Genomic DNA, 56,601 nt, shown 5'->3' with positions numbered 1-56,601 from the left:
TCCCGCAACGGCGGTAGGTGGATCTCGATGACGTTCAGGCGGTAGTAGAGGTCCTCGCGGAACCGCTTCGCCTTGACCTCTTCGGCCAAGTGCAGATTCGTGGCGGCGATGATGCGGACGTCCACGGGCATGGACTTCGTGGCGCCGACCCGCCGGATCTCCCGCTCCTGGATGGCGCGCAGGATCTTGGCCTGGAGCATGAGCGGCAATTCGCTGATCTCGTCCAGGAACAGGGTGCCCTTTTGCGCTTCTTCGAACAGGCCCCGCTTGTCCCCCTTGGCGTCGGTGAAGGCGCCCTTCATGTGGCCGAACAACTCGCTTTCCAACAGGGCTTCCGGGATGGCCGCGCAGTTCACCGGCACGAAGGGGGCGTCGCGCCGTTCGCTGTTGTAGTGGATGGCCTTGGCAACCAGTTCCTTGCCGGTCCCGCTCTCGCCGGTGATCAGGACGTTGGTGGGGCTGTCGGCGACCCGGCGGATCAGGTCGAAGACCTGCTGCATCGGTTTGCTCTTCCCCAGGATCTGGTGGAAGCTGTACTCCTTGTGCACCTCGCGCCGCAACCGGCCGACTTCGCGCCGCAGGGAGGCCTCGCGCAGGGCTTTTTCCATGACCAGGATGAGTTCTTCTGTCTTCACCGGCTTCGTGAGATAGTCGTAGGCTCCTTGTTTCATGGCCTCGATCGCGCTCTCCACCGAGCCGAAGGCGGTCATCACAATGACGTTGATGTCGGGGTACGTCCGCTTGACCTCTGCCAGCAGTTCGATTCCTTGCATTTCTTTCATGCGGATGTCCGTCAGCACCACCGAGTATTCTTCCTCGGCCAGCTTCTTGAGCGCCTCGCGGCCATTGGACGCCACCTGAACTCGATGGCCCCGTTCCTCCAGCACGTCTTTGAGCAGGGCCCGCATGTCCGGCTCGTCGTCCACAATCAGGATCGCGCTCGAATTGTCCATTTAGGATGCTTGCTCCGGGATGCTGTGATCGCCGCGTTGCGCCCGTAAGGGTAATCTCTTTCCAGAGGCGGGTCAAGGATGCCGGGGCTCTTTCATCGGAACCGCCTCGCGGCCCGCTCCTGATTGTCCGGGTCCCGGGGCTGTGCTATGCTGATTTCCCGATTCGCCTTGTTCTGCACGAGCTTGTTCAACGGGAGCGGTCGTCGTGTCCACACCCGCTGCGCTCTTCAATGTTGGCCGTTTGGACTATGCCCAAGCCTGGGACCTGCAACATCGGCTGGTCGAGGAACGGGCCGCCGACCGCCGTCCCGACACCCTGCTGTTGCTCGAACATGAGCCGGTGTTTACGGTCGGGCGGACCGGAAAGGACGACCATTGGAAGGACCTTGCTGCCGAGGGGATTCCGGTCCATCGTGTGGAACGGGGCGGCTCGGTGACCTATCACGGGCCGGGCCAGCTCGTCGGCTATCCGATTCTGAAGCTGACCGACCATTGTCCCGGCCCCAAAGCCTACGTGGGGCTTCTCGAGGAAGTGGTGATCCGGACCCTGGCTGACTGGGGGATCACCGGGCGGCGGGTGGAGAAGCTGCCGGGCGTGTGGATTGGCGGTGAGCCGGCTGAAAAAATCGCCGCGGTCGGCGTGCGCATCAACAAGGGGATCACCATGCACGGGTTCGCCTTGAACGTGAATGTCGATGTGACCCCGTTCAGCCGGATCACGCCTTGCGGTATCGCCGGTTGCCTGGTGACGTCCATGGCCGCGCGGCTCGGCGGGTCGGCGGACATGCCCTTGGTCCGGCGGCAGGTGGCGGAACACTTCGGGCGATTGTTCGATCTTGGCTGGACCGAGCCGGACCAGGCTGAGGCTGTTCTGTCGGCTGGTGTGGGAGGCGGAAGAGGATTGCTGTGAACGAACTCGACAATCATACGTTCCGTTTGGCGGTCGCGCAGTTCGATCAGGCGGCCGAACGGATGCATCTGGACCAAAATCTTCGCGAGCGGCTGAAACTTCCGGAACGGTCGCTGTTGGTGAATGTGCCCGTGCGGATGGATGACGGCACGGTCAAGATGTTTGCCGGCTACCGCGTGCAACACGATTCGTCCCGCGGTCCGTCCAAGGGAGGCGTTCGGTACCATCCTGACGTCAACCTGGGGGAAGTGGCGGCATTGGCCATGTGGATGACCTGGAAATGTGCATTGACTGGTTTGCCGTATGGCGGGGCGAAAGGCGGCGTTCGGGTCAACCCCAAGCAGCTCTCCCGCGCGGAACTGCAGCGACTCACCCGGCGCTACGCCGCCGCGATTTTCCCGCTCATCGGGCCGGACAAAGACGTGCCGGCGCCGGACGTGGGGACGGACGCGCAAGTGATGGCCTGGATGATGGACACCTACAGCATGCAGGTCGGCTATGCGGTGCCGGGGGTGGTCACGGGCAAGCCCCTGTCCATCGGCGGGAGCTTGGGACGCGAAGAGGCGACGGGCCGGGGCGTGGTGGATGTGACCTTGGAGGCCATGCGACACCTGAAACTGGATATCCAACAGGCGACGGTGGCGATTCAAGGATTCGGGAACGTGGGGGCCCACACGGCCCGCATCATGGCGGAGGTCGGCGCCAAGGTGGTGGCGGTCAGCGATGTGAGCGGCGGGCTCTACAACGCCAAGGGGTTGCACATTCCCGAATTGCTGACCTGGTATCGCGCGAACGGGCAGACGCTCAGTGCCTGCACAATGGGCGACCGCATCACCAACCGGGAACTCTTGGCACTGGACTGTACGGTGCTGGTGCCGGCGGCCCTCTCCGAGCAGATCACCAAGGCCAACGCGGCAAAGATCTCCTGCCGGATTCTGGCGGAGGGGGCCAACGGTCCGACCACGCTGGAAGCGGATCAGATTCTGACCGACAAGGGCGTCTTCGTTATCCCCGACATTCTGGCCAATTCGGGCGGTGTCATCGTGTCCTATTTCGAATGGGTCCAGGACATGCAGCGGTTCTTCTGGAACTCCCTGGACATCCGGGACCGGCTGCATGAGATCATCACGGCGGCCTTCCACCGCACATTGCAATTCTCCCAGCAGCACGGGGTGACGATGCGCATGGCCGCACTGATGAGCGGCATTGATAAGGTGGCGCAGGCGCATCTGGCGCGCGGGCTCTATCCGTAGAACAAGTGAACAGGTAATCGTGAATTGTGAACGGACAGAAGGGGTCAATGCGCTCAGGACCGCTCCCTTTCCCGGTACCATTCACTACTCACCATTCACGGGGCCTTGATGAAGTACGTCCTTGCCGCGATCGCCGGGATTTGGATGGCCGACGGGCTGGCCCTGTTGGTAGCGCCCCGCCTCGTGATTGCGCGGGTGCGGGAGGCGCTGGCCTTGTCCCCCACCCTCTTGCGCTGGGAAGGGGTAGCCGTCTGTCTGGGCCTCCTGCTGCTCTGGGGCGCCGCCGGCCTCCATTATGAGCCGCTCTGGATTGTGACGGGCCTGGCAATGGTCGTCAAAGGGACTTTCCTGGCTCTCGGGCCCGAAGGGCTCAAAAAGAACATATTGGAATGGTGCCTGCAACGGGAGGATGTGGATTACCGGTTTTGGGGCCTGGCCTTGTGCACGCTGGCGTTGCTCCTGCTGCGGGCCTTGGGTTGGCTGGAGAACGAGTGAGATGATCCAGACGTTGTTCGTGGGCGGACTCATCAGTGTGGTGTGGGTCGGGATCGGCGTGGCGATGATCGCTCTGCCCGCCTGGTGGCAGGAACGGATGCGGCTGGCATTGGCCGATCCTTTGGGCGGTCTGCTCATGGCGCAAGGGATGATCCTGGGCGGGTTGTTGCTGTTCCTGGGGGCGGCTCCTCTGCGAGGGCATTGGCTGTGGGCCGCCCTCGGCGTGCTCACGGTCGTCAAGGGATTGCTGCTTCTGGGCATCTCGGCACCCTTGCGCGACCGATTGATGGAGTATTGGGGGCGAACCCCAGCCTGGCTGCACCGGCTGGCCGGGGTTCTCCTGCTGGCCTTGGGCACGTTGCTGGCGATGGATGTCTTGCAAGGAACGTTGTGAACGATCTCCTCGAACTCTGGCAGAGGCACAAGGGTGCGGGCTGGCCAACCTTCTCCGATCCGAACCAGGGTGAGCTGATGACGCTGGACACCGTGATCAGCGGCTGCGTCACCTACTACTTGGACTCGGCCGAGGGGCTGGACCCTCAGCGCGTCGTCATGGTGGAGGATTGTCTGGCCGACCTGAACGGGCTCTTGCCCGATCTCACCGATGAGGCCGCCGCCTACTTTGAACGAGTGCGCGCCTTGGCCTGTCTGCTGCTGGCCGCGTCCTCCCGCCGCTGAGCGGCGTGTCTCCTGCTACACCGCCCTGCTGCTGCCCGGCCTCGCTCCGATCTCAGACTGTAAGAACTGCGCGGTCTGCTCGCGTCCGTGGAACCCGATGAGCGTCACACCGTCTGGGCGCAGGAGCGCCGGGACGGCAAGGCAACCGTTTTGCTCCCACTCGTGCTGCCAGCCTGAGGTCGTGGCGACGATCTCGTGCCGGTCCAGCTGCGCGAACGACAGGCCGGTGAAGCCCGCCTCCGCGGCGAGGCGATCGAGCGTCTCGGGATCGGACAGGTCCGTTCCCCGGCACCAGAAGGCGCGATAGAGCAGATCCTTGAAGGCATGGCCCCGTTGCCGATCCATTGCCAAGGCCAAGGCTGCGGCGCGGATGGCTCTCGCGGTGTTCGGCTTCCCGCCCGGCGCCTCGATCGGCAGCTCCGGCGCCCGCAGACGCACCGCCTCCACTTCCCGCTCCAGGGCCTCCGTCAACTCCCCGTTCCATGAAACCAGGGGCACGGGCAGCCCTGGAGCATGTTGGACGCCCCGCCAGGAGAGGCGCTCGGTGATGTCCAGCCTGCCGAGCTCTTCATTGAGGGCATAGCAGAAGGGACAGTTGAAATCGCTGTAGACGATGACGGGGGCTTGCATGGCCGACTCCTCGCATAGTTGAACCACAGGCATGGCTGACCCACAGGGGGCGGGGCGTAACCGCCCCGCCCCACCGTGCCCAGCGGCTCACGGCCCTTCGACGATGTCTTGCTTCATCGGACCCAGAAGGCCCAGGAGTTCGTTCTTTTCCGTCGCGGGCACGTTGAATGCGTTCAAGGCGTTGACCAGGTCTTCCACGAGGGCGTTGAAGTCCGCATTCGAGATCTTCATCCCGGCATGGGTGGTCTTCATGTCGCGGCCCTGGTAAGTGCAGGGCCCGCCGGAGGCCATGCAGACTTGGTCCACAAGGTGCCGCTTCAGCTTGGGAATATCCGTCGTGGCGAAGCGGCCGTTGATGCGCCGGTCCTGCGCCACGTTGGCCACGAATTGATCCACCACGGCGGTGATCGCCGTCTTGCCTCCCAGCCGGTTGTAGAGGGATGCGGCCGGCGCAGCCTCCATCGTGCCGCAGCCCAGGCTGCTCAACAGCAGCCCAGCCAGAGCCAGGGCGACGATCGTGCGAGGGAAACGGACGCATACGGACTTGGTGCTCACCTCATGTCTCCTTTCGTGATAGCCGCACTTGTTGCATCGCGGCACGTTTGGTGGTTGACGGGGGGACTGTAGCGGGGCTAAGATGCATAGGTCCAATACATTGTTTTGATAATTGCCATAGCTTATGCCTATTGAACTTGTCGGAGGGTCGTCATGGAAATGCGACAGTTACGCTATTTTTTGGCTGTGGCCGAGGCGCAGAACTTCACGCGGGCGGCTGAGGCCGTGCATGTCTCCCAGCCGTCTCTCTCGGTCCAGATCGCGTCCTTGGAAGAAGAACTCGGCGCGCCGCTCTTCGATCGCCTCGGCCGGCGCGTCGCCCTGACCCAGGCTGGCCAGGTCCTGCGCGAGCATGCGCAACAGGCCTTGCGGGAACTCGAGCAGGGGACGCAAGCCATCCATGCCCTCACGGGCGCGGAGCGTGGCCGCCTGTTGGTCGGCACCCTGTCCACCGTGAACGCTTATCTGATCCCGCCGCTGGTCTCCCGGTTCAGGCAGCGTTTCCCCCAGGTCCAGCTGCAGATCCAAGCCCGGCCTTCCGCCGACGTCGTGGCGGATCTTCTGGCGAACCGTCTGGACTTGGGCCTCTGTCTCCTCCCGGTCGGGAGCGAACGTCTGGTCACGAGCCGCCTCTTCGAGGAAACCCTTTGCCTGGTGGCGCCGGCCGGCTTTCCACGCAAGGGCAGCCGCATGAAAATGCGGGAGCTGGCCGGCCTTCCGTTGATTCTGATGCCGGCCGACTATTGTTTGCGCAAGATGGTCGAGGCGGAATGTGCGGAGGCGGGCGTGCGCCCGCAAGTGTCCATCGAGATGACGTCGCCGGAGGGCATCCTGGAGGCGGTGAAACAGGGGGCGGGATTGACGATCCTGCCGGAGCTGTTCGTCCGGCATCAGCTGGCGGGCGGCGCCTTGCGGATCATCGAGCTGCGCGATCCGGCGCCCAAACATCCGGTCGGCTTGGCGTATCTTGCCAACCGGCATTTAGGCCTGGCCGCGCAGGAGTTCATCCGCCTTTGCCGAAGCACCTTGGCCGACCTGCATGTCGATGGCTCGGGGAAAGCGGCCAACGGGCGAGCCAGGGTTGCCGCGGCCGGCTGATGGCCGGCGTCCAGCTCTCCTCGACCGACATACACTTGCACAGGGTTTCCGGATATGGCATCATGCCGACCTTCGGAGTTGCCGGATGGCACACCTCATGGAATATGTCGGCTGCGTCCATATCTTCCTCGGCCCCTACCGCGGGAACCCCATCGCCCTGTATCTGAATCGGGGTGAGAGCGGGTGCCAGATCGGACCCAAATCCTATCCCTGGAACGATGTGGTGGGTAAGGGCGAGACGCCGAACAAGGCCGCGGCCGACTTCGAAGACAAGTGGAAAACCAAGGGCCTTGCGGCGGATATGTACTCCGGCCCTTCCTGGGAAGGGGGAATCAAGCCGGAACGCCCGGCCCCGCCGAAGCCGGCGGCTCCTCCCAAGCCTGCTGCCGTCGCTGCGGTTCCTGGAACGGAAACAGCCGCTGCTGTTCCCGCCGTTCCTCCGAAACCGGCCCCCGCTCCTGCCGCTGCCAAACCAAGCGCCCAGACCGAAACAGCCGCCCCGGCCGGATCATCGACTCCGGCCGCCGACCCAAGCTAACCTCTGCAGAATTGATTGATTTGTTGATCGGCTGATTTGCTGACCGGAAGCAGTCGCCGTCGCTTCAATCAGCCAATCACTCAATCGTCAATTTTCGCAGCCAGTCGGCTGTGGTGCTTCCCATAGAGGAAGTAGACCACTGTGCCGATCACGCTCCACACGCCGAACCGGATCCAGGTCACCGTCGGCAGGAATGCCATCAGGCCTAGACAAGCCGCCATGCCCAGCAGCGGAATCCAGGGCATGAACAGGATGCGGAAGGGCCGAGGCTGGTCCGGTTTAGTCCGCCGCAACACGAGCACCGCCGCGCAGACCAGGACAAACGCAAAGAGGGTGCCGATGTTGGTCATGTCCGCTGCCTCGCCGATTTGGACGAACGCGGCCATGCCGGCCACGCCGAGGCCGGTCAGCAGCGTCGCATGATGGGGGGTGCCGAACCGGGGGTGGACGGCGGAGAGCCAGGGGCCCAGCAGTTGGTCGCGCGACATGGCGAAGAAAACGCGGATCTGCCCGATCATCATCACAAACAGGACGCTCGTAATCCCCGCCAGGGCCCCGGTGGCGACCAGGGCTGCGCCCCAGCGAAAGCCCGCTACACGTAGGGCTTCTGCAACCGGCGCATGGATGTCGATTTGTTGATAGGGGATCATGCCGGTCAGGACGGCCGACACCAGCACATACAGGACGGTGCAGAGGCCGAGCGACGTAATGATGCCGATGGGCAAGTCTTTCTGCGGGTTGTTGGCCTCTTCGGCGGTCGTTGAGACCGCGTCGAAGCCGATAAAGGCGAAGAAGACGATGGCCGCCGCCGCTCCGACCCCTTGAAATCCGTTCGGCATGAACGGGACCCAATTGGACGGGTCCACGGAGGACGAGCCTACGGCAAGAAAGAACACGATCACGGCGAGCTTGATCATGACGATGAGCCCGGTCGCCCTGGCGCTTTCTTTCATCCCGCGTATCAGCACGGCGGTGACGCAGAGCACGATGATCGCCGCCGGCAGGTTGATCATCCCTCCGTCCACGCCAGGCGGATGAGTCGCCCAGGCCGGCAGGTGGAGGCCGAGCGTTTTCAGGACATTGTTGAAATAGCCGGACCAGCCGATGGCGACTACGACGCAGGCGACGCCATATTCCAGAATCAGATTCCATCCGGTGATCCAGGCCAGAAATTCGCCCAGCGTCGCATAGGAATAGGTGTAGGCGCTGCCGGCCACAGGCATCATCGCGGCGAATTCGGCATAGCAGAGGGCAGCCAACGCACAAGCCACACCGGAAAGGATGAACGACAGGATGATGCCGGGACCTGCGCCGGGACGGTTGGCGTCTCCGACCACGGCTGTGCCGACCAGGACGAAAATGCCCGTGCCGATGATGCCCCCGATGCCGAGCGCCGTCAGGTCCCAGACCGAGAGGGACTTTTTCAGCCGGTGCTTCGGATGGTTGCTGTCGGCGAGAATCTGTTCGATGGATTTGGTCCGGAAGAGAGAATTAGCCACGGCGGGCGGCCTGGAGAAAAGCTTCGAACAGGCGGCATTGCACCGCATAGCGGTCGAAGAGATATTCCGGATGCCACTGGACCCCGAGGAAGAAAGGGTAGCGTCGGCGGTCGGCCGCCTCAATCGCTTCGATCACGCCGTCGGGCGCCACGGCGGTCGCGATCAGCGAGGGGGCGACGGTCTTGACCGACTGATGGTGTGAACTGTTTACGCGGAGGCTGGCTTGACGCGTGATCCGCCGCAGCAGACTGTCGGGCGCGACGCGCACCGCATGGGCGTACTCGGTGGCCGGACCCGGGGCCCGGTGTTGCAGGGCCTTCGTGAGCTGCGAGCCGATGTCCTGGATGAGGCTGCCTCCCAATGCGACGTTGATCGCCTGCATGCCTCCGCAGATCCCGAATACAGGGAGCGGGGACTTCATGGCTCGACCGACCATAGCTTGTTCGAACGCATAACGCTGTCGGCTCATGACGCGGAACTTGTATCGCTGGCGCTCGCCATACAGGGACGGAGGCAAGTCCGGGCCGCTGCCTGTCAGGAGCAAGCCGTCCATCCCCTCGAACAGCCGGCGCTGCAAAGCCGGGTCGTCCGTCAAGGGGAGAATCACCGGCACCCCGCCGAGTGCCTCGATGGCGCGGGCATAGCGGGCGCGCAGAAAGTAGGTCGGCTCTCGGCCGCCCATGTCTTTTCGATCGCCGGCATTGAAGTCCGGCGTGACGCCGATCAATGGTTTCATGGCGAGGGCGTGGGCGCCGCTATTTCCCCGGCTCGGTCGTCAGGGAGGCGCCGTCATTCTCCGAGGCCACGCCAAGAAACCGCACCGGCTTGTCTCCCTGCAGGTGCTCAGGGGTGAGAACATAGGTTCCGTACACGCTGGTGTGCCAGACCGACTTGGCCGCATCCAGATTCCCGCCGGAGAAGACGTAGGTCAGGCCGCCTGTTACTCCGCCGAGGATCGCAAAACAGACTTTGGTGGCACCATAGGGAAGCGTGAGCAGCCAACTGGCTGCCTGCAGCCCTGCGCCTTTGGCCGACCCCTGGGATGCGTCTTCCGTCCCCTGGGCCGCGATCACCGGAACGACGGCCAGGTGCACGAGCGCCACCACCAGCAGCACCGCCAGCCCTTTCATCATTGTTCGCACGGGAATTCCTCCTTTCCTGACGTCCGGCCGGATACCATCCTATGGGGGATTTTGACCCAGCTTCCCACAGGCTGTTGTATATAGCAAATTCCAGAGCTTATGCAAACCCTTCTGTCATAGTCGCAAGTCAGAAAGTCAGAAAGTCGAAACGTCCGGACCGACAACTTTCGGGACGTGCGGACGTGCGAGACGTTCGACTTTGGCTACGTCATGGCGCGGCCAGGTCCAGCTCGGCGAGAATCTGTGATTTCAGTCGGTCTGCCTGCTGCTCTACCGCTTGATTCAGCTCGTTTACGAAGGCGTCAGCCGCGATGCGGCTGTTTGCCTGTTGAATCCCCGCCTTGATGGCCAGATCCAACTTGAGCGAGCAGAGACCTTGGATAAGCAGTTCCCTGGCCCGGCTCTCGTAGGTTGGTCGTTCCGCAACGGCGATGGAAGCCAGGGCCTTGCGCAGCCAGGCCTCGAAGTCGAGCGCCTGGCTGGCGCGGGCAGTTTGCGCCTCGTTCACTTCGACCGCCACCTGCACACCGCCTTTCCAACTCCGTTTCTTGACGTTGAAGACGCAGGCCACATGCGACGGAAGGGCCTCAACAGGCTCCGGCCCGTAGAAGAGCGTGATGCGGTAGGGGGGCAGTTCGGGGCTGGGCTGCGACAGCATGCTGTGGGTTCCTCGGTCTCTTATGCCACAGGCGTTCACGTGACACAAGGCCGGACTCTCTCTATCGACCGGGTCATGAATTTGACTCACTGTTGCGCCGGCCCCACAGGCTCGACAAAGGTCTGGAGAAATTCGTCCACAGCGAGACGCTAGCAGGAATGCGGAGATGCGAAAAATCCGGCATCGGCATCTGACGCAAGGCTATGGGCACGGTATTTGCGTCACTTGACGCACCCGAAGAAAACGGTCTTATTTTGCACGGCTCGTTCCGGTCCCGATGAAAAAGGTATTGCCTGCAGCGTGGCAATACCTTTTAATGGCTGGCAAGGCGTTTGACGGCTTCGAGATGCGACAACGTAACATATGGAGGAGGTGCCCATGGATCTGTCATCGAACTATGCAATGATTCGCTCGGGAAAATCGCTCGGCCTCGTCCTCGCGCTCGGCCTCTGGGCGGCCGCCGGCTGCGCGACCTCCGGCGACCTGGAGCAGATCAAGCAGGAGGCGCAACAGGGGGAGAGCAAGCTGCGGGCGGACCTGATGAAGGAGCAGACGCAGTTCTCCACCTTGGCGAAAGAGAACGAAACGCTGCGCGCCGCGCATGCCAAGATATCCCAGTCCGTCAAAGAATATCTGAAAGCCGAAGAGGCGCGCCATGTGGACGCCCTCAATCAAGTCCGGGCCACGATGAAAAACCTTGAATAGGGAGAGGCTCATGGCGCGCGTACACTCGCACGAATCGAACGCCAGCCGCCGCTCCGGCTCCGGTATTCTTCTCGCGACCGCCCTGCTGTTGGCCGGCTGCGCCTCCTCCGGCGACGTGGAGCAGGCGCGGCACGAGTCCGAGCAGGCCAAGGCCAAGATGCGCGCCGAACTTCAGCAGGAGCAGGCGCTGGCTGCCTCGATGGAAAGAGAAAGCGAGGCCAAGAAGGCCTCCGCCGAGAAGCTGGCCCAGGCTTTGAGGGGGAAGGGGAACGGCAAGCCCTCATCTCTCGGCGCTTCGGGCTCTTGCCCGGCAAATACCAATACCAATCAGCTAGCGGTCCAATTGGTCAATGACAGCAACCTGCACGACAGCCAGGTCTATGTGCTCCTGACCGGGAAAGGCATCGGATGGACCTCCAGCGGCGTGCCTAGCGGTCTTGCGTATCTTGATATCGGCGTGAACCCAAGCGGAACGCAGACGGCCGGCCCATTGAGCAGTCTCACGCCATGCGGCACGACCATATCCCCCTACACCGGCGCCACTCAGAATGTGTATCAATTCTCGGTCGCCGCGATCAGCAGCGGGCGCCTCATGGTCTCCTATACCGCGCCGGTCGCCGTCACAAACGGCGCGTTTCCGACCGGCACCGAGTCGTTCCGCTGGGACAAGATGGAGCTTGCCTATCCGGCTCCGGGCGGCGCGGACCTGACGTCCATGGACTTCTTCGGCATTCCGATGCAATACGACTATCTCGATGCCGGCAACAACGTCATCGCCACCATGACCTATTACACGTCGACGAGCACGATTCTGAACCAACTCTATGGGCTCAGCCCACAGATGGGAGGCGCGTTTCGGCCGTCAGGGTGGACTCCGAGTCAGGGCGTATCGCCGTTCATCCGCGTCATGGGCCCTTCGCTCCTGGCGTCCAATTCGACGACCGGCTCTCCGGCGCCCTATCCAAGTTACGGGTCGTATCTGGCCTCCCTGGTCGGACAGTCATTCGCCGACAACGGGTTCTCGAATGCCGGTTGCCCGGCCATCCCTTACTCCTACAATGGAAAGTTCGCTTCCAACGGGAAGGGCGGATATACCGTGACGTTAACGGGCACCACGACCGGAGCGCCATGTGGAATCCCCCCTGGCGCAACGACGGCCCAAGGTACGGCGACCATCGCTAGCCAAGCGGTGACGGCGGTGACCATCACCAACCCCGGCAGCGACTATTTTAGCGGTGCGCCGGCGGTCACCTTCACCGGTGGCGGAGGGTCCGGCGCCCAGGGAACCGCCACCCTCTCGCCGAGCGGGATGGTGTCGGGAGTGACGATCTCCCACGGCGGCACCGGCTATACCTCGGCGCCGACCGTCACGATCGCCGCTCCGCCAACTCCGCCGGCCAACGTGGTGCTCCCGGCGAATCTCACCGTGACCGTGAACCTGCCGGCTCCTTCCTCCAAGGCTGGATACGACGTGAACCTCTATGGTGCGCCTGCCACGGCCTTCACGGTGCCGACGACGGGAATGACCCCGCAACAAATCGCCTCCGTCCCCAACAGCCTCTATGCGGTGATTGCGGGGGATTTCATGGCGGGCATGAACTTCGGATATGCGGGCAAGGGGAGCAACGTCCCGCAGAATACTGCGAATTGGTACAGCAATCCGCCGACCCTCTACCCCTTCGGCGGCGCCCGTAAGACGAACGATGGCTACTACAATCCCTATGCCGCGGTCTTTTACAACCTGTCCGATGCCTATGGCTTTGCCTACAGCGACCGCGGTGGACGGCCCAGTCCCTTCGTGCCGGTGCCGAGCAACGCAACCACGCTGCGCGTCACCATCCTGAATGACACTCGTCTCGACGCTCCGATCGTGACCGTCTCGAATCCGACGAACACCTCGCTGACGATTGCGTGGCCGGCCAGCAGCGGCGCGACGGCCTATACGGTCAATGTGACCTACGGCGGGGGCATTCCGGTTCCCGGGGTCACCCTGACGCCCGCCACGCCCAGCCCGTCCGGCACGACCATCTCGGGACTGAGCCCCGGCACCACCTACCAAATCAGTGTCACGGCCACAGGCCCCAATTCGATTCAATCCTATACCGTTCCCGTCTATGGCACGACCACCGGGCGGATCACGCCTCCAAGCGGGTCCATACCATTCGGCACCAGTCTCAGCTGGTCGGCGAATACTTCGGGGAAAATCCCCGCAGGCTATCAGGTTTCCATCAATAACGCGCCCTATACGCTCGGCGCCAGCGCTCCCATCCAGGGCGCCCCAGGGCTCAACGTGTATGGACTCACCATCACCGATGGGAGCAGCAGCACCGTTTACCAGGGGAATTATGTTGTCAACCTCTCTTCCCTGACTCCCTCGTCGATCCCCCCTGGCGTCACCTTTGGCGCGCCGAATGTGGGATCGTCTTTTGCCAGGGGAACCACCACCGTTTCCGGCGGCGCGGTGAATGGGGTGACCGTCACCAACGGCGGCAACGGCTATACCTCGGTGCCGGGCGTCGGGTTTGACCCGTCGCCGGGCGGCACGGCGGCCCAGGGCACCGCCGCCCTCTCTGGTGAGTCGGTGTCCTCGGTGACCGTCACCAACGGCGGCAGCTATACCATGTTTAATATCAACAATGCCTTCCTCACCCCTCCCATCTCCAATCTGTTGACTCCGGGGTGGAATGGGGGGAGTGCGAACAGTTTCCCGACCGTGTCCATTTTGAATAACAATACCCTCGGGATTGGCACACCCTTTGCGCCGGTGCCTGGCAAGCAGGCCTCAACCGTCTGTTTTCCGGGTCATTGCTAGCAGCGTTGATCTCGTCCTCCCGGTTGAGCCAGGGCGGGCCGGGCCATCGCAAGATCGCTGCGCAGAGATGCGAGTTAGGAGAAGGAGGATCGGTATGACGACAGACGATACGGCCACGATCATCCAACGTCGCGCGCAGACCGGGACCGTGGCCCTGCTCATGTGTGTGGGCCTCTTGACCGGCTGCGCCTCCTCCGGCGACGTGGAGCAAGTCCGGCAGGAGCGGGAGCGGGCCAAGGCCAAGATGAGCGCCGAACTGCAGCAGGAGCGCAAGCTTGCCCAGTCTATGGAACAGGAGAGCGAGGTGCGAAAGGCCGAGGCCGACAAGCTGGCCAAGGCCTTGGGGGGAAAATCTCAAGCCCCGTTGGGGGCTCCGCTCCGAGGCACAGCGTCAAGCATCACCCTGAGCCAGGCCGTGACTAACTACAACAATGGTCAGTGCCAGCTGACCATACCGGCAAACCCGCCCGTCGTGCCGCAAGCCGTCACGGCTTTGCATATTGCCAGCGGTACCCCTTGTCAAAACGTGACCGTGGGCACGTCGGATGCAACGTTCACTGCGCAAGCGCCTCTGATGCCTGTCATCGTCGGCTCGGGCGGCACCCTGACCCTGCAGGACCAGGCCATGACGCTCTATGCCAGCTCTTTCCTGATCCGGAACGGCGGCGCGATGCAGGCGGGCTCGGTGACGGCGCCCATTCAAAGCCAGATCACGATCGTCATGGCCGGCAACGCCTCGGCGGCGCTCCCGCCCACGGCGGGCGACCAGAACCCCAATGCCCGCGACCTCACCGTCATGGACGGGGGAACCCTGGCGCTCTATGGCGGCAAAGGCCTCTCGGCGAGGCCGGACGGCACGCAAAACAATCCCCTCCGGAATCCGATATTCATCAACACGGTTTTCGGCACGAAGAGCTGGACCTATCTTTCGGTGCCCGCCGGGCCGGCCAAGTATAACGACGCGGAAAACGTCAGCGCGCCCGTGCCGGCGACGAATCCGGACACGACGTTGACGTTGGCAATGCAGGTGGACTGGCAGGTCAACGACTGGGTGGCCGTCGCTACGACCAGCTTTACTTCGCATCAGACGGAGATCGTGCAGATCTGCAGCATCGCCGCCGTGGCCAACCCGGAAGCCTCCGCCAAGACCCCCATCCCAGGCACGCCGGCCCAGGTGAGCCAGCTCACCCTCTGCTCGGGCACGAAGCTCAAGCACTACCACTATGGCGGGCTCGCGCCGACGCCGGGGCTCTTTCCGGCCAAGACGAAACAGGTCGTCGTGCCAGGCGGCAACGCGATCGACGTCAGCCGCCAAGCCAAAAGCTTCTATGACGACCATCATCGCAATTATGGGATCGACGAAAGGGCGGAGGTGGCCCTGCTGTCCCGGAACATCAAACTCACTTCGGCGGCCGGCCAAACCACCGACGCCAACAATTTCATCGGCGGCCACGTGGTCACAATGGTCAGCGGCACGACCAGCCCCACCCTGACGTTGGTGGGCGTGGAGATTGAAAAGTTCGGCCAGGCCCTGGTGGGACGCTACCCCGTCCACTTGCACAAACTGCCCAGTGGGACCAACGTCCTGATTCAGGACGTCAGCGTGCACCACAGTTACAACAAGTGCTATGTGGTTCACGCCACGGGGAATGCCAACTTCTACAACAACGTCTGCGTCCGCACCGTCGGCCAGGGGGTCTACCTGGAGGACGGGACCGGCATCACCGGCAACCAGTTCATGCGGAACCTCATCGCCGGCACCATGGCGGCCAACAGCACCTATTCCTACCCGCGACAAAATGGCAGCACTTATTGGGACGGCGACAACTTGCAACGCTCCTATTCGTCCGCCACCTGGTATGCCACCAGCGGCATCCCGGACACCTCATTTTCGGGCGCCAATGCCGTCTGCCCCGGTGGGTCCTGCATGCCCGGACCTGATCTTTTCCATCCCGGTGGATTCTGGATTACCAACCTCGGCAATACCTTCGTCAACAATTCGGTGGCCGGATGCCAGGCCCAGGGACGAGCCTATTGGCTCTTGACTCAGAACAACCAGCGCTTTGCCTATCCGGAGTTTACCGGCAACCGCTCGCATGGGTGTTACAACGGCATCGATACCAATGCGGATACCGTCATGGCGCTGAATCCCCAACCCTTCCTGCCATCGTCGTCCTATCCCGTCACGGGCGTGACGATTCCACCCATCACCATCACCAGTCCGACGCCCCTGCCCAGCGGCACGCAAACGGTGACCATCGCCGGAACCAACATCCAAGCCGGCACATGGCCCGTCACGAACATCAACAATAGCCGGCAACCGTATACGTTCGGGATCAAGAACGCGATCGTCACCGGGACCTATTCGGGCAGCGGCGGGACTTGGCAACTGCCGGCCTATCCCGTTTTTACGGCCACGAAGGTCACGAACCAGCCCATCGTCATTACCGTTCCGGGCGGCATTCCTGCCCCCCCGACGAATACGCAGGTGACGATCACCGGGACCGGAACTGCCGCCGACAACACCTGGACCGTCACGAACACCGGCACCAGCACTTTCTCGCTCAATAACTCGACCAGCAGCAGCAACGCGGGCTTTCCTGTGACTAATACGGGCAACTGGCAGCTGCAGGCTCAGAGCATCACAGGGGTCGCGCTTCCGCCCATCGTCGTGACGACCACTTCGACTCCCCCGTCCACCGGAACCCAGGTGACGATCTCGGGAACGGGCACCTCGGCCGACAACACCTGGTTCGTCACCACGCCCGCCGTGGGTTACGGCTCCGGCACCTTCTCGCTCAATGGCTCGACCGGCACCGGAACCTATGGAGGCAGCGGCGGCACGTGGCACGTCGCCCGTCAGGCTCCGGTACTGCTGCTCAATGACAACACCGTCACCCGCTCGCGTTTTCGCGGTGTGTGGATCAGGACCATCTACACGGCCCTGCACAACAACCGGTTGGCCACGAATCCCTATGGCTTCTCCTTGCTCGGCGGCGGCGGCCCCGAGGGCAATCCGCCGGGTTATTGGGGCCTGGCCCATGAAAACGTGATTGCCGGCATGACGCGAAACAATGTGGAGCGGTATCCGGCAGGCTGTGCCTTTCCCATCACGAGTGCTGCGAGCACTGCCGGACCGGCGCCGAACTACCTCGTCATCACCAGTCCGGTCATCCCCCCGCAAAATGCCCAGGTCCAAATCTCCGGGGTGCAGGGCTACACGTCGGCCAATGGCGGCTGGACCGTCGGGACCACGACGGGCACCACCTTCCAGACCACCGGCTCCGTCAATGCCGGATCTTCTTCGGGGAGCGGCATGTGGCAATATGCCGGCAGCAATGCGCCCTCCTGGCCAACGGAATGCACCGATGTGCAGTTGAGTTCGGGGCTAAGCGGCTGGGGAAACTTTCCCACTCCCAATTTCCAGGCCGCGATGAACATCCAAGGCTACAGCTACTACGACGGCCCGGCCCGCATCGAGCACAACCGTTTCGTCAATTTCCGCTTCGATCCGACCGGCATCCATCCGAACAACCCGGCAGCCCGGTTACTGACCAAGACCGATATTCAGACCATCGCGGCGTTTGACACGGTCCAGAATGCGAATCCGCCGCTCGGCACGCTGGGACAACTCCAGGGCGCTCCTCAGTTGAACGGAACCGTCACGGCCCTTTTCAACGGCTATGTCGGAGATGCGGCCACGGGCTGGATTCAATCGAACCAACAAACCGTCCCCCCCACGCAGTACATCCAGAACAGCATTTGGGACAATGTGGATTTCAAGCATCAAGTCTATACGGAGGCGGTCAATCTGGGACCCTTTAACGACGGGGATAAGACGACCGTCATCCTCGACAAGGACGGCCAGTTGTCAGGCTTGAGGGTCGTGGACGGGAGCGGGACCTCCCATCACGATCTGGTCCCCGTCTCGCTCAACAGCGTGGACTACTACGCCACGGAGTACACCGTGGACGAGCCCCATTCGCGCGGGCCCAACGATTTTCGCTCGACTTCGTTGATGAGCCCGCACAAATACGCCACCTTGAACATCGAGTCGGTTGACAACCCCCCGGGCGGCATCCCGGCGACGTTCCGCGTGGAAATCAAGCGGGACATGCCGGCCTACGGCGATACGGTGTATCCCTATCTGTTTCTCAACGGTCGCGGACAGAATCCGATTTACGAACCCTTTGTCATGGACCGGATGGGCTACACGGTCTATGGGAAAACCGGCACCGAACACCAAACGACGACACCGGCCGCCTTCCAGAATCGGCTGCTGTTCAGTTATACGGATCCGGCCGTGAAAAAAGCCGGAGACTTTTTTGTCAACCGCATCGCGGTCTATCAGCAGGTCACAGACCCGACGAAAATCAACGTCTCCCGGATTCGTCGCCAGTGGGGGGAGCCCTATGACAATCCTCTCGTGTGGCCGCCAGGCTATATCCCGCCAGGCGGCACTTCCACTTCCTGCGATAGCGCGTTCTTTGCCTGGCAGGCCTATGCGGAGCCCCGTTGGCAAGATTGCCTGGCCCGCGCGAATAACCAAGCGCCTCCGGCTCCGTGGCCGGGGGGACCGACCCAATATTCCGGCGGGATGACGTTACCGCAAGCGACGAGCTGGCAGCAGTTCGAACAGCCCTACAAGACCCTGATGGGCATAGCCAAACCAACCGCAGCCGACATCGCGACCTTCATTGCCGCTCAGACCTATTACTATGACGCCGCGAACAACATGCTGTACTTCTACATGATCGAAGAAAAGCCGGTGCAGCGCCAGTATTCCCCCTTCGGAACCTGCGATGCAGCCAATTACAATACCGGCGTGAACTATCTCGCGCAAATTCAGCAGATCAAGAGTTTCAGCGATCCCAGCGGCGTGCAAGCCGCCCTGGATGCGTCCTGCCTGGTTGCTCAAAAAACCCCGCAACCGACCGACCTCTTTGCCTGCCACGAAACCGGTTGCGCGGCCTATCTGGTGAACTTCACCAATGCCACGGTAGGGACGCCCCCTTCCTGCTCGCCCTGCGTTCCGCCGCACCCCATTGCCCGCACCGATTACAGCGCCTGGAACCAGTACCACTTCGTCTATGCCACACCGCCGCAGCAGCCCAATGGCCTGCCGGTGCCGACCACCGCACCTCAAGACGGCACGGCATTGCCCGCCTTCCTGGCGCCTGTTGATGGAACGCCACCCCCGGCCGGTGATCAAGTCACCTATTCCTTCTTGACGATACCCGGCCCAAGAGTTCCCGTGACGGAAAATTTCCGCTACCATTGCGTCACGAACCCGCCCTGGTCGGCGGTAAACTCCAGGGGCGCCTATCCGCCCGCGGGCGGCTTTACCTATCCTCTGAGCCCTTCTGTGTGTATGGCGCCTGCCCAGGGAACCGCCGTCATGGAAGCGGGAGTCGTGTTGCAGGTGGTCGTCACCAATCCCGGTAGCGGTTATACCTCGCCGCCGACGGTCACGATTACCCCCCCTGCCAGCGGAATGCAGGCTCAGGGAGTCGCCACCATCGCCAATGGATCGGTGACCGGGGTGACTATGACGAATCAAGGCAGCGGCTATAACTTCGGACCGCAAGTTACGTTTTCTCCTCCTTCCCAGTGAGCGGAGGTCTGGGGAGTCGCCATCGGGTTCCCCCACTGGACTAACGGGTGTGAGAACAAGGTTGTCGGTCGCAAGACAGTCTCTTGTGTATAAGCGGGAGTAGGAGGATTTATGCAGGTCATCGAGCAGAACAGCCTCGCCAACGGTTTCCGCCGTGTCGGTGTCCTCTTGTGCTTTGGGCTTCTCGGCCTCTGGAGTCTTCCGGCTTCGGCCGAGTGGTACGTCGGCGGCACGGTGGGTGCGACGATTCCCAACGGGCTGAGCAACACCAGCGGCACGGGACAGCAAGGCGGCACGTTGAACACTTTTACCCAGCAAACGACGCTTTCCTACGGGGGCAAGGTGGGCTATTTCTTCGAGAGTCACAAGTGGCTGGGACTCGACATGGACGTGTCCAATTCGACGCCGAACATTAATTCCAAGCAGGCGTCGGTGACCGGAGGCACCGGGTTGGGCGCGAACAACGGACAGAATATGCGCATGACCGTCTGGACCACGAATCTGGTGGCCCGCTATCCAGGCGAACGGTTTCGCCCCTATGTCGGCGGCGGGCTCGGCGTCTTCTTCGCCAATGCCGACGGCGCCTCGTCGTCGAACTGGAGCCCCGGCGCCAACGGCTTTGCGGGGCTCAACATCCTGCTGATCGAGCACGTGTCCATGTCTCTGGAATATCGGTACCACTATGCGAACCTTCGCTTCGACAACATGCTGGGGCCGGGCCGTGGCTTTGAATCCACGTACACGTCGAACACGCTGAACCTTGGGCTCAACTATCATTTCTAATAGAATGCTGCAAAAGTCCGCCAGCATTGGGAATCCCTGGAGGTGTCTATCTGTTCGCCAAGAACTATTGCAAGGCGAACGGTTCAAACGAAGTTTGGTATGGAGGACCCCATGACGACCCACACGTTTTTGCACGGCGTTCAACGGAACACCTCGGCCACTCTGCTCACCCTGGTCGGTCTGCTGATGCTGACGCAGGGTTGCGGCGGCGTCAACGAAGTCCAGATCAAGGGGGAATTCTGCCCGCTCCCGTCGAGCGTCGCCGACGAGGACCGGAACACGATGAAAAAGTTCAGCGGGGATGTCAGCGGCATCATCACGTCGGTGGCCGGGGCCAGCGCCTCCGGCGAGATTCAGGGCGCCTTGGAGAAGTACTACCCTGCCACGCACGACGTGAACCGGATCTACGCCTTGAGCTATGCCGCCTGCGTGGCCTGCCGTCTGGACCCCACCGATGTGAAGGGCTGCGCCCAGCGGTTCGACCAGATCATCGACGCGAATCATGCCAAGCGCGAGGAAAGCGTGCGCACGTCGGAGGCATACCGCAAGCAGGTGCTCGGTCCGATCAGAGGCATGACAGGGGGAAGGTAGCCCCTGAGGGGGGCGCCGCCCGTCCCCCATGCTCGCATGACTCGCCGCAGCCGGTCATGGGTCTCGATCGTTATCATGGCCTGCTGGGGAATCTTGGGGGAGGTACCGTCTGTCCAGGCGGAGGCTGCCAGCATCCAGGTCAACGGCCAGTGGGTCAACGCCGGAGCCGGTGTCCGCACCGGCGTCCTCGGCAGCTTTGCCACCTACGCGATCCCCACGGATGGCATGGAGGAGGGCCATTGGTATGTGAAGGCGGTGCCGGGCTACTTCCGTGATTCGGGCAGCAACGACGGGAAGACCCTGGCCCAGTTTGACGCGCAAGGCGCCGGCATATCCGTCCGGTTCCTGCGCGCCCTCTCCGACCACTGGGGCGTGGGCTTTCAGGGCGTCTACGCCCGCACCGCCGGCGGCAGCGCCCAGCAGATCAGCTTCGGAGCGCAAGGGTTTGACGCGCAGGGGAACAGCCGCCTGAACCTGCCGTTGCAGATCTCGGCCTATAGTGCGATGGCGGAAGTCGTGTACGACCCGATGAGCGGCCCGGGGCTCCGGATTCCCATGTTGTTCGGGCTGAGCCTCAGCACCATCGATGCCACCACCGAGGGCACCTTCCAGTTTCAGGGCAACTCGTTCTATGCCAAGAACAAGACGCTCCCCCTGCTCTCGCCGGGCCTCGTGGCCGGCATCGCACCGCAGGAGAGCTGGGGGCCGATCCGGTTCATCCCCTTTGCGGTGGGCATGTACCGCTTCGACAAGTTCGAGCGGCTGCACCGGCTCGAAAACCTCACCACCGGGCAAGTGGTCGAGACCAGGGGGGAGCCCCTGAGCCATGCGTCCCTGCACCTGGGCATCACGCTGAAATATACGCCTTGGGACATCGCCGTCTCCTACGTGCGGGCCGGCATCTACTTCGGCCCGCACGAGCAACCCTTCAACAGCCAAACGGAGCTGTTCACGCTGTCCTGGAGCAAGACCTTTTAGCCGCATCGCCAGCCCGGACCGGAGTAGGAAATCCCCGGCGATTCAGGGTATGATGTCCCCCGCTATGGCTGATGCACCAAACCTTCAACACCAGCGCGTGGCGGAGATTCAGCAGGCCCTGCGCGAGACGCCGGGTCTTGACGGCTGGCTCTTCTACGATTTCCGCGGCAGCGATCCCCTGGCTTATCGCGTGCTGCTGCTGGACCCGACCAAGCACGTAACCCGCCGCTGGTTCTATTGGGTGCCGGCCCAGGGGACGCCGGTCAAGCTGACCCACAAGATCGAACCCCATGTGTTGGACGAGCTGCCCGGCGAGTCGGTGCAGTACATGTCCTGGCAATCGCTGGGCGCCTGCCTGTCGCGCATCCTGGCGAAGGCGAAGCAGGCGGCCATGCAATATTCCCCGATGAACTTCATTCCCTACGTGTCGCGGGTGGACGCGGGCACGATCGAGCAGATTCGCGGGCACGGGGTGGAGGTGGTGACCTCGGCCGATCTGGTGCAGCGCTTCGAGGCGGTCTGGACGGAGCGGCAGTTGGCCTCCCATCAGGACGCGGCCGCCAAACTCCGGCAGATTGTGGACGAGGCGTTCCGGCACGTGGGGGAATCGGTGACAGGCCGCAAAGAGCTGACCGAGTACGGCCTGCAGCAGTTCATCCTGTCCCGATTCAAGGAACACGGCCTGGTCACCTCCAGCGCCCCCATCGCCGCCGTGAACGAACATAGCGCAGATCCTCACTATGGGCCGATCTCGACCGGCTCGTCCGTGATCGCGGAGAACCAGCTGGTCTTGATCGACCTCTGGGCCAAGCGGCCCGAGCCAGGCTCGGTCTATGCGGACATCACCTGGACCGGGTACGTCGGGCGTCAGGTGCCGGCCAAGCAGCGCGAGGTGTTCGGCGCGGTGCGCGACGCCCGCGATGCGGCGCTGGAGTTCGTCAGGGCCCGCGTGGCGTCCGGCGACTTTCCCTGCGGGTGGGAGGTAGACGAGGTCAGCCGCAACGTCATCCGTGACGCCGGCTACGGGGACAAGTTCCTGCACCGTACGGGCCATTCGATCGGCGAAGAGGTCCACGGCAACGGCGCCAACATCGACAACCTGGAAACCCAGGACAAGCGGCGCCTCCTCCCCCGCACCTGCTTTTCGCTCGAGCCGGGCATCTATCTGCCCGGCCAGTTCGGCATCCGGAGCGAACTGGACGTCTATCTCGCGGATCGCGAGGCGGTCGTGTACGGCCTTCCCCTCCAGACGGAGATCGTGCCGATTTTTTCGTAAGGCGAGCCTTGACCGATTCCATCCATCTCACGGTTCATGCCTCACGTTTCACGTGTCTGCGCCAGCTTGACACTGCCTGATTCCAGCAGATAGAGTCTATTTGCGCGATTGATTGGGGAGGCAAGCGCCTATGTTCGGCACCCTGGGCATTTCGGAACTCGTCATCATCCTCGTCATTATCCTGATTATCTTCGGCGCCGGCCGGTTGCCGCAGATCGGCGAAGGAATAGGCAAGGCGTTGAAAGGATTTAAGAAAGAAGTCCACGAAGCGCCGCCGCTTGATCCGAACGCGCCCAATGCTCCGCCAGCTCCTCAGGCGGCCCAGCCCTCCGCTCACATAGAAGAGGCGCAAGTGGTGCAAGCCCAGGCGGTGCCAGGCCAGACAGCCGCGCCGGCTGCCTCCCAACCGACGGCTCCGTACCGGCCCGGTCCAGAATTGACGCCCGGCACCACGGCGTCGCTCATGGCCTCCGCGGCCCCGCAGGCCTATCAGCCGCCCAAGCCGAAAGGCGCCCCGAATGCGCCACAGCCTGGCGCTCCGGCTGCCCCAACCGGACAAACGATGGAAGAACGGCAGGCCGGGATGCCGCAGGCCCGCGCAGCCTATCCGCCCGTTCCGGCCGCCTCCGCCCAGGGTAAGGCGCCGGTGAAGCGTCCCTCCGCGGTCGTGAACAAGGAGGCCGTGGCCCGGGTGCAAGCCCAGCAGGCGGCGCTGAAGGCTAAGGCCGCGCAAGGCTCGGCTCCCGCCGCTCAGGACATGCAGGGCCTCGGGGAGAGCCTGGGCGATGCCTTGCGGACCTTCAGGCAGGCGGCGGCGGATGTGCGCAATACCATCGACCCGGAGATGCGGACGATCCGGGCTGAGATGGATGCGGCCCAGAAGGAAGTGGAGCAATCCATCGAGGCGGCCAAGGAATTGCCGGCCGTGCAGGAAGACCCCCCCAAACCGGCTTGAAATCATCAAGCGCTGATGACATATGGCTCATGGCCGGATTCTCTTACAAACACCCGTTCGCTCAGCTATACGCTATCAGCCATTCGCTCTTGTCTTCCTGCTCATTGCGCTCGGCGGCTGCGTCCAGTCGCCCGAGCCCAATCATCCTGACCAGGTCGTCGCGCGTTTGACTGCGTTGCTCAAGGATCCCGATCCGGTCGTGCGTCGGACCGCGGCTCTCTCCTTGGGCAAGATTGCCGATCCGGGCGTTGTCGTCGCCTTACGCGAGGGGCTGTTCGATCCCGATGAAATAGTCCGTCAGTACAGTGCCTGGGCGTTGGGCAACCTGGGCGAGAGCGCGATCGATCCGGCTGGCCTCGTGCTGGTGCAGCAATTGAACGATCCTTCCCCTGCAGTCAAAGCAGCGGTAGCGCAGGCGATCGGTAAGATCGGCGCGACGCAGGGGATGGTGGAACTATTGGGCGAGGCGCTGGATGAAGCGGATCCGGCGACCCGGCGCGCCGTGGTGCAGGCTCTGGGCTGGCTGGAATCCCCCTCCGCCTACCAGATGCTGCTGGACGCGTTGACCGACGAGGATGCGGCGGTGCGGCAGGGCGCGGTGGCGGCGTTGGGCGAGTTGGGGGACGGGCATGCGTTGCCGGCGATCCGCCAGCGGCTGTTGAAGGATCCGGATGTCGGGGTACGGAGCGAAGCCGCGTTTCGTCTCGGCAAACTCGGGGATGACTCGTTGCTGCCGATGCTGCAGTTCATTTCGGCGAAGGATGAAGACGCGCGCGTCCGCCGTTGGGCCGCCTGGGCGGTGACCTTCTTGACGGAAGGGTCGGCCAATTCCAAGACCTGAGACGGCCCCTCCTCCTGTCGGCTATGGTGCGTCCTTGACGCAGCGGAATCCGTAGGAGCTGATTCCTGCGGTCGGGTCGTCATGGTTCCGGTCCGCCGCGCGCGCGAGCAACCCCTCGTAGTTCCACCCGCCCCCGCGAAACCCGCGGGATTCTCCGTGCGGGGGGCCCGTCGGATTCTTGGACGGGCTGGTCCGATAGTAGTCCGCCGCATACCAATCCGCCACCCATTCCCAGACATTGCCCGCCATGTCCGCAATCCCGTACGGGCTGTTGCCGGCCTTGAAATTGCCCACGGGGGCCACCGTGTCATAGCCGGCCCAACGAGGCTTGCCGAAATTACCGCGGTCGTCGGTCGGCTCCTCGTTGCCCCAGGGATAGACCCGTCCGTCGGTCCCCCTGGCCGCTTTCTCCCATTCGGCTTCGGTCGGAAGACGCTTGCCGGCCCAACGGCAATAGTCATCGGCCATGAACCAGGTCACGCCGATGACCGGTCGTTCGCCGTCCTGGGGAAGACGCACTTCGTTCCAGTGGCGGGGTGGCGCCAACTGGGTTGCTGTGAGGAACGATGCATACCGCGATGTCGTCACTTCAAACCGGTCCATATAGAAGGCGTCCAGATGGACGTGGTGAATCGGCTGTTCGTCGTCGACTTCGTTGCTGCCCATCGTGAATTCGCCGGCCGGAACCAGCACCATCGGGGCTCCGTCCTGGCCGGTGACGTGGTACGGCGTCTCGGCGTTCGCCGTCGAAGCGACGGCGAACCACCAGATCAGGGCCGACAGTAGGAACGGTCGCATCGCACCTCTCCCGGGGTTGTGTCTCATGGCTAGGGCGTGAGACGAGAGCCTATCCAGCTTCGGACGGAAAAGCAAGGCGAGCGGGTCGGCTTGCGCCGGTCCCGTCAGTCAGCAAGCGGCCGCCGGCGCAACGACTCGACCAGCGCGAGCACCAAGCCTCGCGCCTCATCGGCGATCTTGGTAAAGCGGATTCCCATGCCGGGGGAAAACGTGTACTGGTCCGCCTTGGGGCATACCCACACGACGATGCCACGGGCCTTCAGCCATTGGGCCGGTCGCTCGGGCAGCGTGAATTCCAATTCGAGATCCGTGCCGACCGGCAGTGGGGCGGTGCTCTCGATGAACAAGCCGCCCCCGCCGATCCCCGTGGCGCGGCTTTCGGCCGGCCGGCTGCCAGGCGTCCCATAGCGCACTTTGGAAAGAAACGACACGCGCGGCTGAGCCCGCATCTGTTCGGGCGGACGCTGGATCGTGGCGGCGCAGATCTGCTCGATCACCGCCTGCCAGGTCACGGTTCCCAGTGGTTCGCCGGCGGGATCGCGCAGGATGATGGTCTCCTGCGCGCAGTCCACGTCCAGCGTCTTTCCCCTGTGCGCCTCCGTGACGGTGACCGGAAGCGTCAGGCGATCCCGTTTTTCACCTTTGCCCATAAGGGTAGTCTAGCGCAGGTTGCCCGATTGTCCAAGCGCTCTTGCAGTTTGTACGTGGGTGGCCAAACGGCACGGGGCGCCTCGGCATCACCGAGGCGCCCCGCATGTTGTACTGGTGATCGCGCGCAAGGCCGGCGTTACGCGCTCTTCATTTCCTTGTCTTGCTCGAAGATCCGAATCGGCACGCACTTGCCGTGGATCACTTCCTCGGTGATGACGATTTCCTTGATCTGTTTTTGCGACGGCACGTCGTACATGACTTCCAGCATGACCTCTTCCAGGATCGCGCGCAGGCCGCGGGCGCCGGTCTTCTGTGTGTAGGCCTTGCGGGCGATGGCGCCCAACGCCCCCTCGGTGAACTTGAGCTTGACCTTCTCGAAGGACATCAGCTTCTCGTACTGTTTGGTGAGCGCGTTGCGCGGTTCGGTGAGAATGCGGATCAACGCCTTCTCGTCCAGTTCCTCCAGTGTCGCGACCACCGGCAGGCGGCCGATGAACTCCGGGATCAATCCGTACTTCAGGAGGTCCTCCGGCTGCACCCGCGCCAACATCTCGCCGAGGCGGCTCTCGCTCTTGCCTCGCACGTCGGCGCCGAATCCCATGGACTTCTGGTTCAACCGCTGCTCGACGAGATCTTCCAGCCCCACGAAGGCCCCGCCGCAGATGAACAGGATGTTGCTCGTGTCCACCTGGATGAATTCCTGGTGGGGATGCTTGCGGCCGCCCTGAGGCGGGACGTTGGCCACGGTGCCCTCGATCAATTTGAGCAGGGCCTGTTGCACGCCCTCGCCCGACACGTCGCGGGTGATCGACGGGCTGTCGCTCTTGCGGCTGATTTTGTCGATCTCGTCGATATACACGATGCCCCGCTCGGCCCGTTCCACGTCGTAGTCGGAAGCCTGCAGGAGCTTGAGGATGATGTTCTCCACGTCCTCGCCGACGTAGCCGGCCTCGGTCAGCGTGGTGGCGTCCGCCAGCGTGAACGGTACGTCCAGATAGCGGGCCAGGGTCTGCGCCAGCAGGGTCTTGCCCGTGCCGGTCGGCCCGATCATCAGGATGTTGCCCTTCTGGAGCTCGACCTCGTCGACCTCGCTGGCGGAGATGCGCTTGTAGTGGTTGTGAACGGCCACCGAGAGAATCTTCTTGGCCCGGTCCTGCCCGATCACGTACTGGTCCAGGTGGTGCTTGATCTCGGCGGGCTTCCGGAGCTTGGAGGTGATTTCTTCCTTGGCCTCTTCCCAATCCTCCGCGATGATGTCGTTGCAGAGGTTCACGCATTCATCGCAGATGTAGACGGTTGGGCCGGCGATGAGTTTGCGCACTTCATCCCGGCTCTTGCCGCAGAACGAACAGCGGAGGTGCCGGTCCGTCTTTTCCTGCTTGGGCATGCTGTCTCCCTCCCGGGGAACGCCTCTGTGCCGCTACTTGTCCTTCGCGCCGTCCTTGCCCTGGTCCTTGCCGGGCTCTTTGATTGCCTTCGGCGGACGCGAAATGACTTCGTCGATCAATCCGTACCGTTTGGCCTCGTCGGCCGACAGAAAATAATCCCGCTCCGTGTCCAGGGCGATCTTGTCCAGGGGCTGGCCCGTGTGCTTGGCTAATATTTCGTTCAATCGCTCCCGAATCTTGAGGATTTCCCGCGCATGGATGTCGATTTCCGTGGCCTGTCCCTGGTAGCCCCCCATCGGCTGGTGGATCATCACCCGGGCATTGGGCAGGGCGAAACGCTTGCCTTTCGTCCCGGCCGCCAGCAGCAGCGCGCCCATGCTGGCCGCCTGGCCCAGGCAGATCGTGTTGATCGGCGGCTTCACGTATTGCATCGTGTCGTAGATGCCCATGCCGGCCGTGACGCTCCCGCCGGGCGAATTGATATAGAGATTGATGTCCTTTTCCGGGTCCTCCGCCTCCAGGAACAACAACTGCGCGATGATGAGGTTGGCGAAGATGTCGTCGATCGGCGCGCCCAGGAAGATGATTCGGTCTTTGAGCAGGCGTGAGTAAATGTCGTAGGCGCGCTCGCCGCGGTTGGTCTGCTCGATGACGATCGGCACTAACATAGCACTCTGTCCTTTCTGTTCCGGTTACTCACAGGGCCCATCTTATCACATTTTCCCCGCACGGCTGCCGTCCGCCGTCTTTCCTTATCACTCACTTCTCTTCCGCGAGGTGGCCTGACGGTCCCTTCATGCGCGTGTCCAACGAGGGCCTTCCGAGGCCGCGCGTTGCGCGAGCAGCGGGGACGGTCAGGCGCCACGTTCCCCCTTACCCTTGAATGACCGAGTGGCGGAACACAAAATCCAGCGCCTTGTCGGCCAGGATGCGGGCTCTGAGCTCGTCGATGGAATCCTGCCCGCCGGACTGGATCAGGCGGCCCAGTTCCTCCGGCGCCATCCGCAGCTCCTGGCTCAGCCGCAGGAGCTCGTTCTGGATGTCCTCCTGCTCGACCTTCAGCCCTTCTTTGTCGGCGATCGCCTCCAGCACCAACCCGACCTTGACCCGGCGCATCGCCTCGGCCTTGTGCTCTTCCCGCGCTTTCCGGATTTCCTCCTGGCGCACGACCGGGTCCGGCGATACAGGCTGGCCCTTCTGCCGTTGCCGGGCCTGCATCTGCTGGCGAACGATCGCTTCCAGCTCCCGTTCCACCAGCGTATCCGGGAGATCGAAGTGGTGGGTTTCCTCCAACCGCTTCAGGATCGTATCTTTATAGGTATCTTCGATGTCTTTCTTGAGCGCTTTTTCCATTTCGGCCCGGAGTTTGTCCGTGAGCTCGGCCATCGAGGCATAGGGGCCGCAATCTTTCGCGAATTCGTCGTCCAGGACGGGGAGCTTCTTCCGCTTCACCGCCGTGACCGTGGCCCGATACACGACCGTCTTCCCGGCCAACCGCTGGTCCGGATGGGATGCCGGATAGGGCTGCGGAATCTCGACGAGATCTCCTTCTTTCTTCCCCACGAGTGCCGCGTCCACTTCAATGCCCAGGATCGGCGCATTGGAGCCGACTTTGTGAAGTTGCCCGGCTTGCTTGGCGCCTTCCACCGGCGCCTGATCCAGGAATCCCTCCACGTCCAGGACGGCATAGTCCCCTTCGGCCAGAGCCGTGTCGGCCGGTGCGGCCTCGAGTTGCGCCTGCCGCTCGCGCAGGACTTCGAGCGTGCCGGTGACTTGCTCGTCCGTGACGGTGCGCTTGTCCGGCTTGAGCGAGATCGGGTTGGGTGCTTTATAGTCGCGCAACTCGATCTTTGGCTTGATTTCGACCGTGGCCGTGAACGAAAAGGCGGCGTCTTTCTTGATTTTCACGCGCTCGAGCGGCGGGATCTCCACGAGGACCGGCACGATCCCCGATTCCCGGACGGCCCGCTCATAGTAGTCCGGCACCAGCCGGCGGATCACGTCCTCCTCGACTTCCTTGGCGTAGCGTTTTTCCAGCATGGCCAGAGGGGCTTTGCCCGGACGGAAGCCAGGGATGCGCACCTGCTTGTTCAACTCCGCGTAGGCCAGGGCGAACTGCTTATTCACATCCTGGGAGGGGACCTCGATCTTCAACGCCCGTTTGACAGGGCCGAGTTCAGTGACATCGACTTTCATGGATGACAGGCCTTGGTGATGGGTGGACTTATGTAAGCAAGATTGCTTTCAAGTATGGGCCAAAAACACTTGAGGTGTTTATCCCGCGGCCTCAGTTTCTTAAAAACGCTGAATAGCCGCCGGTACTCGCAAGCGTGTATCGCAAACCATCAAGAACACTTGAGGGGTTTCTCCGTCGCCGCAATTACGAAAAACCGATGAAGAGGCGACGGCTCAAGCGAAGCTTGGTTATGGTGCGAGAGGGGGGACTTGAACCCCCACGGTTTCCCACGAGATCCTAAGTCTCGCGCGTCTGCCAGTTCCGCCACTCTCGCGCCCGGTTGGTCGGAAGGCACGGTCTCAGGATTTCGACGGGGCGCGTGGGCTCGTTGAGGGTTTCCATCGGCCTCCAGCCCTCGCTCGGCTATCGTTGTACAGGGCATGGCGGTGCACTGTCAACAGGTCGCACCGTTCTCGACAGGAACGCTCCAGTGTCGCTGGTGCAAGCCCGGGACGAGGGGTATACTATGGCTATCCGGCGGACCGAACGCCGAGCAAGAACGCCTTCCGTCGAAAGGCCGAGAGGAGGGTGACCATGACACGGGGATGGGTGATCATTGCGGCGACCCTGCTACTCGGGAGTTCGGCCGGCACGAGCTGGGCCTCCCGCGAATACTTTACCCAGGAACAAAAAGAGCAATTGGCGAAAGCCCAGACGGTCCTCGTGGAAGTCCTGGCTCTCACCGACAAGGGGCCGATCGACGCCGCGCCGCTCACCGAAGCGGTGGTGCGTCACATGGCCGACGTGGGGTATACCGTCGAAACGAGCGAAGCCAAGCCCCACGATGTCGTGTTCAAGGTCAAGTGCGAACAGCGCAAGACCTGGGAAGGGACCAGCACCATGGGCAGCGATGCCGACCTGCCCGACTCCCCCTCGCGGACCTGGAAGGGCCCGGCCTGCCAGCTCACCTATATCCTGGGAGGCGCCAAGATCAAGTGGCAGAAGGAAGTCCGGACCGACTTCGAGGATGCGGCGGTGGCGGCCCAGCAGGCCAATGCCGGCGATCCGGGAGCCTACACCATGGCCAAACTGAAGGAGCGGCTCGATCAATATGACTTCCCGGTGCTCCTCGCGGCCGAATGGGGGCAGGCCGACCGACTGCTGAAGCTCATGGACGCCTCCGGCACGAACCAGTTGCGCAAGCTGAAAATCATCTCCCTCCTCGGCGAGATGCTGGCGGACGAGGCCATGCCGAGGCTCAAGGAAGCCCTCAAAGACAAAAATCTGGCCGGCCAGGCCGCTGAGGCCATGGGCAGCATCGGCAAGGATGGGATTCCCATCCTCATCGACATCCTGAAGACCTCGAAGGATCCGGAGCTGCAGGCCGCAGCCGCCAAGGGACTCGGACACGTCGGCAGCCTGCACGGAGATCCGCGCATCATTCCGCCGCTGCTACAGATGCTGGATGCGCCGGGCATCGATATCCGGGTGCAAATCGAAGTAGCCTGGTCGCTGGGCAAACTTCCGGACAAGCGGGCGGAAGAGCCGCTGAAGGCGTTGGACAAGAAGCTCCAGCACATACGCGATCCGGACAACGTGATGCTAAAGAAGCTCAAGGAGGCCGTATTCTGGTCGATCAAACAGATCGATACCTATGACATGTTCAGTTAGCCAGGCATAGGGTCGGCCCCGCTGATCGGGCCACTCAAGGGGCCGTCTCATGAGCGATCGAGCAGAGCTATACGGAAGATCAGGACAGTTAAGCATCCGGTGGGAGCTCCACACGGGCCGATAGCCCCGCCAGTCCGCGGTCACACCGAATCTACGATTTTGCTCGATGTCGATTGTAGTGCGCAGCGACCTTCATGCGGTTGCCGCAAAGGCCCATGCTGCACCACTGACGGGCGTGATTTTTTGTTGTATCGTAAAAATAGAGGATGCAGGCGTCGTTCCGGCATTTCTTCACAAGGGACAGGGCGCCAGCACAGAGTAGCTCGCTTGCGGCCTCGGCAAGAGGTACGAGCAGTTGGGTTGCGCCAGACGTTTCCGAATGAAACCGACGTCCAAAGCGACCGTTGGTGCGGATGAGTTGCGGATAGCCTGGGCGCTGGCTGAGCAGCTTGTTGATCGCCTCGACCGTCGATCGGGTGATCGGCTTGCCGGCAACAATCCGCTCCGCCATCTCGCGCAGAACCGTTCGGAACATCTTCGCCTCGTGTAGCAGCAGCTCCCCCTCGGCACGATCCAGCCGCGCCACCGTTTCCTTCCCCTCGCCCACACTCAGCAGCTTCGCCCGGACCAGCCAAGCAAGCAGGTCCGTCCACTCCTTCAGAAGATCCGTCCGTTGCCCTTGCACGATCATCTGCGTGTTGATGAAATCCAGACACAGATGGTTGCCCACGAACAGAAACGGCTGCCCTGATCGGTTCCGCTCCATCTCCTGATGTCCCTGCTTAAAAAGAAAACCGTCTAAACATCTCTTGACAGGTTAGCTGAGAAATAGTATAACCGTCAAATATACATTTAGATGGTTATCCATATTTCGCGTCTTATCCTAACAATGGGAGGGTCTTCATGGGCATTGCTTCGCGGCAGACAGCATTCCGGACCGGCCACGTAGGCCGTAACGTCAGCAACCTTGATCGTGCCTCGGCCATCGCAGCGGAGGCACCAAAACAACCAATAACCAGGAGGAGTTCCATGACGCTGAAACAGAAATTCAACTTGCCACGCTGGCGGGTATTGTGCTTACGGCGTGGCCTTGGGCAAGAAGTTTGTGGTTGATCCCGAGGTGTGGAAAATCGTTGAGGGCAAACTCTATCTGAATCTGGACAAAGGCATTCAACAGAAGTGGGAGAAAGACATTCCCGGCTACATCAAGAAAGCGGAGAAGAACTGGGATGAAATCAAAGACAAGAACGCTTCGGATCTCTAAGGCACTGGGAGCAGGCCCAATGGACACCTGCAAATTAGCACCAATCATTTAACTCAAGGAGAACCTATGAAAACCGCCATCATTATCATGTCCGATCCGAAATCCGGTTCGGAAGAAGCACTCGGCCGGGTCTTTAACGCCCTTGCCCTCGCATCGGAAAGCAAACAGAAGGGCGATGAAGTGGCCGTGGTGTTCAACGGGGCCGGCACGAGATGGCCCGCCGAACTGACCAAGCTCTCGCATCCGGCCAACGGCCTGTACAACTCGGTGCGCGACGTCGTGCAAGGGGTCTCCTGCGGATGCGCGGATGTCTTTGGCGCCACAGCGGGCGTGGAATCCTGCGGGGTGCCGCTGAAAAAAAGACCATGCCCTGGCCGGGACATCCGGCCTCTTGAGCCTGCGCCGGTATGTTGCGGACGGGTGGCATACGATTATATTTTGAGCGCGCCTCATGGCGGCGGCCGGAGGTGATCTTCCGGCCGCCGATGAGCCGAGCGTTGCACAGGGGCAATCGATGGCAACGAAATACCTCGATCTGACATTCACCGACTCCGTGTGCCGCGCGCAGCGGCAGTACTATGGGCACAGCGGCACGATCGAAGGCGCACCAGCGCGCGATCCGCTGAGCCAGGCCGAGGCCGAGTTCATTGCGGCGCGGGACAGCTTCTATCTGGGCTCGGTCGGCGAGAGCGGGTGGCCCTACATCCAGCATCGCGGCGGCCCCATAGGATTCTTGAGGGTCATCAACGAAACCACCCTCGCGTTCGCCGACTACAAGGGCAATCGGCAGCTGCTCACGACCGGCAACGTGTCCGCGAACGACCGCGTGGCGCTGTTTCTCATGGACTATAAGAATCGAGAACGGTTGAAAGTGTTGGGGCATGCCCGCGTCGAGGACGCCCGTGTCCATCCGGAACTCGTCGCGCAGATCACCAACCCGAAGATGCGGCCGAGCGTGGAGCGGCTGGTCTTCATCGACGTCGTCTCGTTCGACTGGAACTGCCCGAAGTACATCACTCCTCGATACTCGGCGGAAGAGGTCGAGGCGCTTGCTGGTCCGCTCAAAGCCAGGATCGCCTCGCTCGAGGCTCAACTTCAAGCTAGGAAAACCTGAGCAATTCTGGTAAAGATCGCCGGTGCGTCGTCTCGACGTACCGGTCGTAGCGCTCGTGCGGTGACAACGACGGCACATCCGAACGATACAGGGGGCAAGACCATGAACGACATGTCGCGCAGAGGGTTTTTGAAGGCGTCGGTGCTGACGGCCGGCGCCCTGGCCTTGGGAGACCTGGCGAGGGAAGCGCTGGGCCTGGTCGGCGATCGGAGCCTGGCCTATGCGGCCGACGGGGCGAAGACCGGCGAACCGATCAAGGTCGGGATTCTCGACCCCCTCTCCAGCCCCTATAAGACGTCGTCCATCCACGACGTCCACGGCGCGACGGTGGCCATGGACCTGTACAACAAGCGGGGCGGCGTGTTGGGCCGCCAGGTCGCCATTCTTGAAGTCGACACAGCCTCCAATGTGGACACCGCGCTCAAGGCCGCGACCAAACTGATCAAAGAAGACCGTGTGGACTTCCTGATGGGCACCTTCACCGGCGAGTGTTCGCTGGCGGTCAGCGAGCTGGCGAAGAAAGAAAACAAACTGTTCATGGTCACCGGCGCGCACATCATGGAGCTGACCGGCGCCCGCTGCAACTCCCATACGTTCGTGTTCATGCCGAATGCGCGGATGATGGCGCAAGCCGTGGCGCCGGCGATCGTGAAAGCCTATGGCACCCGCTGCTATACGATCACCGCGAACACCATGGACGGCCGCTCCGCCCTGGAAGCGATGACCGACGCCCTGCGGGCGCAGGGAGCCGAAATCCTCGGCGGGACCACGACGCCCTTTGGAACGACGGACTTCACCGCCGCCTTCACCGAGGCCAAGGCCGCCAAGCCTCAGGTGATCGTGCTGAATCTGTATGGCTGGGACCTGGTCAATGCGCTCAAGACCTATGCCAAGCTGGAGCTGGCCAAGGAAAAGATCGGTGTCGGGGGCATGATTGCCGGCGAGCAGATCGGCCGGCCTCTGGGCTATGCCAACAATGCCGGCATCTGGGGCTTGATCTGGGACCCGAAGATCAACACCGAAGGCTCCAAGAAATTCATCCAAGGGGTGATCGACAAGTACAACCATACCCCGACCTCGCGCTGCTACCTCGGCTATGCGGCCATGTCCCAGATCCTGGAAGCGGTCCGCCGCGCCGGCACGACCGACACGGCTTCAGTCATCAAGGCTCTGGAAGGCCACGAGTTCGACGGGCTGAAAGAGGGCCGGTCCTACTTCCGAGCCTGGGACCACCAGCATGTGCAAGATGTGCTGGTCGGCAAGGCCTACGGGAAGGAACTGGGGCTCGGTCATTACGAAATCCTGGCCACCGTGCCGGGCGATGCTGTGGCCGGGAGCCGCGAGCAAGCGACCTGCAAGCTGTAGCGGGATTGTTCAGCCTGCCTTGACGGCCATTGTGGGCTCCATTACAAGGGAGACATGATCCCCCTGTCCCTAAGGCTGCTCGCGGCCCTGGGTGCCATTGGGCTGGCTCTGTCTCTTCTCGTGGTCTCGGCCTCGGCCGAAGAAGTCGCCACCCCCTCTCCCTCCAAGTTTCAGTTTGAAGGAAAGGTGTCTTCCTGGCTGAGCCAAGGAGAAACCCGGTGGAGCCACAATGCCTCCGGGTCAAACCGGCTCTTGGGCGATCCTACCTCACAGTTGAAATTTAAAGATGTGGGAACGAACGTCGTGGAATTCGGCGGGCAGGTCACCTATGCGCAACGGTTTTTTGCGCGGGCGGAGTATGGCTTCGCGGACATCGGCGGGGGGAGGCTGACCGACGACGACTACGTCAGCGCCGCCGGCGCCACGTTCTACGGCACGAGCACGCCGGGCGCGCAGCGGATCTCCCGGACCTACAGCGACATCAACGGCCACGACATGTGGTACCTGAACCTGGATCTCGGGTCCAAGCTGGTCACGTCGCCTAACGGCAAAGGCTCGCTCAGCGCCTTTGTCGGGTACCAATATTGGCGGCAGGCCCATACGGCGACGGGCGTGACGCAGGTGCAATGCGCGTCCGCCCTATTTTGCAACTCGGCCGGCACCGTGAGCAATTCGGGCCAGACGGTCCTCACCAACACCGCCTCCTGGACGTCCCTGCGCATGGGGCTTGAGGGAGAGTATGAGTTCCTGCCCCGGTTGAGTTTTCGCGGGAAGGCGGCGTTTATTCCTTATGCCTCGCTGGACAATCGCGATATCCACCATCTCCGGACCGATCTGGCCCAGAACCCCAGCATCCGAATCACCGGCACCGGGGTCGGGGTGGACGCAGACGGCACGCTCAGCTATCGGATCGTCCAGCAATTGTTCTTCGATTTTGGGTATCGGTTCTGGTGGATGAACGTGCTGGATGGACAGTTTCAGAGCTACTCCCGCACCGGCATCGTTTCGACGGCGCCGCTCAACGAGTTCATGAGCATGCGGCAGGGATTTACGCTGGGCCTGCGCTACGCCTTCTAGCCGGAGCAGGATGTTGAAAAAGGCCTCCAGCTTTGCTCTCGGTCGCACCCGTGGAAGAGGCGCGTCTTGCGCGCCGGGGTGGGCGGGTGAGAGGGCCGCCTTTTTGAACATCCTGAATCGTTTCCGAGCCGACTCTACCGCCGGGCCGACCAGCAGATCGCCTCGCCGGGCATCTTGACCGTTCCGTCCGCGCCCGCATATTGCCGGGCCGCCTCCGTGATCGCACGCCAGACCATAGCCTGCCGCGCAGGCGGCTCCTTGGCCACCATCGCGATAATCGGCGCCGCGATATCCTGCTGAAAGCGGGTGTAGTCCTCCGCCGAGGCCCACTCGAACAGCAGCGTCAGCGGCTCGCTCCGGATGTCGGAAAACCCTGCTCGTGTCAGCGCTCGTTCCAGAATGGTCGCGTCGGCCAGGCTGAAAGGGCCCAGCATGCCCGGTGGCGGCGGCGGGAGGTGCAATTGCTGCCGGACCGTATTGATCGCCAGGCTGATGAAGGGGGCCTTCGGCGACGGTCCCCACACAGCCGCGGCCAGCCGCCCCCCCGGCTTCAACAACCGGTGCATGTTGGCAAGAGCGCCGGTCAAGTTCGGCAGGAACATCAGGCCCCAGCGCGACAGAATGGCATCGAAGCGTTCGCGCGGAAAGTCCAACGCCTCTGCGTCAATCTCGCGGAATTCCAGATTCGTCAGCCCCAGTTCGGCTGCCCGTTCCCGCGCAACGGCCAGCATCTGTGTCGCCTGATCGGTCGCGATGACGCGGCCCGTCGGCCCGACCTTGCGTGCCGCGGTCACGGCCGGCTCCCCGATGCCGGTGGCGACATCCAACACCTTGTGCCCGGTCCTGATCTGCGCCAGTTCCACCAGACGGTCGCTGACCGGTTTGGCGCAATGCTCCATCGTCTGCCACCATTTTTTCCAGCCGGCGGCGACGTTGCTCCAGTCCTGTTTCTGCGAGGCCTTATACTGAGCGGAGTCGAAGAGTGGCTCGGTCACGGCAGGGATTCCTCCGTAATCATTTCAGTTTGCCACGGCGGTCCGGTCGTCGAGGATCGTGGCGAGCAGTGTGCGGCCTGCGTCGGAGGCCGTATGGATGTCGGTGGGGACGATATCCACGTTGTTCAGGTATTGCAGCCGTAGCACGTCGCCCTGGCCGAATTCCGGAATCAGGGCCCCGAAGAAGAAGCCGAGCTCCCGGAGTCTGTCGCCCAGCGTCCCCGCCCCTGCCTGGGCAAGGGGAAGGTCCACGTAGATGCAATCCACCCGTTGGAGCCGCAACTCATGCAAGTGGGACCGGATGGAATCCAATGAGTCCTGGCCAAGCACATCCACAGTCAGGATCGCCTGGTTGTGGTCGGGGCGTAGCGAAACGGTCAGGTGTCCGGCTGCCGGAAGGCCGGCCGGCCCAGCGCCCCGATCGGACGTGACGATCCGTTGAATGCCCGTCGCCTCGTAAATCCCCTGCGCCAAGTCTCGATAGGGTGCCGGCAGAAAGACGGTGGCCGGCTCATGGGCGAGGGCCGTGAGATACAGGAAGGCGACCGACTGGCGGCGAGGTCTTTCGGACTCGCTGATGTTCCGGAACGAGACGGTGCCCGATGTATAGCCGAGCAGGAAGCCGACTTCGTGCGCCCCCATGTCCAGGCTCCCCTTCTGGCTGTAGGGATGAACCGTCACCGCTTCGCTGTAAATGCCGACCACCTGGTGCGCGGCCATGTCGTCGCGGGCTTGCAACTTCATGCGCTGGAACAGGCCATGGCCCTGGTAGCGGGGGTCCACCACCGCCTGTCCCGACTCGACCACCTTGGCGCCCGGTCTGGGAAAGGTCATGGCCAGGTGCCCGATCAGCTCGCCGCGCTGGTTGCAGGCCACGTAGGATTTCATCAACCCCGCCCGCTGTTGCGCTTCCACTTTCTCCGGGTAGTAGATGAACTCGCCGGGATAGGTGTAGCCGTAACAACGGTAGACGAGGCGGGCCAACTCAGCCGCCTCCTCCGGTTTCATCGGCCGCGTGGCGATGGTTTCTTCGGGATGCGCCTTCGCTGCCTCGACCGTGGCTTGGTGCTCCTTCGGGTCCGCCTTGTCTCGAAAGTCTTCGGCCGGCAACTCCCGGATCAATTCGACCCGGTTGCCCTGGGGCCCGCGATTCATAAAGCGGACCCGATCCACATAGCCGGCCTGCAGGATGGAGGCGAAGCGTGAATTCCGGCCTTCCTGCAGCCCTCGATAATCGAGAGGCAGGCCCCTATCCTCGACGGCGACCACGAGCGCATGCCCACGCAACGATACGGTCACATCGAGCGATTGGCTGGTGTCTCCCTGGTATCCTTCTTCGACGATGTTGCGGAACACTTCGCTCAGGACGAGATCCAGCTTCCGGGCCTCCTCCTGCCCCAGGCCGACCGTTGTGGCGATGTCGGCGAGCAGATCGACGAGCGTCGGCAGAAAGCGTGGATCGGCGAGGACGGTCAACCAGGCCAGCCGCCGCTCTGTGTCATTTTGTTGGGACATCGGATGGTCTCCTGCCCGTCGCTGGGGAAGCATAAGGAACTGCGCGGTGCGGCGCAAGCCTTGCCTTGCCGCTGCCCCCCCCCCATGTTAAGATGCCCGTCTCTTTGAGACTGAGATCGCGGAGAGGTGCGAGAGTGGCCGAATCGACATGCTTGGAAAGCATGCGTCGGGGTAACTCGACCGTGGGTTCGAATCCCACCCTCTCCGCCAAACTTGGCGCGATAAACATCGGTATGTATGGTTTGGGCAATGGCGCGCCAGTTGTACCAACGGGCCATGATTCTCCGTCCCCATGAAAAAAGGTGTCGCGGTACGCGACTCACTATTAGGACTTGGAACACTGAGATGACGCCGCGAAGCGACACCAAAATTTCGGCGCGGAGCTTCGTTACCTGTTGGTACTCTGGCGCGCCACTGCCGGCTGGTTTGCCGTCGGTATGTTTCTCTCGCGCCAAAAAGATTCGGGGCCGGGCCCTGTGCAACAAAATCCTGTGAACCCCGCCAGGTCCGGAAGGAAGCAACGGTAAGCAGGCTCGTGTGTGTGCCGCAGGATCACCTGGCCCCACTTTCTTGGCGCGATAGAAAATGCCCGGTTGATTTGCCAGCAGGCAGTGGTGCGCCAGTTGTACTAAGGGGCAGTGATTTTCCCTGCCCATGAAAAGGTGTCGCGCGACGCGACACCGCTTACGGCGTTCGTTGCCACTGCCGGAAGGTACTCTGGCGCGCCACTGTCTGGATAATTTGCAATCGGACGCCTATTGCGCCAAAGGACGATGGACTACCAGGTTTCAGCCAGAAAGTACCGGCCCGGCACGTTTGAGTCGGTAATTGGCCAGCCCCACGTCGTGCAGACGTTGGTCAACGCGATCGCGACCAAACGCATCGCCCACGCCTTTCTCTTTTCCGGCACGCGCGGGGTGGGCAAGACCACCGTCGCCCGCATCCTGGCCAAGGCCCTCAACTGCGAGCAGGGCCCCACCGGCACGCCCTGCGAGACCTGCGCCAACTGCCAGGAGATCACCCAGGGCACCTCCGTGGACGTGGTCGAGATCGACGGCGCGTCCAACACCAGCGTGGACGATGTGCGGGAGATCCGCGAGAACGTCAAGTTCGCGCCCTTCCGCGGCCACTATCGGGTCTACATCATCGACGAAGTCCACATGCTTTCGAACTCCGCGTTCAATGCCCTGCTCAAGACGCTGGAGGAGCCGCCTTCGCACGTGGTCTTTATCTTCGCCACGACGGAGATTCACAAGATCCCGGCGACGATCCTGTCCCGCTGCCAGCACTACAACTTCCGGCGGATTTCCAAAGCGGAAATCATGCAGCAGCTCAAGCACGTGGCCGACCAGGAAGGTCTCACGATCGAAGCCCGCAGCCTGGCGGCCCTGGCCCGGGCGAGCGAAGGCAGCATGCGGGACGCCCTCAGCCTGCTGGATCAGGCGGTGGCCTTCGGCGGGAAAGCCTTGCAGCACCGCGATCTTGAAACGCTGCTCGGCTCGGTGCCGCAGGAACAGGTCCGCGCCATGGTCGCGGCGATCCGCACGCAAGACAGTCCAGCCGCGGTGCGGGTGGTGGCCCAGTTGCTGGATCAAGGCCATGACTTGCGGGCCTACTGTTCGGAGCTTGTCGAGCACCTGCGCAATCTTCTGGTCGCCTCCGTCGTGCCCCCAGGCCAGGGACCGCAAGCGTTCCACGGGCTCATCGATTTGTCCGATGAAGAAATCACCCAGATTATCGCCGATGCCGGCACCTTCACGGCCGAGCAGTTGCAGGAGCTCTTCAAGATCTTCTCCCAGACGGAAGACACCTTGCGGCTCAGCAGCCATCCCCGTTTTGCCTTGGAGGTGGCGGCCGTGCGCGCGACGCGTCCATCGGCCGGTGGAACGGCCTCGGCAGCGGCCGTGGCGGCCCCTGCGCCGGCACGGGCGGTTGCGTCACTCAAGTCTGTGAGCCAACCGGCAGGCGCTCCTCCGCCGACCCGATCCGCACCACCTCAAACGTCACCGTCGAGGCCGGCGCCAGCTGCTGGTCCTGCCTCAACCGCGCCGCGCGCACCGGCCCCTTCAGCCCCAGCCAAACCGCCCGGTTCGACGCCTGCCAGAGGGAGCATACCGGGTCCGGCGACGGGGCCGACCCCGGCGAGTCCGGCCGGGCCGCTGGTCAGGCCGCCAGCCAAGCCGATAGAAGCGAGCGGCCCGTCCAATCCTCCGTCCCAGAAACCTCAAGGCCGGCCTGCCGATGATCCGGCCAAGGCCAAACCTGTCCCGGCCTCCGGCGCGCCGCCTGCTGCGCCGCCGATCCAGCTCAATTGGGAGCAACTGCTCGAGCGCATTGAAAATGAGCATCCCAGCATCGCGCCATTTCTGGCCCAAGGGACGCTGATCGGCACGGATCATGAGAGCGTGACCATGGGCTATCAGAAGGCGTCGACGGCCTTTGCCCGCATCAACACCGAGGCGACCCGCAACCTGGTGGCCGGCCTCTGTTCGGAGCTGGCCGGCCGGAAGGTGCGGGTGAGCGTGATCGAAATGGCGGAGGGCCAACCCACCGCGCCCAGCATGGCCCAAACGCGACTGGCGAAAGAACGAGAGCAGAAGCAGGCGCTCCTGGAACGGACCAAGACCCACCCCCTCGTCAAACAGGCCCTGGCCACCTTCGGGGGCGAACTGGTGGATGTCCGTCAGGTGACGCCACAGAAGGAGACGGAGACATGAGCAAAAACCCGTTCGGCAATATCGGCAACATTATGAAACAGGCCCAGGCCATGCAGGCGCAGATGGCCAAGATTCAGGAGCAGGCGGCGGCCAGGCAGGTCAGCGGGACCGCGGGCGGCGGGATGGTCACCGTGACGGCCAACGGGGCCATGGACATCGTGGCCGTCAAGATCGATCCGGAGGTGGTGAAATCCGGAGACGTCGAGATGTTGCAGGACCTGGTCCTTGCCGCGGCGAACGATGCGCTGCACAAGTCTCGGGACATGATGGCCGAAGAGATGAAAGCGGTCACCGGCGGACTGAACATCCCGGGGCTGATGTAAATAATGATGAAGTATGAATGCGGAATGGCATTTCCGGAGATTTCAAATTCATTTAGCACTTCGCATTCATCATTCATCGTTCTGACCTGGTAGCTATGGCGATGGATCAACAGGGGCTCCTCGCCCGACTCATCCGCGAACTGGTCCGGCTGCCGGGCATCGGCCAGAAGACCGCCCAGCGGCTGGCGTTTCACATTCTGAAGACGGATCAGGAAGAAGCCCTGCGTCTGGCCGATGCGATCCATGCCGTCAAGGAAGGGTTGGCCTTCTGCCGCCAGTGCCGGAACATCGCCGAGGGGGAGCTGTGCGAGTTTTGCCTCGACCCCAAGCGGGACAGTACGAAGATTCTCGTGGTGGAGGAGCCGAGCACCCTCTATGCGATCGAGCGGAGCGGCGGATTCCGCGGCCTGTATCATGTCCTGCTGGGGTCGCTCTCGCCCTTGGACGGGGTCGGTCCTTCCGACATCCGGGCGCAGGAGTTGGCGGACCGGCTGAAGGCCGGCGGCGTGCAGGAAGTGATCCTGGCGACCAACCCGACGATCGAGGGCGAAGCCACGGCCATCTACCTCACCAGGCTGATCAAACCGTTCGGCGTGAAGGTCTCCCGCATCGCCTACGGGATTCCCGTGGGGATGGACATCGAATATGCGGACGAAGTGACGCTGATCAAGTCCCTCGAAGGGCGGCGGGATTTGTAACGATGGTTGCGCAGGACGCCCGCGCCGACAGAGATTCCATTGACGCAAATTTCCGCGCTCTGCTATAGTCCTGCATGCCTACACGTCGAACCTCCAAACCGGTGAAGAAACGAGCCGCGCCCAAACGCGCGGCGAAGTCCGCTGCCAAGGTGCCCAAGGCTCGTCGGCCAGCCCCGTCCGCCCGCAAGGCCGCTCCGAAGAGCGCTCCGAAACGCCCCGCGAAGAAAACCGCCAAACCGGCGGGGAAATATCCCGATATCCGCCGGGACCTCCAACGACAACGGGCCGCGCTGCTGCGAGAAGCGGGGGTGGCCCTGACGAATCGGGCCGAATTCGAGACTTTCCCGGACCTCAGCGACCAAGCCTCGGCAGAAATGGATCAGAACTTTTTGTTGCGGTTGAAGGATCGCGAACGGAAGCTGATCAAGAAGATCGACGAGGCGCTCGATCGGATGTCCCACAACGTCTACGGCATCTGCGAGAGCTGCGGGGGGGACATCCCTTACAAGCGGCTGAAAGCGCGTCCCGTCACGACGCTCTGCATCGACTGCAAGACGCTCCAGGAACAGGAAGAACTGATCCGTCGGTAGGAAGGCCGGCCGCGTCCCCCTCAGCGTTTCTTCAACTCCGCCACGCGTTTCTTGACCTGCATGACCCGTTCGGCCTCCTCGGGAATCCCTTCTCCCAACGCCAGGTACGTTTCATACTCGGTGACGGCCCGCCGCTGATTGATCGTTTCATACGCCTGGGCCAAGTTGAACCGCGCGATGGGATAGTTCGGGCGGAGCGTGACGGCTCGTTGGAACGCTTCGAGGGCCTTTTTCTGGTCGCCCTGGGCCCGGTACACGTCGCCGAGGTTGTTGAGCACCTCCGGCCTGTTGGGATAGACCGTGAGCGACTGTTGCATCGCGTCGCGCGCCTTGTCCAGTTGGCCCTGCCGCTTCAACGCCAGCCCCAGCTTGTGATGGGCCTCCGACAGCATCGCCTTGTCCGAGAAGCCGCCGGCGATGGCTTTCCCGTAGGCGGTGACGGCGACCGCCGGATCGCTGGGCCCGCAATAGGCCAGTTGGGCCGTTTCCCCCCGCGCAAACTGCTGTAACGACGCGAAGGGTTCCTTATCCTCTGCGCCCCGGACGTCCGCTTTGGCCCCCCCCTTCCCCTTGCTGCTCATGGCGACGCGGCTGAGAAACTCCTTCCGGTAGGGGCTCAATAGACTTTCGTAGGTGTCGATCGAGACCGAGGCCATCAGCAGGCTGGCCGTATCGGGCGGGCCCATCGTGATGTACTGGGTCGTGCTTTTTTCATCGCCGGTCTTGTAGAGCGTGCTGAAGTCGAGATCGGCGCGGCTCGGCGCCTGGGCCAGACTCATATAAAATTCTACGTCTGGCTTCAAGGCTTCCAGGGTCATGCGGAGCACGGGGTAGGGCTTCAAGTCGAGGCCGCTGGGGAAGGTAAACAAGACGCCCACCGAGAGCCCTTCTTCATTGAAGAAGTAGGATTCCTCCGCATGGGATTCGCTTTTGGCGGCCGGGATGCGCAGCTCTTCCCCCCCGCCCCAAGGGACGGTCTGGATCGGAAGCGCCTGGTGGGTTTTCAAGAACTCGGCCTTTGGTCCACAAACGTGCGCGGATTTCATCAGGACCAGATCGCTGGCCGAGGGAGGCAATTCACGGTGCTCAAATTCCTCAGCGCACCCGCTGACCAGCAGGCTCAGTGCCAGGGTGCAGCCGGCCAACCCTCGGGATGCGATTCCGAGCCTGTGAGGAATGTGAGGAAAAGGAGGCTTCATGAAGACTGGTCGGGTGGACCAGGTCCGGTGGGCCATGGCCCACCGGACCTAGACGAATCATGATGTCGCGGAGGTTAGTATGCGCTGGGCCGTTGCGAATGCAACATGGCGTCTTCGGCGGTATAGCCGAAGAGATTGGGCCTGGTGGACGCCAGGTTGTACCACTGCCGGTTGAAGGCATAATCGAAGGCATTGGCGAAGGGGCTCATCCAGAAGGCGACCCAACGGAGCGGATGGTCGTCGACGGCCGACGTGCCTTCCGGGTCCGTATAGACCAGGGCCGTGCTTTCCATGGAGGAATAGATGGTCGTCTGGTTGGTCTTGATCTCGGTGGTTCTCGAACAGGCAGTGGCCACCAACGCCAGGATCATCACGAGTCCCATGACGGTCTGGTTCTTCATCGCATCACCTCTCTGTCTCGAACAGGAATCGATTTTCTCACCAGTATGTCCTGGAGTCTAGCCGACAAGGCCGATTCTGTCCAGCAAATCAAGGTTTTGGGACGGGGAGAGGAAAACAAATGAGAAGATCAAACTGAGGTGTTTCTCCGTCGGCGTCAATGACGATAAAACGATGGTGAGCCGACGGTTCACACGAAGTGCGGTATGACGGTCCCAGAGAGACGGTCTTATGAGCGTTTCTTTAGAGTTCTGTTTGGCACTGATGCATCCAGTAGTCTTCTGGCACTCTCAGAACCACATACGGGCAAACTCTTTGGGTCCAGTAAGCCCACCTGGACTAACACGCTCGCCTGATCCCAATAGATATGCTCATGCGTGATCTTGCCGTCCTGAATGCCGGCGATGACGACGACGGCGACTTCCACCTTCTTGCCCGTTGGGGCCACCTCCGGGAGTAACCAATCAATCACCGTCGTGTGCGTAAACGTTATGACCAATTCTTCTACGATTTGATTCGTCCCAACGGTGAGGGACACGCGATTCATGGTTACGTCAGGTGGAAAGAATTTGCCGACGAGATGATTCTTGTAAAAGCTTCTGACCCCCTCGTATCCGTTTCCGCCCATCATGTTGGCGATATTGAGGAGGTGAGGATTGTCGGCCATAGTTGCCATCGTGGTCTCCAAGTCGCCTTGGAGTTCGGCATTGACGTGCTTCTCGAGAAGCTTGATCATGGCGAGCTCGGATGCCGAATAGGTCTTGTCCATGGTGAGCTCCGATGGTTTCAGGGCCATGCATTCAAAATGCGCGCAGCAGGCGATTTCGAGCGAATCTGCCGCGAATCATAGGCTCGCCGGCTCATATTTGCAATTCGGAGGGTGTAACAGGTTTCCCGCTTCACGATGGTCTTGGGCGCGGATTCATGACGATAACGCGATGGTGAGCCGACGGCTCACACGTAGTGGGGGGAATTAGATTACTTGTGGAAAGGAACCTCTCCGCCCCCATTTGATCGAAGGGGGCGGTTCAGCAAGACGGGCGGGATAGAGGAAAAATACTGGAGGGTTTTCTCCGGCGCCATCAAATTCGATAAAGCGATAAAAAGGCGCCGGTTCAAGCGAAGCGAGATATAGAGGAAAGAGATCACTGGAGGGTTTTCTCCGTCCGCCAAGAGCAATTGTATGGGCGGCCGGTACGAGCGAGCTTGGCAGAAAAATGACTCAGGAAAGAAGAGACTCACTGCGGATCGCGCTAACCGCGCTCCCGCCAAACAAGTTCGGGGTGGTGGGCGATACAGGTATCGAACCTGTGGCCTCTTCCGTGTGAAGGAAGCGCTCTACCACTGAGCTAATCGCCCACGCGAGCGAGTCTAGCACAGGGGTTTTCAGCCAGTCAACGAAGGGGTAAACGCGGCTTCCTCATCAAAAGCAATGCTGACGCCCCCCCATTTCCTTGACGGTTGTAGGTTCCTTCGTCATACTTAGCCCCATGCGTGCCCTTTCCGTCTTCACTCTCCTAGCGGTGCTCTTCCTGCCTACAATTGCTTCCGCTGAAGTCAAAACCTTCACCGCCACGCACACCTACATCCTGGGCGACCACGACAGCAAAGACGACGCCCGCCAGCGCTGCTTGCTCGAAGCCAAACGCAAGGTGCTGGAGCAAGCGGGCGTGCTGATCGAGAGCGCGTCGGAAGTGAAAGACTTCCAACTCACCAAGGACAAGATCACCTCGTTTGCTTCAGCCGTCATGCAGGTCAAGGACACCAAGGAAAAGTTCGGTTTCGAGAATGAGCACATGACGCTTACGCTGACGATCAAGGCAGATGTGAATTTGGCGGAGGTGCGGAAGCAACTCGCCTCGCGCCAGGTTGATTCCGGGGTGCGGGATACGGTGGCAGCCCAACAGGAGCGTCTGAAACGTCTGGAAGCCCAGTTGGAGGCGATACAGCAACAACGGCAGGAGGGACAAGTTTCTACAGAGACGCCTTCGCCCCAAGCCAGTGACCTCTCGACCGAAGAGATCCAAAGGCTGAAGGCGCAGGCAGCCCAGGGCGATGCTTGGGCACAGGTTGAAATAGGGTATCGCTATGACTTGGGAGACGGCGTACCGCAGGATCTCGTGAAGGCACGGCAGTGGTATGAGAAAGCTGCCACACAGGGGAACGCGTCGGCGCAGTTCAACCTCGGGGTGCTGTATGCCCAGGGGGAGGGCGTGCCGCAGGATCTTGTGAAGGCACGGCAGTGGTATGAGAAAGCCGCCGCACAGGGGAACGCGAGTGCACAGAACAACCTCGGGGTGTTGTATGACAAGGGAGAGGGCGTGCCGCAAGATTATGCGACGGCACGGCAGTGGTACGAGAAAGCCGCTGCGCAGGGAGATGTGTCGGCGCAGAACAGCCTTGGGTTGATGTATAGCATGGGAAACGGCGTGCCGCAGGATTACGCGATGGCGCGGCAGTGGTACGAAAAAGCCGCTGCGCAGGGGTACGCATCGGCGCAGTACAATCTCGGGTTGCTGTATGACAATGGAAAGGGCGTGCCGCAGGATTACGCGGCAGCGCGGCGGTGGTACGAAAAAGCCATCGCGCAGGGGAACGCATCGGCGAAAGTCAACCTCGGGGTACTGTATGAAAACGGCGATGGCGTTCCGCAGGACTATGTGCGGGCGTACATGTGGTACAGCCTCGGGGCAGCAGCCTCGACAGGCGAAGCTCAGAAGCGCCGAGCAGACAGGCGAGATCAATTCGCTCGTCGTCTGGCTCCCGCGCAACTGGCTGAAGCCCAGCAACTCGCGCGACAGTGTGAGGCACGGCAATTCAAGGGCTGCTGAACAAGGTCCGCTGCTCGCTTCTCCCCTTCACCGGAACGCCCGATCCACACGCACAGTAGATACTGCCATTGCTCTTCGCAATAGCCCGCAACGACCAGCCCTTTCCCCGCGCCGACCGATAATTTTGCGGCTCTCTTGAGCCGGTCCGGTTGGCTTGACTCCCCCTAGGGTGGCCCGTACAATGCGATTTTCACGGAGCAAATTGGAGAAGCATGCGCGACGACATCGTCATCATCGGGGGTGGCCTGGCCGGGTCAGAGGCGGCCTGGCAGGCGGCCAATCATGGCGCCAAGGTCACGCTCTACGAAATGCGCCCCAAGGAGTCCACCCAGGCCCATAAGACCGGCTACCTGGCCGAACTGGTCTGCTCCAACTCGCTCGGCTCCACCGACATCCTGAACGCGCCCGGCATCCTCAAAGAGGAGATGCGCCGCCTCAATTCGCTCGTGATCCGGGTGGCGGACGAAGTCCGCGTGCCGGCCGGTTCGGCGCTGGCCGTGGATCGCGACCAGTTCTCGCAGAAAATCACCCAGGTGCTGGAAAGCCATCCGAACGTCCGGATTCTCCGCGAGGAGATCAAGGAGATTCCGACCGACTGCCTCTGCATCCTGGCGACGGGCCCGCTCACGTCGGATGCTCTGGCCAACGCCATCCGCGAGCTGACCCATACCAAGCACTTGTATTTTTTCGACGCGATCTCCCCGATCATCGACGCAGACTCCATCGACATGGACAAGGTCTTCCGCGCCTCGCGCTACGACAAGGGCACGGCGGATTACCTGAACTGCCCGATGGACGAGGCGACGTACGGGGCCTTCTACGACGCCATGATCAAGGCGGAAAAAGTCCAGCCCAAGGACTTCGAGAAAGTGCCCTATTTCGAAGGCTGCATCCCGATCGAAGTGATGGCGGAGCGGGGCAAGCAAACCATGTTGTTCGGCCCCTTGAAACCGGTGGGGCTGGAAGATCCCAAGACCGGCAAGCGGCCTCACGCGGTCGTGCAGTTGCGGCCGGAGAATGTCCATGGCACCTGCTATAACATGGTGGGATTTCAGACCAAGCTCACCTACCCGGAGCAGCGTCGGGTGTTCCGCATGATCCCAGGGCTGGAAAACGCCGAGTTTTTACGATTGGGCAGTTTGCACCGCAACACGTTCATCAATTCGCCCCAGCTTTTGCAGGACACGTTGCAGTTGAAGGTGCGGGGCACGGCCTTCTTCGCGGGCCAACTCGTGGGTGTAGAGGGCTATACCGAGTCGGCGGCCATGGGCGGGCTGGCCGGGATCAACGCGGCTCGTGGGCTGGCCGGACTGCCCTTGGTCACGCCTCCGCCCACGACGGCGCATGGGAGTTTGCTGACCTACATTACGACGACGGACCCCCGGCACTTTCAACCGATCAACACGAATTTCGGTCTGTTTCCACCCCTGGCCGGCAACATCCGGGACAAGGAGCAGAAGCGGCGGAAGATCGGCCAGCGTGCGCTGGAGGATCTCGAGGCATGGAAGCAGCGATCCGGGCTTTCCTGACGTTTCTCGACGTGGAGCAGGGCGCGTCCCGCGAAACGATTCGCGGCTACCGGTCGGACCTCCGCCAGTTCCTCTCGTTCGCGAACGAGCCCCGCGCCGCCTTGGCCTCCCCGCTTGCGCCGGACCAGGTGGACCCGCTGCTGATTCGGAGTTACCTGGCCTGGCTGGACCGCAAAGGCGAAAAGAAATCCTCGTTGGCGCGCAAGCTGGCGGCGCTGCGGAGCTGCTACCGGTTTTTGGCCCGAGAAGGCTTGGTCGGACGCAATCCGGCCGAGGAGGTCCGGACTCCGAAGCAGCCCCAATATCTGCCGCGGGTCCTGACCAAGGACGATGCCGACGCGCTGATGGAGTTGCCGGAGGGGAACACCCTTCTGTCCTTGCGGGACCGCGCGATTCTGGAAACGCTCTATTCGACGGGCGCCAGGGTGAGCGAACTCGTCGGGATGAATCTGGAGGACCTGAACATGGGCGACGGGCTGGTCCGGCTCAGGGGCAAAGGTCGCAAGGAGCGCATCGTGCCGATCGGCGAGGTGGCCGTCGAAAGCGTGAAGGAGTATCAGGCGAGCCTGCCGCTGAAGGCCGTTGCCGGCAAGCCCTCGGCGCAACTGGCGACCCCGGTGTTCCGCAACCATCGGGGCGGACGCCTGACGGCGCGCAGTGTCGAGCGGATCGTCGGCAAGTATTCCAGCCTGCTGGTCAGCGGCCGCGTCAGCCCGCACGCGCTCCGCCATTCGTTCGCCACGCATCTGCTGGATGAAGGGGCCGATTTGCGCGCCATTCAGGAGATGCTGGGCCATGCGTCGCTGGGCACGACGCAAAAGTATACGCATCTGGCGACGGATCAGTTGATGGCGGTCTACGACCGGGCCCACCCGCGGGCCAAGCGGCCGACCGGCGCATCGGACAAGGGCGCGGCATCATGAAGATTCGCTCCACGACGATTCTCTGCGTCCGGCGGGACCGCCGCGTGGCCATGGGGTCGGACGGGCAGGTGACGGTCGGCACCACGGTCATGAAGCACAATGCGCGCAAGCTGCGCCGTCTGCACCACGATCAGATTCTGGCCGGCTTTGCCGGGGCGACGGCGGACGCCTTTACCCTGTTCGAGAAGTTCGAAGCCAAGCTGGAGGAGCATCGGGGCAACCTGACCCGCGCCGCGGTCGAGCTGGCGAAGGACTGGCGGACCGACCGGGTGCTCCGCCGGCTGGAAGCCCTGCTCGCGGTGGCGGATTTGGAGCATTCCTTCGTCATCTCCGGCACGGGGGACGTGGTGGAGCCGGAAGACGGCATTCTGGCGATCGGCTCCGGCGGTCCCTATGCCCTGGCTGCCGCGCGGGCCCTCCTCCGCCATTCGAACCTGGATGCGCGGGCGGTGGTCGAGGAGTCCATGAAGATCGCGGGCGACATCGACATCTACACGAACCAGCAACTGGTCATGGAAGAACTCACGCCGTGAAGGGCGAGCCGGGCATGGTCGAGCTGACGCACACACAGGCGGGGCTGGATAACCTGACGCCGCGCCAGATCGTGGCCGAATTGGACCGCTACGTCATCGGCCAGCGGGACGCCAAGCGCATGGTGGCCATCGCCCTGCGCAATCGCTGGCGGCGGCAGCAGCTCACTCCCGAACTGCGGGACGAAGTCATTCCCAAGAACATCATCATGATCGGCCCGACCGGCGTGGGCAAGACCGAGATCGCGCGGCGCCTGGCCAAGCTGGCCCAGGCCCCGTTCATCAAGGTGGAAGCCTCGAAGTTCACCGAGGTCGGCTACGTCGGGCGCGACGTGGAGTCCATCATCCGCGATCTGACCGAACAGGCGGTGAGCCTTGTCAAGGCCGCGCATCAAGAGCAGGTGCAGCAGAAGGCCGAGCAGCAGGCGGAGGAGCGGTTACTGGATCTTCTCCTGCCGCCGCCGAGCGCCAAGGCTTCTTTCGGCGCGCCGGACGACCAGGGGGCCGACGGGGCCCCGGTGAATGAATCCTACGACGCCACCCGATCGAAGCTGCGTTTGCAGCTCCGCGAAGGCAAGCTGGACCATCGTTCCCTCGAGCTGGAGGTCAAGGAGCGGGGGCTGCCCATCGGCGTGATCTCCAACGTGGGCGGGATGGAGGAGCTGGAAGGCGGATTGCGCGAGATGCTGGGCGGGCTGTTTCCGGGGAAGAAAAAGAAACGCCTGATGAAGGTGCCCGATGCGTTGAAGCATCTGACGCAGGAGGAAGCCCAGAAGTTGATCGACATGGACGAGGTCGTGCGCGACGCCGTCGCCAAGGTGGAAGAAACCGGCATCGTGTTTCTGGACGAGATCGACAAGATCGCCGGACGGGAGAAGATGGCCGGCCCGGACGTGTCGCGCGAGGGGGTGCAGCGGGACCTGCTGCCGATCGTGGAGGGGTCCACCGTCAACACGAAATACGGCCCGGTCCGCACCGATCACATCCTGTTCATCGCGGCCGGGGCGTTTCACGTGGCCAAGCCATCGGATTTGATTCCGGAGCTCCAGGGCCGGTTTCCGATCCGGGTCGAGCTGACGGCCTTGACCAAAGACGATTTGGTCCGCATTCTGACCGAGCCGCGCGGCGCGCTCATCACCCAGTATCGGGCCTTGCTCGACACGGAGGGAGTGACCGTGGACTTTACCAAGGACGGACTAGAGGAGATTGCCGCCACCGCCGTCCAGGTGAACGACCGGACGGAAAACATCGGAGCCCGCCGGCTGTTCACGATTATGGAGCGGCTGCTGGAGCAGGTGTTGTTCGAGGCTCCCGACGTGGTCGAGCGAGCGATTCTGATCGATGCCGCTTATGTGAAGGACCGGCTGCGCGAGATCGCGAAGGCCGAGGATTTGAGCCGGTTTATTCTGTAAGAGCTGATAGCTGAGGAGCGGAGCGACGTATGAACAAACTGATCAAGAAGGCCAATGTCCTGATCGAGGCCCTTCCCTACATCCGGACCTTCGCCGGCAAGACCGTCGTCATCAAGTATGGCGGCAAGGCCATGACGGACGACCAGCTCAAGGACGGCTTCGCGCAGGACGTGGTGCTGATGAAGTACGTGGGCCTCAATCCGGTGATCGTGCACGGGGGCGGCCCGCAGATCAATCAGATGCTGGACCACCTCGGCATCGAGGCCAAGTTCCGCCAGGGCGTGCGGGTCACCGACCGGGCCACGATGGAGGTCGTGGAGATGGTCCTGGGCGGAAAGATCAACAAGGAAATCGTCAACCTGCTGAACCAGCACGGCGGCCGGGCCGTCGGGCTGACCGGCAAGGACGGCGGCATGATCATGGCCAAGCCGCTTACGGTCAAGGCCTGGGCGGAAAGCCTCGGCACGGAGCCTGACGGAGAGGAAGACGGCGACTTCGGGCTCGTGGGCGAGGTCCAGTCGGTCAATCCGCGCCTGATCGAAAAGCTGCAACAGGAGAGCTTTATCCCCGTCATCGCCCCGATCGGCGCAGACCGCGCGGGAAACACCTACAATATCAACGCGGACCTGGTCGCCGGCGCCATCGCGGCGGCGCTCAAGGCGGAAAAACTGCTCGTGTTGACCGACGTGAAGGGCATCCGCAACGCCAAGGGCAGCCACGTGTCCACCCTGTCGCGCAAGGACATGCAGAAGATGGTGAAGAAGGGCACGATCAGCGAGGGCATGTTGCCGAAAGTCCAATCCTGCCTGGCCGCGCTGGACGGCGGGGTTCAAAAAGCCCACATCATCGACGGGCGCATGCCGCATGCGATCTTGCTGGAGATCTTCACCGATCGGGGGATCGGCACCGAGATCGTCTCCTAGCATCGTGCAGGATCGCCTCCGCGAACATGTGATGGCGCTCGTCGGTGAACGGCACCCTGTTTCTTCCCCGGCTACACTCGCGCAAGCAGACCAGTACCTCGTCGACCAGTTCCGGAGCCTGGGGCTGATCGTGACCGGCCACCCCTTCGCCGCCTATGGCAGGACCTTCCGCAACGTGATCGCCACGCTCACGGGAACGGACGCGTCGGCGGCTCCGCTTCTCATCGCGGCCCATTATGACACGGTCATTGGTTCGCCGGGCGCGGACGACAATGCCAGCGGCCTGGCCGTGCTGCTGGAAACGGCCAGGAGCCTCAAGCATCGCCCGCTGATTCACGATGTGCAGTTCATCGGCTTTTGTCTGGAGGAAGAGAACCTGCTCGGCAGCCGGGCCTATGCGGCTCATCTGCGGACGACGAACCAGCCGATTCAGGGGATGATCGCGCTGGAATGTATGGGCTATGCCAGCGCCGAGCCCGGCTCGCAGAGGATTCCACCGGGCGTACCCATCCCGGTTCCGACCACGGGCGATTTCCTCGGCGTCATCGGGAACGAAGCGGCCGCCCATCTGGTGACGGCGCTTGCGCAAGCGGCCAAGGGGCTCGTCCCGGAGCTGAAAACCGTTCCACTTCTGGTGCCGGGGCGAGGGGAGCAGCTTCCCGACAGCAGGCGCAGCGACCATGCGGCCTTCTGGGACGAGGACTATCCGGCTGTCATGCTCACCGACACGGCCGATTTCCGCAATCCCCACTACCACCGGCCCACGGATACCATCGAGACCTTGGACTTTGCCTTTATGGAGCTGGTGGTAGATTGTCTCGCGGCTGCAACGGTCCGGCTCGCAACCATCAAGGAGCAGCCTGCCCCATGAAGAAGCAGCTGACATCCGATACCACAAGAGCCATTGCGGCAGTCTTCAGGCGCTTGGACTATGTGAAACTGGGCCCGATCTACTGCGACGAAGGGGGAGCGGCTTTCTGGAAGGCGAAGCGCGAGCCCTGCCGGAAACTCGGGATCAAGATGGCGGAGGTGCTGCTGGGTCGCCTGAAACCGAAGGGGCGGAGCCTGTACGTCGGCGCCGGGGTGGCGGAGATTCCCCTGCTCGCCATGGAAACGATGGAACTCGGGCGCGAAGTCACGGCGTGTAATCTCAGGGCGAAGGAAGTCCGCTTGTTGAATCGCGCCTGTGCCGGCTTGCCATTCCGCATTTCGGCGCAGGATGGCGGCAAGGCTGCAGGCCGATTCGACCATCTGTGGGTGGTGAGCGTGTTGAACGATCCGGAGCGATTTCCCGAGCTGGCCGCGCTTTCTTATGGCCGGGCCAACCCGGCGACGTTCGATGCGTCGCGTTTTGCGCGCGAACGGACAATCGTCAGGAGCCTGACCGATGCCTGTCTGAGGAAGCTCAAGCGGCCTGGGCTGGTCACCACATCGGTCGAAGAGATTCCCTGGATTGAGGATTGGTGCAGCCGCCACAAGGTATCCGGCTCGGTGGAGGAAACAGATTATCCCACGGCGCTGGTGGGCGATCCGGTCTGTCTGATCCGCATTGGAACTCGTTAGCAGGATGTTGAAAAAGGCCTCCAGCTTTGTTCTCGCATCGCTCAAAACCTCACCGTACGATAAAAAGTACGCCTCGGTTTCTCGCTTGCTGCGGCCTCGCTGGGTGGCCATTTTGAACATCCTGCACAGCCCATTATGGCTGCTCGGGGCCATTTGCTTGAGTGAGCGAAAATTGCTTTCCTGTCTCTCTATGTAGCCCCTTCGCTGTGTTGACAGCCCCTTCAACCGACCCGTACACTGTCTTGCGTATGGCCACTCGCAAACCATTGCCCCTTCTCTCGGAATCCGGCAAGACGCGCATCGGCTTTGTCAACCTGGGATGCACCAAAAACCAGGTGGACGCGGAAGTCATGCTCGGCTCGCTGGTGGCGAAGGGGTTTGTCCTGACCCCCGATCCAGCCGAGGCCGAGGTCGTCATCGTCAACACCTGCGGGTTTATCGAAGAAGCCAAGCAGGAATCCATCAATGCGATCATCGAGCATGGGCATCTGAAGAAAACCGGCTCCTGCCGGGTGCTGATCGCCGCCGGCTGCCTGGCGCAGCGGTACCAAGGCGAGCTGCTGAAGGAACTACCTGAGTTGGACGGAGTGGTCGGGACCGGCGAGATCGGCCGGATCGCCGAGATCACCCAGACGTTGCTCAAGCCGGGCCGCAAGCGGCAAGGGCTCTTTTTCTCCCCGCCTCCCTATCTCTACGATGAACGGACCCCCCGACTCCGGCTGGACAAGCCGCACATGGCCTATATCAAGATCGCCGAGGGCTGCAATCGCAATTGCGCCTTCTGCGCCATCCCCCTCATGCGGGGCAAACAGCGGAGCCGGCCCGTGGAGTCCATCGTGGCGGAGGCCCAGCGGCTCGCCGATGAAGGAGTGAAGGAGATCAACCTGATCTCCCAGGACACGGTCAACTATGGGGTGGATCTGGGGCTCAGGCAGGGGTTGACGCAGCTCCTGCGCGGGTTGGTCAAGGTGAACGGGCTGCGATGGATCAGGCCCTTCTATCTCTATCCCCAGCAGATGAACGACGAATTGATTTCGCTCTACGCCGGGGAGGAAAAGATCGCCAAGTATATCGACATGCCGCTCCAGCACATCAACGATGCGATGCTGAAGCGCATGCACCGGTTGGGGGACAAGGCTTCGATTACGGCGCTGGTGGAACGGCTCAGGAAACGGATTCCGGGGCTCACGTTTCGGACGGCGTTCATCGTGGGGTTTCCCGGTGAAACCGACGCAGCCTATGACGAGCTGAAGCAGTATGTGCAGGACATGGCCTTCGAGCGGGTGGCCGTGTTCCTCTATTCCGACGAGGAAGACACGTCCGCCGTCGAGATGAATGGGAAGCTCGACAGGCAACTCATGGACGAACGTCGGGCCGAACTGCTCAACTTGCAGGAAGGCATTGCGCTCAAGAAGAGCCAAGCGCTGCTCGGGCGCACGGTCGAGGTGTTGGTGGAAGGTCCGTCCGAGGAATCGGATCAACTGCTGGCTTCCCGTCACGAAGGCATGGCGCCTGAAATCGACGGGCTGGTGTATTTGAATCAGGGGTCGGCCAAAGCGGGAGAGTTCGTCAAAGCGACCATTACGGATGCATCAGCCTACGATCTTGTCGGCCACGTGGCCGGCTCGCCGACGGTTGATAAATCTTCACCGGTGGCTCTTGTGATGCCGGCAATGACCGCGAAGGGGCACTCGTGAAACGAGAGGTTTCTGGCGGGCGACGAACGACGCGATATGGTTGTTACGGCTGGAAGCCCGGCTTTGACTTGAGCGGTTCCCCCAAATAGGTCTTCGCATAGCGGATATAGTTCTCCGCTGACTCCCTGATCCACTCCAATTCCTCTTTGGTCACCGACCGCTTGACCTTGGCCGGCGAGCCCAGGATCAGGCTCTTGGGCGGCACGATGGTGCCCTCGGTGACCAACGCCCCGGCCCCCACCACGCAGTCCTCGCCGATCACCGCCCCGTCCATGATGATGGCCCCCAT

Annotated in this window: 51 protein-coding genes, 3 tRNA genes, 1 other RNA gene and 3 pseudogenes (1 of these 58 only partly in view); 37 read left to right on the top strand and 21 right to left on the bottom strand. The window is 62.4% G+C overall.

Features of this window, described 5'->3' with window-relative positions; all coding sequences use genetic code 11:
• Positions 1-953: the 5' portion of a sigma-54-dependent Fis family transcriptional regulator gene (locus EPO61_00290; protein ID TAJ11065.1), read on the bottom strand. 421 nt of this gene lie to the left of the window's left edge; 953 of the gene's 1,374 nt are visible here — the first part of the coding sequence; it begins with the start codon at positions 951-953; its stop codon lies beyond the left edge, outside the window.
• 205 nt (positions 954-1,158) lie between these two features.
• On the opposite strand from EPO61_00290, the gene lipB reads away from it, so the two are divergent.
• From lipB to EPO61_00265, 5 genes are all read left to right on the top strand, one after another.
• Positions 1,159-1,863 (top strand): lipoyl(octanoyl) transferase LipB, encoded by a 705-nt coding sequence (gene lipB, locus EPO61_00285; protein ID TAJ11064.1) that lies wholly within the window; start codon positions 1,159-1,161, stop codon positions 1,861-1,863.
• 62 nt (positions 1,864-1,925) lie between these two features.
• Positions 1,926-3,116, top strand: coding sequence for a Glu/Leu/Phe/Val dehydrogenase (locus EPO61_00280; GenBank protein TAJ11073.1), 1,191 nt, complete (start codon positions 1,926-1,928; stop codon positions 3,114-3,116).
• Positions 3,117-3,224: 108 nt separating this feature from the next.
• A complete protein-coding gene (locus EPO61_00275) occupies positions 3,225-3,611 on the top strand; it encodes a hypothetical protein (protein TAJ11063.1) in 387 nt (128 codons plus the stop codon).
• A 1-nt stretch (position 3,612) separates the two neighbouring features.
• Positions 3,613-4,005 carry a hypothetical protein gene (locus EPO61_00270; protein ID TAJ11062.1) on the top strand — a complete coding sequence of 131 codons (393 nt, stop codon included), beginning with the start codon at positions 3,613-3,615 and terminating at the stop codon, positions 4,003-4,005.
• Positions 4,002-4,289, top strand: a complete 288-nt coding sequence (locus EPO61_00265) for a hypothetical protein (protein TAJ11061.1) — start codon at positions 4,002-4,004, stop codon at positions 4,287-4,289. The genes EPO61_00270 and EPO61_00265 overlap by 4 nt, the downstream gene beginning before the upstream one ends.
• Positions 4,290-4,304: 15 nt before the next feature.
• On the opposite strand, the gene EPO61_00260 is transcribed toward EPO61_00265, so the two are convergent.
• The gene (locus EPO61_00260) at positions 4,305-4,952 is read right to left on the bottom strand and encodes a hypothetical protein (protein TAJ11060.1); all 648 of its coding nucleotides are present in this window, start codon (positions 4,950-4,952) and stop codon (positions 4,305-4,307) included.
• 54 nt (positions 4,953-5,006) lie between these two features.
• Positions 5,007-5,381 carry a group 1 truncated hemoglobin gene (locus EPO61_00255; GenBank protein TAJ11072.1) on the bottom strand — a complete coding sequence of 125 codons (375 nt, stop codon included), beginning with the start codon at positions 5,379-5,381 and terminating at the stop codon, positions 5,007-5,009.
• A gap of 246 nt (positions 5,382-5,627) precedes the next feature.
• On the opposite strand from EPO61_00255, the gene EPO61_00250 reads away from it, so the two are divergent.
• Complete coding sequence (locus EPO61_00250) at positions 5,628-6,572, top strand: LysR family transcriptional regulator (GenBank protein ID TAJ11059.1); 945 nt, start codon at positions 5,628-5,630, stop codon at positions 6,570-6,572.
• 85 nt (positions 6,573-6,657) lie between these two features.
• Positions 6,658-7,110, top strand: a complete 453-nt coding sequence (locus EPO61_00245; GenBank protein TAJ11058.1) for a hypothetical protein — start codon at positions 6,658-6,660, stop codon at positions 7,108-7,110.
• Positions 7,111-7,190: 80 nt separating this feature from the next.
• Here EPO61_00245 and EPO61_00240 read toward each other — a convergent pair whose 3' ends face one another.
• The 4 genes from EPO61_00240 to EPO61_00225 form a co-directional block, all read right to left on the bottom strand.
• A complete protein-coding gene (locus EPO61_00240) occupies positions 7,191-8,657 on the bottom strand; it encodes an amino acid permease (protein ID TAJ11057.1) in 1,467 nt (488 codons plus the stop codon).
• Positions 8,602-9,345: a gamma-glutamyl-gamma-aminobutyrate hydrolase family protein gene (locus EPO61_00235; protein ID TAJ11056.1), complete on the bottom strand. Its 744-nt coding sequence runs from the start codon at positions 9,343-9,345 to the stop codon at positions 8,602-8,604. Before EPO61_00235 ends, EPO61_00240 begins: the two co-directional genes overlap by 56 nt.
• 19 nt (positions 9,346-9,364) lie before the next feature.
• Entirely contained in the window at positions 9,365-9,751 is a 387-nt protein-coding gene (locus tag EPO61_00230; GenBank protein TAJ11055.1) for a hypothetical protein, read from the bottom strand.
• Between the two features lie 208 nt (positions 9,752-9,959).
• Complete coding sequence (locus tag EPO61_00225; protein ID TAJ11054.1) at positions 9,960-10,409, bottom strand: hypothetical protein; 450 nt, start codon at positions 10,407-10,409, stop codon at positions 9,960-9,962.
• Between the two features lie 378 nt (positions 10,410-10,787).
• Between EPO61_00225 and EPO61_00220 the strand changes: the two genes are divergently transcribed.
• From EPO61_00220 to EPO61_00180, 9 genes and pseudogenes are all read left to right on the top strand, one after another.
• Positions 10,788-11,114 (top strand): hypothetical protein, encoded by a 327-nt coding sequence (locus EPO61_00220; GenBank protein ID TAJ11053.1) that lies wholly within the window; start codon positions 10,788-10,790, stop codon positions 11,112-11,114.
• Positions 11,115-11,124: 10 nt separating this feature from the next.
• The gene (locus EPO61_00215; GenBank protein ID TAJ11052.1) at positions 11,125-13,926 is read left to right on the top strand and encodes a hypothetical protein; all 2,802 of its coding nucleotides are present in this window, start codon (positions 11,125-11,127) and stop codon (positions 13,924-13,926) included.
• 67 nt (positions 13,927-13,993) lie between these two features.
• A complete protein-coding gene (locus tag EPO61_00210) occupies positions 13,994-19,540 on the top strand; it encodes a hypothetical protein (GenBank protein ID TAJ11051.1) in 5,547 nt (1,848 codons plus the stop codon).
• A 111-nt stretch (positions 19,541-19,651) separates the two neighbouring features.
• Positions 19,652-20,323: a hypothetical protein gene (locus EPO61_00205; GenBank protein ID TAJ11050.1), complete on the top strand. Its 672-nt coding sequence runs from the start codon at positions 19,652-19,654 to the stop codon at positions 20,321-20,323.
• A 111-nt stretch (positions 20,324-20,434) separates the two neighbouring features.
• A complete protein-coding gene (locus tag EPO61_00200; protein ID TAJ11049.1) occupies positions 20,435-20,914 on the top strand; it encodes a hypothetical protein in 480 nt (159 codons plus the stop codon).
• 75 nt (positions 20,915-20,989) lie between these two features.
• Positions 20,990-21,892, top strand: coding sequence for a hypothetical protein (locus EPO61_00195; GenBank protein ID TAJ11048.1), 903 nt, complete (start codon positions 20,990-20,992; stop codon positions 21,890-21,892).
• Positions 21,893-21,941: 49 nt separating this feature from the next.
• The gene (locus EPO61_00190; protein ID TAJ11047.1) at positions 21,942-23,168 is read left to right on the top strand and encodes an aminopeptidase P family protein; all 1,227 of its coding nucleotides are present in this window, start codon (positions 21,942-21,944) and stop codon (positions 23,166-23,168) included.
• Between the two features lie 130 nt (positions 23,169-23,298).
• Positions 23,299-23,451 (top strand): annotated as a pseudogene (gene tatA, locus EPO61_00185) (twin-arginine translocase TatA/TatE family subunit).
• Between the two features lie 694 nt (positions 23,452-24,145).
• Positions 24,146-24,964, top strand: a complete 819-nt coding sequence (locus tag EPO61_00180) for a HEAT repeat domain-containing protein (protein TAJ11046.1) — start codon at positions 24,146-24,148, stop codon at positions 24,962-24,964.
• A 21-nt stretch (positions 24,965-24,985) separates the two neighbouring features.
• On the opposite strand, the gene EPO61_00175 is transcribed toward EPO61_00180, so the two are convergent.
• The 6 genes from EPO61_00175 to EPO61_00150 all read right to left on the bottom strand — a co-directional run bounded on the left by EPO61_00175 (position 24,986) and on the right by EPO61_00150 (position 30,311).
• Complete coding sequence (locus tag EPO61_00175) at positions 24,986-25,789, bottom strand: formylglycine-generating enzyme family protein (protein TAJ11045.1); 804 nt, start codon at positions 25,787-25,789, stop codon at positions 24,986-24,988.
• 77 nt (positions 25,790-25,866) lie between these two features.
• Positions 25,867-26,412: a hypothetical protein gene (locus EPO61_00170; protein TAJ11044.1), complete on the bottom strand. Its 546-nt coding sequence runs from the start codon at positions 26,410-26,412 to the stop codon at positions 25,867-25,869.
• A gap of 137 nt (positions 26,413-26,549) precedes the next feature.
• Positions 26,550-27,800 carry an ATP-dependent Clp protease ATP-binding subunit ClpX gene (gene clpX / locus EPO61_00165; protein ID TAJ11043.1) on the bottom strand — a complete coding sequence of 417 codons (1,251 nt, stop codon included), beginning with the start codon at positions 27,798-27,800 and terminating at the stop codon, positions 26,550-26,552.
• A gap of 33 nt (positions 27,801-27,833) precedes the next feature.
• Entirely contained in the window at positions 27,834-28,469 is a 636-nt protein-coding gene (clpP, locus tag EPO61_00160) for an ATP-dependent Clp endopeptidase proteolytic subunit ClpP (protein TAJ11042.1), read from the bottom strand.
• Positions 28,470-28,674: 205 nt separating this feature from the next.
• Entirely contained in the window at positions 28,675-29,997 is a 1,323-nt protein-coding gene (gene tig, locus EPO61_00155; protein ID TAJ11041.1) for a trigger factor, read from the bottom strand.
• 231 nt (positions 29,998-30,228) lie between these two features.
• Positions 30,229-30,311 (bottom strand) — tRNA-Leu (locus tag EPO61_00150).
• 260 nt (positions 30,312-30,571) lie between these two features.
• Here EPO61_00150 and EPO61_00145 point away from each other — a divergent pair.
• Entirely contained in the window at positions 30,572-31,648 is a 1,077-nt protein-coding gene (locus EPO61_00145) for a HEAT repeat domain-containing protein (protein TAJ11040.1), read from the top strand.
• 151 nt (positions 31,649-31,799) lie between these two features.
• Here EPO61_00145 and EPO61_00140 read toward each other — a convergent pair whose 3' ends face one another.
• Positions 31,800-32,414, bottom strand: a complete 615-nt coding sequence (locus EPO61_00140) for a hypothetical protein (protein ID TAJ11039.1) — start codon at positions 32,412-32,414, stop codon at positions 31,800-31,802.
• Positions 32,415-32,714: 300 nt separating this feature from the next.
• On the opposite strand from EPO61_00140, the pseudogene EPO61_00135 reads away from it, so the two are divergent.
• The 5 genes and pseudogenes from EPO61_00135 to EPO61_00115 all read left to right on the top strand — a co-directional run bounded on the left by EPO61_00135 (position 32,715) and on the right by EPO61_00115 (position 36,468).
• A pseudogene (locus tag EPO61_00135) lies at positions 32,715-32,912 on the top strand (YHS domain protein).
• Between the two features lie 66 nt (positions 32,913-32,978).
• Positions 32,979-33,354, top strand: a pseudogene (locus tag EPO61_00130) (hypothetical protein).
• 72 nt (positions 33,355-33,426) lie between these two features.
• Positions 33,427-34,026 (top strand): pyridoxamine 5'-phosphate oxidase family protein, encoded by a 600-nt coding sequence (locus tag EPO61_00125; GenBank protein ID TAJ11038.1) that lies wholly within the window; start codon positions 33,427-33,429, stop codon positions 34,024-34,026.
• Positions 34,027-34,128: 102 nt separating this feature from the next.
• Positions 34,129-35,391, top strand: coding sequence for a hypothetical protein (locus tag EPO61_00120; GenBank protein ID TAJ11037.1), 1,263 nt, complete (start codon positions 34,129-34,131; stop codon positions 35,389-35,391).
• A 54-nt stretch (positions 35,392-35,445) separates the two neighbouring features.
• Positions 35,446-36,468 carry a hypothetical protein gene (locus EPO61_00115; protein TAJ11036.1) on the top strand — a complete coding sequence of 341 codons (1,023 nt, stop codon included), beginning with the start codon at positions 35,446-35,448 and terminating at the stop codon, positions 36,466-36,468.
• A 134-nt stretch (positions 36,469-36,602) separates the two neighbouring features.
• On the opposite strand, the gene EPO61_00110 is transcribed toward EPO61_00115, so the two are convergent.
• A complete protein-coding gene (locus EPO61_00110; GenBank protein TAJ11035.1) occupies positions 36,603-37,472 on the bottom strand; it encodes a methyltransferase domain-containing protein in 870 nt (289 codons plus the stop codon).
• 15 nt (positions 37,473-37,487) lie between these two features.
• Positions 37,488-39,011, bottom strand: coding sequence for a hypothetical protein (locus tag EPO61_00105; GenBank protein TAJ11034.1), 1,524 nt, complete (start codon positions 39,009-39,011; stop codon positions 37,488-37,490).
• An 87-nt stretch (positions 39,012-39,098) separates the two neighbouring features.
• Between EPO61_00105 and EPO61_00100 the strand changes: the two genes are divergently transcribed.
• From EPO61_00100 to EPO61_00075, 6 genes are all read left to right on the top strand, one after another.
• A tRNA-Ser gene (locus tag EPO61_00100) sits at positions 39,099-39,188 on the top strand.
• Positions 39,189-39,368: 180 nt separating this feature from the next.
• An RNA gene (gene ffs / locus EPO61_00095) (signal recognition particle sRNA large type) lies at positions 39,369-39,588 on the top strand.
• 163 nt (positions 39,589-39,751) lie between these two features.
• Positions 39,752-41,695: a DNA polymerase III subunit gamma/tau gene (gene dnaX, locus EPO61_00090; protein ID TAJ11033.1), complete on the top strand. Its 1,944-nt coding sequence runs from the start codon at positions 39,752-39,754 to the stop codon at positions 41,693-41,695.
• Positions 41,692-42,018, top strand: a complete 327-nt coding sequence (locus EPO61_00085) for a YbaB/EbfC family nucleoid-associated protein (protein TAJ11032.1) — start codon at positions 41,692-41,694, stop codon at positions 42,016-42,018. Before dnaX ends, EPO61_00085 begins: the two co-directional genes overlap by 4 nt.
• A 95-nt stretch (positions 42,019-42,113) precedes the next feature.
• Positions 42,114-42,716, top strand: coding sequence for a recombination protein RecR (gene recR / locus EPO61_00080; GenBank protein ID TAJ11031.1), 603 nt, complete (start codon positions 42,114-42,116; stop codon positions 42,714-42,716).
• 74 nt (positions 42,717-42,790) lie between these two features.
• Positions 42,791-43,306 (top strand): RNA polymerase-binding protein DksA, encoded by a 516-nt coding sequence (locus EPO61_00075; protein ID TAJ11030.1) that lies wholly within the window; start codon positions 42,791-42,793, stop codon positions 43,304-43,306.
• 20 nt (positions 43,307-43,326) lie between these two features.
• Here the strand turns inward: EPO61_00075 and EPO61_00070 are convergent, their stop codons facing one another.
• The 4 genes from EPO61_00070 to EPO61_00055 form a co-directional block, all read right to left on the bottom strand.
• Positions 43,327-44,541 (bottom strand): tetratricopeptide repeat protein, encoded by a 1,215-nt coding sequence (locus EPO61_00070; protein ID TAJ11029.1) that lies wholly within the window; start codon positions 44,539-44,541, stop codon positions 43,327-43,329.
• Positions 44,542-44,579: 38 nt separating this feature from the next.
• Positions 44,580-44,906, bottom strand: coding sequence for a hypothetical protein (locus EPO61_00065; protein ID TAJ11028.1), 327 nt, complete (start codon positions 44,904-44,906; stop codon positions 44,580-44,582).
• Between the two features lie 227 nt (positions 44,907-45,133).
• Positions 45,134-45,673 (bottom strand): carboxymethylenebutenolidase, encoded by a 540-nt coding sequence (locus EPO61_00060; protein ID TAJ11027.1) that lies wholly within the window; start codon positions 45,671-45,673, stop codon positions 45,134-45,136.
• Between the two features lie 515 nt (positions 45,674-46,188).
• A tRNA-Val gene (locus EPO61_00055) sits at positions 46,189-46,263 on the bottom strand.
• A gap of 437 nt (positions 46,264-46,700) precedes the next feature.
• Between EPO61_00055 and EPO61_00050 the strand changes: the two genes are divergently transcribed.
• From EPO61_00050 to rimO, 9 genes are all read left to right on the top strand, one after another.
• Positions 46,701-47,735, top strand: a complete 1,035-nt coding sequence (locus tag EPO61_00050) for a sel1 repeat family protein (protein ID TAJ11071.1) — start codon at positions 46,701-46,703, stop codon at positions 47,733-47,735.
• Positions 47,736-47,947: 212 nt separating this feature from the next.
• Positions 47,948-49,264, top strand: a complete 1,317-nt coding sequence (locus tag EPO61_00045) for a methylenetetrahydrofolate--tRNA-(uracil(54)-C(5))-methyltransferase (FADH(2)-oxidizing) TrmFO (GenBank protein ID TAJ11026.1) — start codon at positions 47,948-47,950, stop codon at positions 49,262-49,264.
• Positions 49,237-50,187 (top strand): tyrosine recombinase XerC, encoded by a 951-nt coding sequence (locus EPO61_00040; GenBank protein TAJ11025.1) that lies wholly within the window; start codon positions 49,237-49,239, stop codon positions 50,185-50,187. Before EPO61_00045 ends, EPO61_00040 begins: the two co-directional genes overlap by 28 nt.
• Entirely contained in the window at positions 50,181-50,720 is a 540-nt protein-coding gene (gene hslV, locus EPO61_00035) for an ATP-dependent protease subunit HslV (protein TAJ11024.1), read from the top strand. Before EPO61_00040 ends, hslV begins: the two co-directional genes overlap by 7 nt.
• Before the next feature lie 14 nt (positions 50,721-50,734).
• Positions 50,735-52,129 (top strand): ATP-dependent protease ATPase subunit HslU, encoded by a 1,395-nt coding sequence (gene hslU, locus EPO61_00030; GenBank protein TAJ11070.1) that lies wholly within the window; start codon positions 50,735-50,737, stop codon positions 52,127-52,129.
• A 29-nt stretch (positions 52,130-52,158) separates the two neighbouring features.
• Positions 52,159-53,052, top strand: a complete 894-nt coding sequence (argB, locus tag EPO61_00025) for an acetylglutamate kinase (protein TAJ11023.1) — start codon at positions 52,159-52,161, stop codon at positions 53,050-53,052.
• Positions 52,994-53,923, top strand: a complete 930-nt coding sequence (locus EPO61_00020; GenBank protein TAJ11022.1) for a M28 family peptidase — start codon at positions 52,994-52,996, stop codon at positions 53,921-53,923. The genes argB and EPO61_00020 overlap by 59 nt, the downstream gene beginning before the upstream one ends.
• The gene (locus tag EPO61_00015) at positions 53,920-54,615 is read left to right on the top strand and encodes a hypothetical protein (protein ID TAJ11021.1); all 696 of its coding nucleotides are present in this window, start codon (positions 53,920-53,922) and stop codon (positions 54,613-54,615) included. The genes EPO61_00020 and EPO61_00015 overlap by 4 nt, the downstream gene beginning before the upstream one ends.
• A gap of 248 nt (positions 54,616-54,863) precedes the next feature.
• Positions 54,864-56,312, top strand: a complete 1,449-nt coding sequence (rimO, locus tag EPO61_00010; GenBank protein ID TAJ11020.1) for a 30S ribosomal protein S12 methylthiotransferase RimO — start codon at positions 54,864-54,866, stop codon at positions 56,310-56,312.
• Positions 56,313-56,355: 43 nt separating this feature from the next.
• Here rimO and EPO61_00005 read toward each other — a convergent pair.
• On the bottom strand, positions 56,356-56,601 hold a 246-nt coding region (locus tag EPO61_00005; protein TAJ11019.1), incomplete at its 5' end, for a gamma carbonic anhydrase family protein.

The sequence above is a fragment of the Nitrospirota bacterium genome (genome assembly GCA_004296885.1).
In the GTDB taxonomy this organism is placed as follows: Bacteria; Nitrospirota; Nitrospiria; order Nitrospirales; family Nitrospiraceae; genus SYGV01.
This window is presented reverse-complemented; position numbering and strand designations above follow the sequence as displayed.

Excerpts from the sequence above, each read along its gene's own strand:
- argB (TAJ11023.1), top strand. The coding sequence starts at position 52,159 with ATGAACAAACTGATCAAGAAGGCCAATGTCCTGATCGAGGCCCTTCCC.
- EPO61_00205 (TAJ11050.1), top strand. The coding sequence starts at position 19,652 with ATGCAGGTCATCGAGCAGAACAGCCTCGCCAACGGTTTCCGCCGTGTC.
- EPO61_00270 (TAJ11062.1), top strand. The coding sequence starts at position 3,613 with ATGATCCAGACGTTGTTCGTGGGCGGACTCATCAGTGTGGTGTGGGTC.
- EPO61_00045 (TAJ11026.1), top strand. The coding sequence starts at position 47,948 with ATGCGCGACGACATCGTCATCATCGGGGGTGGCCTGGCCGGGTCAGAG.
- EPO61_00215 (TAJ11052.1), top strand. The coding sequence starts at position 11,125 with ATGGCGCGCGTACACTCGCACGAATCGAACGCCAGCCGCCGCTCCGGC.
- EPO61_00195 (TAJ11048.1), top strand. The coding sequence starts at position 20,990 with ATGGCCTGCTGGGGAATCTTGGGGGAGGTACCGTCTGTCCAGGCGGAG.
- EPO61_00125 (TAJ11038.1), top strand. The coding sequence starts at position 33,427 with ATGGCAACGAAATACCTCGATCTGACATTCACCGACTCCGTGTGCCGC.
- EPO61_00140 (TAJ11039.1), bottom strand. The coding sequence starts at position 32,414 with ATGGAGCGGAACCGATCAGGGCAGCCGTTTCTGTTCGTGGGCAACCAT.
- EPO61_00260 (TAJ11060.1), bottom strand. The coding sequence starts at position 4,952 with ATGCCTGTGGTTCAACTATGCGAGGAGTCGGCCATGCAAGCCCCCGTC.
- EPO61_00240 (TAJ11057.1), bottom strand. The coding sequence starts at position 8,657 with ATGCGGTGCAATGCCGCCTGTTCGAAGCTTTTCTCCAGGCCGCCCGCC.
- EPO61_00180 (TAJ11046.1), top strand. The coding sequence starts at position 24,146 with ATGGCTCATGGCCGGATTCTCTTACAAACACCCGTTCGCTCAGCTATA.
- EPO61_00170 (TAJ11044.1), bottom strand. The coding sequence starts at position 26,412 with ATGGGCAAAGGTGAAAAACGGGATCGCCTGACGCTTCCGGTCACCGTC.
- EPO61_00085 (TAJ11032.1), top strand. The coding sequence starts at position 41,692 with ATGAGCAAAAACCCGTTCGGCAATATCGGCAACATTATGAAACAGGCC.
- EPO61_00015 (TAJ11021.1), top strand. The coding sequence starts at position 53,920 with ATGAAGAAGCAGCTGACATCCGATACCACAAGAGCCATTGCGGCAGTC.
- EPO61_00060 (TAJ11027.1), bottom strand. The coding sequence starts at position 45,673 with ATGGACAAGACCTATTCGGCATCCGAGCTCGCCATGATCAAGCTTCTC.
- EPO61_00105 (TAJ11034.1), bottom strand. The coding sequence starts at position 39,011 with ATGCTTCCCCAGCGACGGGCAGGAGACCATCCGATGTCCCAACAAAAT.
- EPO61_00225 (TAJ11054.1), bottom strand. The coding sequence starts at position 10,409 with ATGCTGTCGCAGCCCAGCCCCGAACTGCCCCCCTACCGCATCACGCTC.
- EPO61_00210 (TAJ11051.1), top strand. The coding sequence starts at position 13,994 with ATGCGAGTTAGGAGAAGGAGGATCGGTATGACGACAGACGATACGGCC.
- EPO61_00255 (TAJ11072.1), bottom strand. The coding sequence starts at position 5,381 with ATGGAGGCTGCGCCGGCCGCATCCCTCTACAACCGGCTGGGAGGCAAG.
- EPO61_00145 (TAJ11040.1), top strand. The coding sequence starts at position 30,572 with ATGACACGGGGATGGGTGATCATTGCGGCGACCCTGCTACTCGGGAGT.
- EPO61_00200 (TAJ11049.1), top strand. The coding sequence starts at position 20,435 with ATGACGACCCACACGTTTTTGCACGGCGTTCAACGGAACACCTCGGCC.
- tig (TAJ11041.1), bottom strand. The coding sequence starts at position 29,997 with ATGAAAGTCGATGTCACTGAACTCGGCCCTGTCAAACGGGCGTTGAAG.
- EPO61_00235 (TAJ11056.1), bottom strand. The coding sequence starts at position 9,345 with ATGAAACCATTGATCGGCGTCACGCCGGACTTCAATGCCGGCGATCGA.
- EPO61_00120 (TAJ11037.1), top strand. The coding sequence starts at position 34,129 with ATGAACGACATGTCGCGCAGAGGGTTTTTGAAGGCGTCGGTGCTGACG.
- EPO61_00020 (TAJ11022.1), top strand. The coding sequence starts at position 52,994 with ATGCGATCTTGCTGGAGATCTTCACCGATCGGGGGATCGGCACCGAGA.
- EPO61_00115 (TAJ11036.1), top strand. The coding sequence starts at position 35,446 with ATGATCCCCCTGTCCCTAAGGCTGCTCGCGGCCCTGGGTGCCATTGGG.
- clpX (TAJ11043.1), bottom strand. The coding sequence starts at position 27,800 with ATGCCCAAGCAGGAAAAGACGGACCGGCACCTCCGCTGTTCGTTCTGC.
- EPO61_00040 (TAJ11025.1), top strand. The coding sequence starts at position 49,237 with ATGGAAGCAGCGATCCGGGCTTTCCTGACGTTTCTCGACGTGGAGCAG.
- clpP (TAJ11042.1), bottom strand. The coding sequence starts at position 28,469 with ATGTTAGTGCCGATCGTCATCGAGCAGACCAACCGCGGCGAGCGCGCC.
- rimO (TAJ11020.1), top strand. The coding sequence starts at position 54,864 with ATGGCCACTCGCAAACCATTGCCCCTTCTCTCGGAATCCGGCAAGACG.
- EPO61_00075 (TAJ11030.1), top strand. The coding sequence starts at position 42,791 with ATGCCTACACGTCGAACCTCCAAACCGGTGAAGAAACGAGCCGCGCCC.
- recR (TAJ11031.1), top strand. The coding sequence starts at position 42,114 with ATGGCGATGGATCAACAGGGGCTCCTCGCCCGACTCATCCGCGAACTG.
- EPO61_00250 (TAJ11059.1), top strand. The coding sequence starts at position 5,628 with ATGGAAATGCGACAGTTACGCTATTTTTTGGCTGTGGCCGAGGCGCAG.
- EPO61_00065 (TAJ11028.1), bottom strand. The coding sequence starts at position 44,906 with ATGAAGAACCAGACCGTCATGGGACTCGTGATGATCCTGGCGTTGGTG.
- EPO61_00050 (TAJ11071.1), top strand. The coding sequence starts at position 46,701 with ATGACGCTTACGCTGACGATCAAGGCAGATGTGAATTTGGCGGAGGTG.
- EPO61_00070 (TAJ11029.1), bottom strand. The coding sequence starts at position 44,541 with ATGGCCCACCGGACCTGGTCCACCCGACCAGTCTTCATGAAGCCTCCT.
- EPO61_00280 (TAJ11073.1), top strand. The coding sequence starts at position 1,926 with ATGCATCTGGACCAAAATCTTCGCGAGCGGCTGAAACTTCCGGAACGG.
- EPO61_00275 (TAJ11063.1), top strand. The coding sequence starts at position 3,225 with ATGAAGTACGTCCTTGCCGCGATCGCCGGGATTTGGATGGCCGACGGG.
- EPO61_00190 (TAJ11047.1), top strand. The coding sequence starts at position 21,942 with ATGATGTCCCCCGCTATGGCTGATGCACCAAACCTTCAACACCAGCGC.
- EPO61_00220 (TAJ11053.1), top strand. The coding sequence starts at position 10,788 with ATGGATCTGTCATCGAACTATGCAATGATTCGCTCGGGAAAATCGCTC.
- EPO61_00245 (TAJ11058.1), top strand. The coding sequence starts at position 6,658 with ATGGCACACCTCATGGAATATGTCGGCTGCGTCCATATCTTCCTCGGC.
- EPO61_00175 (TAJ11045.1), bottom strand. The coding sequence starts at position 25,789 with ATGAGACACAACCCCGGGAGAGGTGCGATGCGACCGTTCCTACTGTCG.
- dnaX (TAJ11033.1), top strand. The coding sequence starts at position 39,752 with ATGGACTACCAGGTTTCAGCCAGAAAGTACCGGCCCGGCACGTTTGAG.
- hslU (TAJ11070.1), top strand. The coding sequence starts at position 50,735 with ATGGTCGAGCTGACGCACACACAGGCGGGGCTGGATAACCTGACGCCG.